The sequence below is a fragment of the Amycolatopsis pittospori genome, assembly GCF_013870525.1.
GTDB lineage: Bacteria > Actinomycetota > Actinomycetes > Mycobacteriales > Pseudonocardiaceae > Amycolatopsis > Amycolatopsis pittospori.
The window spans coordinates 1-57671 of sequence record NZ_JACBXD010000013.1 but is presented as its reverse complement, the minus strand read 5'-3'; the positions used below and the strand labels follow the sequence as shown (position 1 = coordinate 57671).

Annotated in this window: 55 protein-coding genes, 1 tRNA gene and 1 pseudogene; 36 read left to right on the top strand and 21 right to left on the bottom strand. The window is 66.7% G+C overall.

The window, feature by feature from the left end:
* Positions 1 to 253 precede the first annotated feature (253 nt).
* Positions 254 to 1441 (top strand): beta-1,3-glucanase family protein, encoded by a 1188-nt coding sequence (locus H5J31_RS09970; RefSeq protein WP_181772204.1) that lies wholly within the window; start codon positions 254 to 256, stop codon positions 1439 to 1441.
* A gap of 4 nt (positions 1442 to 1445) precedes the next feature.
* Here H5J31_RS09970 and H5J31_RS09965 read toward each other — a convergent pair whose 3' ends face one another.
* From H5J31_RS09965 to H5J31_RS09950, 4 genes are all read right to left on the bottom strand, one after another.
* Positions 1446 to 3671 carry a terpene synthase family protein gene (locus tag H5J31_RS09965; protein WP_181772203.1) on the bottom strand — a complete coding sequence of 742 codons (2226 nt, stop codon included), beginning with the start codon at positions 3669 to 3671 and terminating at the stop codon, positions 1446 to 1448.
* A gap of 114 nt (positions 3672 to 3785) precedes the next feature.
* Positions 3786 to 4556, bottom strand: coding sequence for a DUF3800 domain-containing protein (locus H5J31_RS09960; protein ID WP_181772202.1), 771 nt, complete (start codon positions 4554 to 4556; stop codon positions 3786 to 3788).
* 40 nt (positions 4557 to 4596) lie between these two features.
* A complete protein-coding gene (locus tag H5J31_RS09955) occupies positions 4597 to 5388 on the bottom strand; it encodes an ArsR/SmtB family transcription factor (RefSeq protein WP_181772201.1) in 792 nt (263 codons plus the stop codon).
* A gap of 64 nt (positions 5389 to 5452) precedes the next feature.
* On the bottom strand, positions 5453 to 5992 hold the full coding sequence (locus H5J31_RS09950; protein ID WP_181772200.1) for a helix-turn-helix domain-containing protein: 540 nt from the start codon (positions 5990 to 5992) through the stop codon (positions 5453 to 5455).
* Between the two features lie 54 nt (positions 5993 to 6046).
* On the opposite strand from H5J31_RS09950, the gene H5J31_RS09945 reads away from it, so the two are divergent.
* The gene (locus H5J31_RS09945) at positions 6047 to 7345 is read left to right on the top strand and encodes an erythromycin esterase family protein (RefSeq protein ID WP_181772199.1); all 1299 of its coding nucleotides are present in this window, start codon (positions 6047 to 6049) and stop codon (positions 7343 to 7345) included.
* Between the two features lie 63 nt (positions 7346 to 7408).
* Here the strand turns inward: H5J31_RS09945 and H5J31_RS09940 are convergent, their stop codons facing one another.
* On the bottom strand, positions 7409 to 8260 hold the full coding sequence (locus H5J31_RS09940; RefSeq protein ID WP_181772198.1) for a hypothetical protein: 852 nt from the start codon (positions 8258 to 8260) through the stop codon (positions 7409 to 7411).
* A 98-nt stretch (positions 8261 to 8358) separates the two neighbouring features.
* Between H5J31_RS09940 and H5J31_RS09935 the strand changes: the two genes are divergently transcribed.
* Together H5J31_RS09935 and H5J31_RS09930 are read left to right on the top strand one after the other, a co-directional pair.
* Complete coding sequence (locus tag H5J31_RS09935) at positions 8359 to 9165, top strand: enoyl-CoA hydratase-related protein (RefSeq protein ID WP_328701445.1); 807 nt, start codon at positions 8359 to 8361, stop codon at positions 9163 to 9165.
* Between the two features lie 114 nt (positions 9166 to 9279).
* A complete protein-coding gene (locus H5J31_RS09930) occupies positions 9280 to 9507 on the top strand; it encodes a hypothetical protein (RefSeq protein WP_181772277.1) in 228 nt (75 codons plus the stop codon).
* A 1-nt stretch (position 9508) separates the two neighbouring features.
* Here H5J31_RS09930 and H5J31_RS09925 read toward each other — a convergent pair whose 3' ends face one another.
* Positions 9509 to 9736 carry a hypothetical protein gene (locus tag H5J31_RS09925; protein ID WP_181772197.1) on the bottom strand — a complete coding sequence of 76 codons (228 nt, stop codon included), beginning with the start codon at positions 9734 to 9736 and terminating at the stop codon, positions 9509 to 9511.
* A 737-nt stretch (positions 9737 to 10473) separates the two neighbouring features.
* On the opposite strand from H5J31_RS09925, the gene H5J31_RS09920 reads away from it, so the two are divergent.
* Both H5J31_RS09920 and H5J31_RS09915 read left to right on the top strand, forming a co-directional pair.
* The gene (locus tag H5J31_RS09920; RefSeq protein ID WP_181772196.1) at positions 10474 to 10629 is read left to right on the top strand and encodes a hypothetical protein; all 156 of its coding nucleotides are present in this window, start codon (positions 10474 to 10476) and stop codon (positions 10627 to 10629) included.
* A gap of 1258 nt (positions 10630 to 11887) precedes the next feature.
* A complete protein-coding gene (locus H5J31_RS09915; RefSeq protein WP_181772195.1) occupies positions 11888 to 12226 on the top strand; it encodes a MerR family transcriptional regulator in 339 nt (112 codons plus the stop codon).
* 68 nt (positions 12227 to 12294) lie between these two features.
* Here the strand turns inward: H5J31_RS09915 and H5J31_RS09910 are convergent.
* Together H5J31_RS09910 and H5J31_RS09905 are read right to left on the bottom strand one after the other, a co-directional pair.
* Positions 12295 to 12367 (bottom strand) — tRNA-Thr (locus H5J31_RS09910).
* Between the two features lie 46 nt (positions 12368 to 12413).
* The gene (locus H5J31_RS09905; RefSeq protein ID WP_181772194.1) at positions 12414 to 13985 is read right to left on the bottom strand and encodes an alkaline phosphatase D family protein; all 1572 of its coding nucleotides are present in this window, start codon (positions 13983 to 13985) and stop codon (positions 12414 to 12416) included.
* A 149-nt stretch (positions 13986 to 14134) separates the two neighbouring features.
* Between H5J31_RS09905 and H5J31_RS09900 the strand changes: the two genes are divergently transcribed.
* From H5J31_RS09900 to otsB, 3 genes are all read left to right on the top strand, one after another.
* Entirely contained in the window at positions 14135 to 15700 is a 1566-nt protein-coding gene (locus H5J31_RS09900) for a threonine/serine exporter family protein (RefSeq protein WP_181772193.1), read from the top strand.
* A gap of 94 nt (positions 15701 to 15794) precedes the next feature.
* Positions 15795 to 17249, top strand: coding sequence for an alpha,alpha-trehalose-phosphate synthase (UDP-forming) (locus H5J31_RS09895; RefSeq protein ID WP_328701446.1), 1455 nt, complete (start codon positions 15795 to 15797; stop codon positions 17247 to 17249).
* Between the two features lie 40 nt (positions 17250 to 17289).
* Positions 17290 to 19818: a trehalose-phosphatase gene (gene otsB, locus H5J31_RS09890; protein ID WP_181772192.1), complete on the top strand. Its 2529-nt coding sequence runs from the start codon at positions 17290 to 17292 to the stop codon at positions 19816 to 19818.
* Between the two features lie 131 nt (positions 19819 to 19949).
* Here the strand turns inward: otsB and H5J31_RS09885 are convergent, their stop codons facing one another.
* The 4 genes from H5J31_RS09885 to H5J31_RS09870 form a co-directional block, all read right to left on the bottom strand.
* The gene (locus tag H5J31_RS09885) at positions 19950 to 20222 is read right to left on the bottom strand and encodes a MoaD/ThiS family protein (protein WP_181772191.1); all 273 of its coding nucleotides are present in this window, start codon (positions 20220 to 20222) and stop codon (positions 19950 to 19952) included.
* Entirely contained in the window at positions 20223 to 21275 is a 1053-nt protein-coding gene (locus H5J31_RS09880) for a WD40/YVTN/BNR-like repeat-containing protein (protein ID WP_181772190.1), read from the bottom strand.
* A gap of 157 nt (positions 21276 to 21432) precedes the next feature.
* On the bottom strand, positions 21433 to 22389 hold the full coding sequence (locus H5J31_RS09875) for a glycoside hydrolase family 6 protein (protein WP_181772189.1): 957 nt from the start codon (positions 22387 to 22389) through the stop codon (positions 21433 to 21435).
* Positions 22390 to 22501: 112 nt separating this feature from the next.
* Positions 22502 to 23167 (bottom strand): C39 family peptidase, encoded by a 666-nt coding sequence (locus H5J31_RS09870; protein ID WP_181772188.1) that lies wholly within the window; start codon positions 23165 to 23167, stop codon positions 22502 to 22504.
* 166 nt (positions 23168 to 23333) lie between these two features.
* On the opposite strand from H5J31_RS09870, the gene H5J31_RS09865 reads away from it, so the two are divergent.
* Positions 23334 to 23975, top strand: a complete 642-nt coding sequence (locus H5J31_RS09865) for an RNA polymerase sigma factor (RefSeq protein WP_181772187.1) — start codon at positions 23334 to 23336, stop codon at positions 23973 to 23975.
* A gap of 10 nt (positions 23976 to 23985) precedes the next feature.
* Entirely contained in the window at positions 23986 to 25137 is a 1152-nt protein-coding gene (locus H5J31_RS09860) for a hypothetical protein (RefSeq protein ID WP_328701444.1), read from the top strand.
* Positions 25138 to 25149: 12 nt separating this feature from the next.
* Here H5J31_RS09860 and radA read toward each other — a convergent pair whose 3' ends face one another.
* Together radA and H5J31_RS09850 are read right to left on the bottom strand one after the other, a co-directional pair.
* The gene (radA, locus tag H5J31_RS09855) at positions 25150 to 26508 is read right to left on the bottom strand and encodes a DNA repair protein RadA (protein WP_181772185.1); all 1359 of its coding nucleotides are present in this window, start codon (positions 26506 to 26508) and stop codon (positions 25150 to 25152) included.
* Positions 26509 to 26628: 120 nt separating this feature from the next.
* Positions 26629 to 27387 (bottom strand): copper chaperone PCu(A)C, encoded by a 759-nt coding sequence (locus H5J31_RS09850; protein ID WP_181772184.1) that lies wholly within the window; start codon positions 27385 to 27387, stop codon positions 26629 to 26631.
* A 297-nt stretch (positions 27388 to 27684) separates the two neighbouring features.
* On the opposite strand from H5J31_RS09850, the gene H5J31_RS09845 reads away from it, so the two are divergent.
* From H5J31_RS09845 to H5J31_RS09790, 12 genes are all read left to right on the top strand, one after another.
* Positions 27685 to 28176 carry a CarD family transcriptional regulator gene (locus H5J31_RS09845; RefSeq protein WP_005165253.1) on the top strand — a complete coding sequence of 164 codons (492 nt, stop codon included), beginning with the start codon at positions 27685 to 27687 and terminating at the stop codon, positions 28174 to 28176.
* Between the two features lie 74 nt (positions 28177 to 28250).
* Positions 28251 to 28883, top strand: a complete 633-nt coding sequence (locus H5J31_RS09840; RefSeq protein ID WP_181772183.1) for an IspD/TarI family cytidylyltransferase — start codon at positions 28251 to 28253, stop codon at positions 28881 to 28883.
* On the top strand, positions 28880 to 29350 hold the full coding sequence (gene ispF / locus H5J31_RS09835) for a 2-C-methyl-D-erythritol 2,4-cyclodiphosphate synthase (RefSeq protein ID WP_181772182.1): 471 nt from the start codon (positions 28880 to 28882) through the stop codon (positions 29348 to 29350). Before H5J31_RS09840 ends, ispF begins: the two co-directional genes overlap by 4 nt.
* Before the next feature lie 28 nt (positions 29351 to 29378).
* Entirely contained in the window at positions 29379 to 29774 is a 396-nt protein-coding gene (locus H5J31_RS09830; protein WP_181772181.1) for a PPOX class F420-dependent oxidoreductase, read from the top strand.
* A 14-nt stretch (positions 29775 to 29788) separates the two neighbouring features.
* Positions 29789 to 30184, top strand: a complete 396-nt coding sequence (locus tag H5J31_RS09825) for a PPOX class F420-dependent oxidoreductase (RefSeq protein ID WP_181772180.1) — start codon at positions 29789 to 29791, stop codon at positions 30182 to 30184.
* Between the two features lie 105 nt (positions 30185 to 30289).
* Positions 30290 to 30976, top strand: a complete 687-nt coding sequence (locus tag H5J31_RS09820) for an HAD family hydrolase (RefSeq protein ID WP_181772179.1) — start codon at positions 30290 to 30292, stop codon at positions 30974 to 30976.
* 46 nt (positions 30977 to 31022) lie between these two features.
* A complete protein-coding gene (gene cysS / locus H5J31_RS09815) occupies positions 31023 to 32414 on the top strand; it encodes a cysteine--tRNA ligase (protein ID WP_181772178.1) in 1392 nt (463 codons plus the stop codon).
* 37 nt (positions 32415 to 32451) lie between these two features.
* A complete protein-coding gene (gene rlmB, locus H5J31_RS09810; RefSeq protein WP_181772177.1) occupies positions 32452 to 33408 on the top strand; it encodes a 23S rRNA (guanosine(2251)-2'-O)-methyltransferase RlmB in 957 nt (318 codons plus the stop codon).
* Between the two features lie 90 nt (positions 33409 to 33498).
* A complete protein-coding gene (locus H5J31_RS09805) occupies positions 33499 to 34932 on the top strand; it encodes an MBOAT family O-acyltransferase (RefSeq protein WP_181772176.1) in 1434 nt (477 codons plus the stop codon).
* A 9-nt stretch (positions 34933 to 34941) separates the two neighbouring features.
* The gene (locus H5J31_RS09800; protein WP_181772175.1) at positions 34942 to 35295 is read left to right on the top strand and encodes a hypothetical protein; all 354 of its coding nucleotides are present in this window, start codon (positions 34942 to 34944) and stop codon (positions 35293 to 35295) included.
* Between the two features lie 385 nt (positions 35296 to 35680).
* Positions 35681 to 37282, top strand: coding sequence for a DUF262 domain-containing protein (locus H5J31_RS09795; RefSeq protein WP_181772174.1), 1602 nt, complete (start codon positions 35681 to 35683; stop codon positions 37280 to 37282).
* Positions 37279 to 38517 (top strand): type II toxin-antitoxin system HipA family toxin, encoded by a 1239-nt coding sequence (locus H5J31_RS09790; RefSeq protein WP_181772173.1) that lies wholly within the window; start codon positions 37279 to 37281, stop codon positions 38515 to 38517. Before H5J31_RS09795 ends, H5J31_RS09790 begins: the two co-directional genes overlap by 4 nt.
* A gap of 112 nt (positions 38518 to 38629) precedes the next feature.
* On the opposite strand, the gene H5J31_RS09785 is transcribed toward H5J31_RS09790, so the two are convergent.
* On the bottom strand, positions 38630 to 39322 hold the full coding sequence (locus H5J31_RS09785; protein ID WP_181772172.1) for an alpha/beta fold hydrolase: 693 nt from the start codon (positions 39320 to 39322) through the stop codon (positions 38630 to 38632).
* Between the two features lie 87 nt (positions 39323 to 39409).
* Here H5J31_RS09785 and H5J31_RS09780 point away from each other — a divergent pair, with 87 nt between their 5' ends.
* The 5 genes from H5J31_RS09780 (at position 39410) to H5J31_RS09760 (ending at position 43201) form a co-directional block, all read left to right on the top strand.
* Positions 39410 to 39973 (top strand): TetR/AcrR family transcriptional regulator, encoded by a 564-nt coding sequence (locus H5J31_RS09780; protein ID WP_181772171.1) that lies wholly within the window; start codon positions 39410 to 39412, stop codon positions 39971 to 39973.
* 4 nt (positions 39974 to 39977) lie between these two features.
* Positions 39978 to 40565 carry a transglutaminase-like domain-containing protein gene (locus H5J31_RS09775; protein ID WP_181772170.1) on the top strand — a complete coding sequence of 196 codons (588 nt, stop codon included), beginning with the start codon at positions 39978 to 39980 and terminating at the stop codon, positions 40563 to 40565.
* A gap of 149 nt (positions 40566 to 40714) precedes the next feature.
* Positions 40715 to 41761 carry a hypothetical protein gene (locus H5J31_RS09770; RefSeq protein WP_181772169.1) on the top strand — a complete coding sequence of 349 codons (1047 nt, stop codon included), beginning with the start codon at positions 40715 to 40717 and terminating at the stop codon, positions 41759 to 41761.
* A 42-nt stretch (positions 41762 to 41803) separates the two neighbouring features.
* Positions 41804 to 42442, top strand: a complete 639-nt coding sequence (locus H5J31_RS09765) for a hypothetical protein (protein ID WP_181772168.1) — start codon at positions 41804 to 41806, stop codon at positions 42440 to 42442.
* A 66-nt stretch (positions 42443 to 42508) separates the two neighbouring features.
* On the top strand, positions 42509 to 43201 hold the full coding sequence (locus H5J31_RS09760; protein ID WP_181772167.1) for an HD domain-containing protein: 693 nt from the start codon (positions 42509 to 42511) through the stop codon (positions 43199 to 43201).
* On the opposite strand, the gene H5J31_RS09755 is transcribed toward H5J31_RS09760, so the two are convergent.
* Both H5J31_RS09755 and H5J31_RS09750 read right to left on the bottom strand, forming a co-directional pair.
* Positions 43198 to 43848, bottom strand: coding sequence for a class II aldolase/adducin family protein (locus tag H5J31_RS09755; RefSeq protein WP_181772166.1), 651 nt, complete (start codon positions 43846 to 43848; stop codon positions 43198 to 43200). The genes H5J31_RS09760 and H5J31_RS09755 overlap by 4 nt on opposite strands.
* An 87-nt stretch (positions 43849 to 43935) precedes the next feature.
* Complete coding sequence (locus tag H5J31_RS09750; protein WP_181772165.1) at positions 43936 to 44952, bottom strand: coiled-coil domain-containing protein; 1017 nt, start codon at positions 44950 to 44952, stop codon at positions 43936 to 43938.
* Positions 44953 to 45075: 123 nt separating this feature from the next.
* On the opposite strand from H5J31_RS09750, the gene H5J31_RS09745 reads away from it, so the two are divergent.
* The 4 genes from H5J31_RS09745 to H5J31_RS09730 all read left to right on the top strand — a co-directional run bounded on the left by H5J31_RS09745 (position 45076) and on the right by H5J31_RS09730 (position 50372).
* Positions 45076 to 46305, top strand: a complete 1230-nt coding sequence (locus tag H5J31_RS09745; RefSeq protein ID WP_181772164.1) for a DUF445 domain-containing protein — start codon at positions 45076 to 45078, stop codon at positions 46303 to 46305.
* A gap of 48 nt (positions 46306 to 46353) precedes the next feature.
* Complete coding sequence (locus tag H5J31_RS09740) at positions 46354 to 47580, top strand: DUF445 domain-containing protein (protein WP_328701443.1); 1227 nt, start codon at positions 46354 to 46356, stop codon at positions 47578 to 47580.
* A gap of 48 nt (positions 47581 to 47628) precedes the next feature.
* Entirely contained in the window at positions 47629 to 48852 is a 1224-nt protein-coding gene (locus tag H5J31_RS09735) for a DUF445 domain-containing protein (RefSeq protein ID WP_181772163.1), read from the top strand.
* A gap of 206 nt (positions 48853 to 49058) precedes the next feature.
* Positions 49059 to 50372, top strand: a complete 1314-nt coding sequence (locus H5J31_RS09730) for an alginate O-acetyltransferase AlgX-related protein (protein ID WP_181772162.1) — start codon at positions 49059 to 49061, stop codon at positions 50370 to 50372.
* Here the strand turns inward: H5J31_RS09730 and H5J31_RS09725 are convergent.
* The 3 genes from H5J31_RS09725 to H5J31_RS09715 all read right to left on the bottom strand — a co-directional run bounded on the left by H5J31_RS09725 (position 50369) and on the right by H5J31_RS09715 (position 53194).
* Positions 50369 to 51253 carry a metal ABC transporter permease gene (locus tag H5J31_RS09725; protein ID WP_181772161.1) on the bottom strand — a complete coding sequence of 295 codons (885 nt, stop codon included), beginning with the start codon at positions 51251 to 51253 and terminating at the stop codon, positions 50369 to 50371. The genes H5J31_RS09730 and H5J31_RS09725 overlap by 4 nt on opposite strands.
* A 175-nt stretch (positions 51254 to 51428) precedes the next feature.
* Positions 51429 to 52262, bottom strand: coding sequence for a metal ABC transporter ATP-binding protein (locus H5J31_RS09720; protein ID WP_181772160.1), 834 nt, complete (start codon positions 52260 to 52262; stop codon positions 51429 to 51431).
* A complete protein-coding gene (locus tag H5J31_RS09715) occupies positions 52262 to 53194 on the bottom strand; it encodes a metal ABC transporter solute-binding protein, Zn/Mn family (RefSeq protein WP_181772159.1) in 933 nt (310 codons plus the stop codon). The genes H5J31_RS09720 and H5J31_RS09715 overlap by 1 nt, the downstream gene beginning before the upstream one ends.
* Positions 53195 to 53394: 200 nt before the next feature.
* On the opposite strand from H5J31_RS09715, the gene H5J31_RS09710 reads away from it, so the two are divergent.
* The 4 genes from H5J31_RS09710 to H5J31_RS09695 all read left to right on the top strand — a co-directional run bounded on the left by H5J31_RS09710 (position 53395) and on the right by H5J31_RS09695 (position 57063).
* Positions 53395 to 54495, top strand: coding sequence for a LacI family DNA-binding transcriptional regulator (locus tag H5J31_RS09710; protein ID WP_181772158.1), 1101 nt, complete (start codon positions 53395 to 53397; stop codon positions 54493 to 54495).
* Positions 54496 to 54547: 52 nt separating this feature from the next.
* Positions 54548 to 55039 carry a beta-class carbonic anhydrase gene (locus H5J31_RS09705; RefSeq protein ID WP_181772157.1) on the top strand — a complete coding sequence of 164 codons (492 nt, stop codon included), beginning with the start codon at positions 54548 to 54550 and terminating at the stop codon, positions 55037 to 55039.
* A gap of 97 nt (positions 55040 to 55136) precedes the next feature.
* On the top strand, positions 55137 to 56012 hold the full coding sequence (locus tag H5J31_RS09700) for an A/G-specific adenine glycosylase (RefSeq protein WP_181772156.1): 876 nt from the start codon (positions 55137 to 55139) through the stop codon (positions 56010 to 56012).
* A gap of 88 nt (positions 56013 to 56100) precedes the next feature.
* Positions 56101 to 57063, top strand: coding sequence for a peptidoglycan recognition protein family protein (locus H5J31_RS09695; RefSeq protein WP_181772155.1), 963 nt, complete (start codon positions 56101 to 56103; stop codon positions 57061 to 57063).
* Here the strand turns inward: H5J31_RS09695 and H5J31_RS09690 are convergent.
* Positions 57008 to 57671, bottom strand: a pseudogene (locus H5J31_RS09690) (MFS transporter); the annotation flags it as partial. The gene H5J31_RS09695 and the pseudogene H5J31_RS09690 sit on opposite strands and share 56 nt — an antisense overlap.

The following is a 57671-nucleotide window of genomic DNA, read 5'->3' as shown; positions in this document are numbered from 1 at the left end:
TCCACCAACGGTAGTCGAGGAGCCCGAAAGGCTCAATCGACGAAGGTCTGCGACCGATTGTCCGCCTAGGGGGAAAACCGGACAGATTCCCACCGATGGTCTGGACAAGTTAGTACCCGAGACGTAACTTTCCGTGCCGAGACCCCTCGCCAAGGTCACGACCAGGCCGGGAACGCGCCCCCGGCCGACATCCGCAAGCACCGCCGTGGTGCGCGTTCGCGCCCCGCGGCGGGATCCAGCCGAGGAGTGAGCTGTGCGCATCCCCAAGAAAGTCCGGCGCGTTCTGACCGCGATGGCGGTCGTTCTCCCCCTGGTCACCGGTGTTTCGGCACTTTCGGCACCTGCCGCGGTCGCCGCCGGTCCCGATCCACTGCCGCTGACCGTCACCAACAATTCGAACCGCTCCGACGCGGTCTACCTCTACGTGCTCGGCACGAACCTCAGCACCGGCAAGCTCGGCTACGTCGACGCCGGTGGCGCGTTCACCCCGTGGCCGCCCGGCGCGAACCCGCCGAGTCCCGCGCCGGACGTCGCGATCGGGGGCCCCGGCAACGGAGGCTCGACGACCATCCGAATCCCGCGGATGCTCTCGGGCCGCGTGTATATGTCGTTCGGGCAGAAGATCAAGTTCTTCCTGACGCCGGACGGCCTGGTGCAGCCGGCGCCCTGGGCCGACGGTGATCCGAACCGGGACACCCTGTTCGACTGGAGCGAATTCACCTACGACAACGGCGGCCTGTTCATCAACAGTTCACAGGTCGACATGTTCAGCGTCCCGCACGCCGTCGGGCTGACCAACGGCGCCGGTGAGAACAAGGAGGCCGGACGTCTCAAGGACAACGGCCGCGAGAACATCTTCAACGCCGTCCAAGGGCAGGCCGGCTTCTCGAACCTGGCCTACAACCGGCTGCGGGTCCTCGCCCCGGGCAAGGGCCTCGAAACCGGCAAGTTCAGCGGGAACTACCTCGACGGCTACGTCACCAGGGCCTGGGACGCCTACAAGTCGACGCCGCTGACCGTGGTCCCGTTCGAGGCCGACCCCGGCACCAAGTTCACCGGCAAGACCGGCGACGACAACGTCATGCGGTTCACCAGCACTTCGGGCGCGACGGTGGCGTCGTTCGACAAGCCGTCCACGCGCGACGTCTTCAACTGCGACGGCAAGCTGCAGGCGCCGAACGACCAGACCGTCGGGCCGATCGCGCGGACCCTGTGCGCGGCGCTCCACCGGTCGACCCTCGGCACCCTGCACACGCAGCCGACGTACGACGCCGGCCAGTTCTACAAGGAATCCGTGACCGACCACTACTCGCGGATCGTGCACGAGCAGATGGTCGACGGTAAGGCGTACGGATTCGCCTTCGACGACGTCGGTCACTTCGAGTCGCTGGTGCACGACGGGGACCCGCGCACCGCGCGGATCACCCTGACCGCGTTCTAGAGGTTCACCGCGCCCCGCTCCCGATCCGCCAGGCCGACAGGCCGATCCCGCTCGGTTTGAGCGAGAACGCCGGCGGCTCGGGAGTGCGGGAGCGTGCCAGCTCCTCCGGCATGTAGCGCACACATTTCCGGTGCCATTCCAGGATTCCGGACATCCATTCCTTCAGGTTGTCCGCGTACCGGGTCAGCACCGCGCGGACCTCGTCGTCGAGGCCGAGGTCGTCGCACATCCGCGGCAGGTCCTCGTCCGCGAGCTGTTCGAACTGTTCCATCCGCGCGTTCATCAGGCGGGCGGTGAGATCCCTGGCCTGGAACCGGTCCACGCCCATGAACCGCTCGACGACGTGGACGAGGTTGTGCACCTCGCCCTCGTACTCGATCTCCTTCTGGTACGAGAAGAGGTCGTTGGTGAACGCCGCGTAGTCCTGAGCCGCGGTGTCGAGTTCGTGCAGGACCCGGTTCTGGTAGATCTCCGGCGGCACGACGTCGCCGAGTTCCAGCCGCGCGAGGCTCTTCGTCAGGTCGGAGCCGAACGTCCGCCGCCGCATCTCCACGTAGTCGACCGGGTCCGGGATCCGGTTCTGCGCCTGGTTCGCCACCTCCCAGACCCAGCTCGCGGTCATACTCTCGATCGCCCGCCGGAAATCCGCTCGTGCCGGCGGACTCAACGGTCCCGCGGTGCGCTTCCACAGGTCGACGAGGCCGACCTCCACCGGATTCGTGGGCGGTGGCACCGGTTCGCCGTCGAGCGGCATGAACAGGGAAAGCCGGTCGCTGCAGAGCTTCGCGGCCAACGGGTCCCGCCGCATCCCGAAGATCAGCGGGAAGTAGTCGTCGCCGTAGGTGCCCCACGCGAGCCAGTCCGACGACAGTTTGAGCTGTTCGAGGCCCGAGTCGGCGTGGATCATCGCCGCGCAGTGCGGGAAATCGAAGCCGCGGAAGCGGCGCTCGTCCCAGACCCCGCCCTGCTCGACGCCCGGAATCGAGTCGAACATGCCCATCTCCCGCGCCCAGCCGGGGGCGTACTCCCGGGCGGCGGCGAGGTGCGGGCTCGTGCGGATCGGGTACGGCATGCGGAATTCGGGCAGCGGCAGCCTGCCGACGGGCGCGAACGGCGGGGGTGCCTGCTGCCGGGTCCGCTGGACCAGCCCCAGCCGGTTCGGTGAGAGCCGCAGCGATTCGGTACCGAGTCCCGTCGGCCCGCTGAACGGTCCGTTCGCGCCGGAAACCGTGCCCTCGTTCATGTACCGGCTCGACTTCGCGTGCCATTCGTGGCCGCCGGACTGCCAGTCCTGCAGACCCTTGACGTACAGGCCGATCCCGATCTGTTCGGTCAGCGGGACGTCGTGTTCGGCCAGCAGCGCGGGCACTTCGGTGATCGCGGTGTTCTCGAACTGCTGCAGCCGCGACGTCAGCAGGTCGTTGGTGAGTTCGGCGGCCTCCTGCGTCGAGCAGTCGAGGAACTCCTCGAAGACGAGGACGGCGTTGGAGTTCTCGCCCTCTTCACGCACCTCACGTTGGTAGGAGAAGAGGTCGTTGCGCAGGTGGACGGCGTCGGCGAAGGTGTCGCGCAGGACCTCCATCGGCCTGGTCGACGCGACCTTGTCCGGCACTTCGGCGCCGACGGCGTACTCGATCAGGTTGGCCGACCACGGCGCCCCGCCGACACGACGGCGCATCTGGATGTACTCGATGGGGTTCGCGATCCGGCCGCGGTCGATGTTGTCCAGTTCCCACAGCGATTCGACCATCAGATTGTGCGTACTGGTGACGAATCGCCGTCGCCAGGCCTCCGACATCGACGGAATGGTGCGTTCCCAAAGGTCCTTGAGTCCGGCTTCGGCGGGATTCTCCGGTTCCGGCGGAGTTTCCCCCGGGCCGGTCATGAACAGTTCCAACCGGTCGAGATAGGCCTTGGCGCCGTCGGTATTCCGGGTGTACTTGAATTGCGCGAGGAAATCGTCGTCGAAGAAGAACACCCAGACGTACCAGTCCGTGACCAGATCGAGGGACGGCCCGTCACAGTCCGGATGAGTGTGCGCGCAGAGCAGCGCGTAATCCATCTTCGCCAGCGCCCGCTCGGTCCAGACGACGTCACCGGACGGGGCGGGCGAATCGAGCATGCCCATTTCCCTGGCCCAAGCCATGCTGTGCGCTCGTGCCGCTTCCAAGTGCGGGTTGATCCGCGCCGGATGCGGCACGTAGAACTCGGGCAAGGTGAAAGCCTGCATCTGCGGTTGCCTCCCGGGCGGACGTCGAGTGCGTCTCGCACATTTCCAGCCGATGCCCGCGCCCGGCTACGGCCACCCGAGCGATTCGGCGCACCAAGGAGTGAACCGTTTCCGTCAGCGCCAAAGAGACGCGGAGTCGATATACGGCGCGAGAAGTCCCGTCAATACCGCGTCACCGTTTCCTTTGAGTTCGTCCTCGGCGATCCGCCGGGCGACACCGACCAGGAAATCGGCGACCTGCACCCGCGGATCGGTCCGCGAATCCACGAACTTCACCCCGGCCAGCCCCGGGCTCGACTCGATTTCGGCGAGCCGTTCCCCCTTGAGCGACGGCTGTTCGTCGTGGACGAGGAAGACCGGCTCGCCGTCCTCACTCCAGCGTTCGACGGCGCGGAGGATGGCGGGGACCAGCGGATCGAGCACCTTGGCGTCCCGGAGCCCGGCCACCCGCGCCCGCAGTCCGGGGGTGTCGCCGACCATGGCGAAGAACGACCCGGCCGCGGGGTCCCGCCGGTTCCGGGTCCGCAGCACGTCGTTGAACGCGGCCAGGAGTTCGCCGCTTGGTGGGACGTCACCGCCGAGGAGCGCGCGGAGTTCGTTCTCCAGGAGCAGTTTCTTGTCCACGAGGTACACATGCGCGCACCCCTGGACCGGGCCGCGCGGGCCGAGGAACCATTCGAGGACCCGCCGGTGTTTCGTGCGGAGCAGATGGTTGGCCTTGTACTCGACCGCCGGCGACCGGATCCTGCGGCGCAGTTCGACCAGGCAGTCCCCGGCCTCGCCGGCACTCAGCCGGACCCCCGCGTGCGCGAACACGTCGGTCTGCCCGCCGATCAGCTTCTCGCCCTCGGACCCGGACTCGTCACAGGCGATCTCCAGGGGCACGGTGGCCGATCTTGCCCGATCAGACCGGCGCCGTCGACCATTATGCGGGTTCGGGCAGCGGCTCACCGGTCTCGAGCAGCGTCTTCAGGCTGGACAGGATCGACGGCCAGCCGCCCTTGACCATCTCCAGCGCGGTGCTGCCCTCGTCGAAACCGTCGTGGACCACGGTCAGCTTCACCGTGTCGCCGACGGGCTCGAGGTCGAACGTCACCTTCGACCTCGACTCGGCCTGGAGCTTCGCCGACACGTCGTCGTCGAGCCCCACGGACTTGGCGAACTCCGGGGTGAAGGTGTGCCAGGTGTAGGACAGCCGCCGGTACGGATCGGACTCCAGCACCACCTGCTCGGCGTCCTCCAGCTTCACGCCGAGCTGGTCCCAGGCCATCATCGACCCGGCCTTCCAGTCCGAAGTGAACTCGCAGCCCCAATACCGTTTGGTGAAGACCGGATCGGTCAGCGCCCGCCAGAGCCGCTCCGGCGTCGTCTTGATGTAGCTGGTGTACACGAATTCGTTGCTGCCCATGGGTTCCTGCTCCAATGCCTGCTTCAGGTCGGCGAGCGCGCCGACCCGGCCCTGGTGGTACCGGTCGATCCAGCGCTCGGCGATCGCGTTGATCGGCTCCGCGTTCACGTAGTGCAACTTCTCGCGGCCGCGCCATACCGTGGTCACGAGATTGGCCGCCTCCAGCACGGCCAGATGCTTGCTGACCGACTGCCGCGCCATGTCCAGCCCCGCGCACAACTCGCGCAGGGTCTGCCCGTTGCGGGCGTTCAGGTCGTCGAGCAGCCTGCGGCGGCTGGGGTCGGCCAGCGCCTTGAACACGTCGTCCATGTCGCCTTCCAGATATGCAGCCTTTCAGCTGCCTTTGCAGATTAGGCAGCCGTGCGGCTGCGTGTCAAGCCGGACCGGGGTCGCCCGTCGGAAAGAAGATCGCGCTCATCACGTGCGGCTTCCGCCCCGCCCCCGGTCCGTTCATCGCCCGCGCCTTGAACACCGCGAGCAGATCGTCGACGAACTCCGCGAGCTCCTCCGGCGTGAGCCACAAGGTCCCCTGCCGATAGCCAACCGAGTCGGCGGCGGGATCCGAGCCATCCCGGTCCAGATACGCGGTGAACTCGGAGAGCAGGGCGGCCATCGCGGCGGCGAAACCCCGCCGGTGGTCGTCCAGCGACATCGCCTCGGCGTCGGCGAGGTCGATCCGCGCCTTGTCGGCGCTCAGGCGGTAGTGCCGCTCGACGGCGCCGTGCACGCGCTGCTCGTCGACGATCCGCAGGATCCCCGCCTCGGCCAGCAGTCCGACGTGCCGGTACGCGGACGTTTTGGGAACGTCGGGCATTCGCGCACACAGCTCGGATGTCGTCCGCGTGACGCCGCCGTACATCGCGTTCACGATGCGCAGCCGGACTGGATGCAGGAGAAGGTCGAGAGTGTTCACCCCTCGAACGATTCCATAACTGGTACCGTTCCCAAAACTGGGAACGGAGACCTCATGGCCCGCTTGACCGCCGACGCGGTGATCCCGCTCGGCACCCTCGACCCCGCAGCGCCGCTGGACGACCTCGACTGGCTGGGCAAAGCGATCGGCGACGCGCGCGTGGTCGCGATCGGCGAGAGTTCGCACTACAACCACGAGTTCGTCCAGCTACGCCACCGTGTCCTGCGCTACCTGGTCGAGCGGCAGGGCTTCAAGGCCTTCGCGTTCGAGTCCGGCTTCGCGGAAAGCCGGCTGGTCGGCGATTGGGTCCACGGCGGCGAGCAGGACCTCGGCCACGTCCTCGCGAACGGGATGACCTCTCTGACCGGCCTGTGGACGGAGGTCCGCGACCAGCTGACGTGGCTGCGCGACCACCCGGTCGGCTGTTACGGCATCGACCTCGGCGGCTCGAACATCTCACTGCTGCCGGGCCTGGACGTCGTCCTCGGCTACCTCGCGGCGGCCGACCCGGACTTCGAACCCGATCCGGCCATCCGGACCACGGCGAGCGCTTTCGCCGCCGAGTCCCCTTTTTCGATCCCTGCCGCGATCGGTGAGCACGGAAAGCTCCCCGCCGAGGCCAAGGACGCCCTGACCGCACGGCTCGCCGGACTCGCCACACACTTCTCCGCTCGCCGGCTGGACTACTCGGGCAGGACCGGCGTAGCCGCGTACGAACACGCCTTGCTCACACTGCGGACAGTGATCACCCTCGACGCCGTCGTCCGCGCGATGACCGCCGGCGACATGCGCACGGCACTCGAAGCCCGCGACGCCACCATCGCCGACACCGTCGAACAGATCCTGCGCCATGAGGACCGGATCGTGCTCGGCGCGCACAACGGCCACGTCCAGCGCTGGCGCGGCACCATGCCGGGCGTCCCACCGGCGGCGCCGATGGGCCTGTTCCTCGCCGACCGGTTCGGCGCGGACTATCTCGCCATCGGCACCACGTCGGGTACCGGCGAGATCCTGAGCGAAGGGCCCGACTTCTACGCGGGCAAGTTCTTCAGCGCCCTCGAAGCGCCTCGCCCGGACAGTCTCGACGGCGTACTGGATGCGAGCCATGACGGGCTCTTCGCGACCGACCTACGTTCACTGTCCGAAAGGGACACTGCGACGCTGCGGGCCGTCACCGAGCAACGGATGGGGTCGTTCTACTCCGGCGTGAACGCGCTCGACGCCTTCGACATCCTCGTCCACGTGCCACGGGTCTCCCCGGCCGAACCGGACCTCGACGCACTCGAACACGCACCGGATGAGGCGCGGGAGATGTTCGCGAAGTGGATCGCTTCGCGCGGTAAGGAAAAGTGACTCCGCTTGCGCCGGACGGGGTGGCGATGGTGCCCGCTCCGTCGTCGATCGTTCCGGAGTTCCTCAGGAACCTGGTCGGACTGCGCGAACGGGTTCCTTGGCGTGGGCCGCGTAGTGGGCGGTGACGATCGCGCCCGACATGGCCAGGATCAGGCCCGCGACGGTGAAGGTGATGAAGCCGTCGCGGACCCGGTCGTCCAGGAAGACCAGGCCGATGACCGAGGACAACGCCGTGTTCGTGGTGAACATGATCGCGTTGACCGTCGTCGCGCCGCTCTTCTGCAGTGCCAGGGCGAACGCGACCGCCGCGGCCAGGCCGTTGAGGATCATCGCCCAGACGGCCGGTTCCACCAGGATCGCCCAGCCCGACGACGGAACCTCCAGGGTGCGCGCCGAAACGCCGACCATGCTGAAGCCGACTCCCGTCGCGAAGCCGAGCACCTGCGCGGCCCAGGAGGTGTCGAATCGCCTGAAGTACCAGGCGATCGCCCCCACCACCAGCGCCATCGCGGGCAGGACCCAGCGCCACGCCGTCGGGAGCACCTCGGCCGGACCAGGCTGCGCCGACAGACCCAACAGGACCAGGCCGACCGCCCCGACACCCAGCGCGACCCAGCCCGGCATCGCCAGCCGGGTACCCATGAACGCGGTGATCGCGGCCGTCACCCCGACGCTGAACGCCAGCACCGACTGGACGAGGAACAACGGCAGCCGATGCAACGCGGCCGCCGCGCAGGCGAAGCCGATCAGGTCGACGCCGATGCCCAGGAAGTAGACCCATTGACGCCGCAGGTGCACCAGGTCCAGCGCGCTGCCGCCGTAAGCGCCCGCGCGGCGGACGCCGACCGACTCCAGCACCGAGCCGCTACCCGAGGCCAGCGCCGCCAGCAGGGCGAGGACGTATCCGACGATCACCCCCGCAGTCTGTCAGCCGCGCTCCGGCACTCCGGGCTCACACCCTGGCGGACGACAAAGCAACCGCTTAGTATGCGAGGTGAGCCAAGGAGGCCGACGTGACTCAGTCCGATTTGGACACTGTCCGGTACGCCGTGGACGGCGCCATCGCCACCATCACCTTCGACAAACCCGGGCGCGGCAACGCGATGAACCAGGAGATGCAGGTCCGCTACGGCGCGTTACTGGGCGAGGCCTCCGCCGACCCGCGGGTCCGTGCGGTCGTCGTCACCGGCAGCGGGCGTTCCTTCTGCCCCGGCGCCGATCTGAGCCTCCTGGAAGGCATCTCGACCAGCACCGCGGCCGTCCCGGAACACGAAGGCTTCCGCGACGTACTCGCCGCCGCGTATGCTGACGTTCCCGTCGTCGCGGCGATCAACGGCGGTTGCGCCGGGCTCGGGTTCGTGATCGCCTGCGCCGCCGACATCCGGTTCGCCGCGGCGGGCGCGAAGTTCACCACCGCGTTCGCCCGGCGCGGCCTCATCGCCGAATACGGTGTCGCGAAGCTGCTGCCGGAACTCGTCGGCCGAGGCCGCGCGCTCGACCTTCTGCTGTCCGGCCGGACCTTCACCGCCGAACAGGCCCATGAGTACGGCCTGGTGCAGGAAGTCGTTCCGGCGGAAGAACTCTCACTGCGCACGCACGCGTACGCGGTGGAACTCGCGACCTACAGCGCACCGCGCTCGATGGCGCTGATGAAACGTCAGGTCATACGGGAAGCGGGACTCTCACTGGAGGAGTCCGCACGCGAAGCCACCGCGCTGATGTTCGATTCCTTCTCCCACCCCGAACTCCCCGAAGGCCTGGCCAGCTGGAACGAACGCCGCCCGCCGAATTTCCCGCCATACCAGGGCCATTCGTCGTAACGACGTGGTACGAGCGGAGCAACATCACCATCGGCGATGACAGCGGCGTTTGATCACCTCGGGACAAGGGCATCACGGTCTCGCCGTAGTTCGTTCTGAGCGAGGAGTCGACCGGTGGCGTCGTACAAAGTAAAGCCCTCCAAGCCTTTCGCCGTCTTCGGCGCCTTGGTCGGGGTAGCGATGCTGGTGTTCGTCCTGACCAAGGGAGTCGGCCGCGACAACGGCTTCGTCTGGCTTTGGTCGGCCGTCTGCGTCGGCATCGTGGGGTTCAACCTGTGGGCGGCGTTCAGCAAACGAGGCGGCACCGAGGTCATCGAAACCCGGTCCGGCGAAGAGGCTTGAATCACCGCCCCGGAAGCCGGAGCGCGTGGAAGCCCCGACGCCGCACTCTCCACTTACGACCGTCGACAGACAGTCGCACACCGTCGTTGAAACCCCATAAAAGCAGCCAGAAGAACCCGACGACAGCCACCGCGATCGCTCCGACCAACACCATCGCGGAACCAGCCGTCGGCTCGTCCAGGACGGAAGTCAGGCCGAGGACGAGCACCGGAGCCGACATCATGGCCAACGCGGGGATCCTCCCGGCCCAGCGAAGCCCCAACGTGGCACGAGCACTGTAGATACGCAGGTCGATCGGAAGGCCACACCTGCCGCACGGTAACGATATGTCCGCGTGTCCGGAGGGTGGCCGGCGCACCGGAAGCGGTTGCCGTACGGAGGTCGTCCACATCTGCCGCAGGTCGGCGCCCTCGTCGAGGATATGCGTCAGTTCGACGCTGGGACGATCACGAATCGCCGGCAACGCGCTCCCCTTCCCCTCGACGCCCCTCATCGAGGGGAAGGGAAGGTAGCTCGGCGTGCTCGGGACCGGTCCCGCCGGCCGTTTACCGGAGGCGTCTTCAGCCGGCGGCCTGGACGACGCCATCCGCAAGGAGAGCCGCGCAGCGCCCCAGGGAGATATGACGCCGGCGAGCCATCTCCCTCAGCACTGCGCCCGCCCTCTCGGTGCTCATACCTCGGGCCATCAGGATCTCGATCGCGCGCTCGACGTCGCTGAGGGGCCACGTCGCCCTTCGGTAAATCTGCACTGCGAATCCTCCAGCGGCACATCCGGGGAATTTTTTTCCCACTACCCATCGACGATACTTCTCAATCACGGAATTCAGTTCCCAACCGGAAGTGCGCTGCCACACACTGCCGGTTTCCATGTTTGATCCACCGTCGAGGCGGGCATCAGAAAGCAACGGTCCCCAACGTGGCGGCAGGTTCATTCCAGTCGCGTAAAATTCAAGAAAGAGAGCCACCATGATCGTGCTCGGAGTCATCATTCTCGTGATCGGCCTGATCGTCGGCATTCCCGTGCTGACCACCATCGGCGCCGTCGTCGCCGTCGCGGGTGTCGTTCTCGCGATTCTCGGCGGAACGGGACGCAAGGTCGGCGGCCGCGCCCACTGGTTCTGAGCCCGCGTGGAGCGTGACCACCCGGTACGTCCGTGACCGTCGACGGGCCGGTCGATAGCGCGTCTCCCCACTGTTTTTGAGCGCCTCAGGGTGATCCCGATCCACTGATACCGGATCGGGATCACCCTGAAGTGCTGCCCGCATCGTTACCCGAGACAAAGCGGGTGCATGCCTTTTCTCGAATCGCTTCGGGCCGCACGGTCCCCGATTTCGGAGATTTCTCGTTGTCGATCGTCCGGAAAGAAATCGGAAGATCCCCACAACTCTTCTTTCAGACACCGCAGAGGCCTGGACGCGGAGACGTTCGCGCCGGCCGCCGGTCCATGTCCTCTACGTGGAACCCGAGAAGCTGCGGCGCCACCCGCACGGTCGCCATCGGCGGTGGGCACGTTCAACGTCGCCGGACCCCGGGCGGCTCGTGTCGTCGGAGTACCCCCGATGGTCGCGCACACCGGCCATGCCGAACGGGTTCTGCCGCCCACCCCCGCCCTTTCGAGTGATGGTGTCGACGACGGCCCCGCGCCGACCTGCGGATCCCCGCCCCCTGGCGTTCCCATGGCCGCGGCGGGAAGAAATCTATGCTCGCCGAGGTAGACATTCGACCTCGGGTGTGTGTACTGTTCTGCTCATACCGAGAGAGACAACGTCAAGCAGGCGCGGGAGATGACGGAACTACCCGCGAGGTGAGACAAGGCGGTCACGCAGGACGAGGCCGATCAAGGAACAGGTTTCGGCTGGTGACCGGTGCAGTACCGGGATCGAGAAGTCGAAGACGCGAGTGGCAAGGCCGATCCCGGCGAAGCAATGCAGTCGAAGAACAAGTAGTACGCAGTTGCAAGGTGATCAGTGCAGGACCGGTCAGGTGGCCGGAGCCGATTTCGGACAGGGCTCCGGGCAGTGACCAGCGGCGTGACGCGTGCTGGGACCGATCAGTGAAAGGGTTCCAGTCGGTGACGTTCGCGGAAGTCGCAGTACAGGTAGTACCCGGTAAGAAGGAAACACAGAAGAGAAGGGAAAGGGAACATCATTGGATCGCCCGCCGCGGCTGGGCAGTAGTGCCGCGCGGGTACCGCAGGCCCATCGGATTGGAAGGTGGTTCTCGGTTACGAATCAGCGATCTCCGCATCGTCCGCCTCTCGGACGGACACCGCGGATGCAGGACACCGGCCTCACGGCCGGTCGACAATGGTGAAACCCAACCCCTGGGACCCCGAGTGCCGTACCTGGCACTCGGGGTCCCTTGTGATGTGGAGGTGGAATGATTCCTGACCAACGCGAGACACCCGCTTCGGTTTCGGGCGGGGCCGACAAGTTCGACGACGACCATTACCCCGCTTACACGATGGGCCGGGCCGCGGAAATGCTGGGCGCTACCCAGAACTTCCTGCGCAGCCTCGACGAGGCCGGTCTGATCACGCCGCAGCGTTCGGCGGGCGGGCACCGCCGCTACTCCCGCCATCAGCTGCGCCTAGCCGCACGCGTGCGGGAACTGGTCGACCAGGGCACGGCCGTAGACGCCGCCTGCCGCATCGTCAGCCTCGAAGACCAGCTCCACGAATCCCAGCGCCAGAACGACGAACTCCGCGCCGCCGAGTAACCCGCCGAGCCCGGTGTGCCGCCACGACGACGTCGCGGCATACCCGCTCGGTGTTCGGTTCGATCTTGAGCCGCCAAGGGGGCTCGAACCCCTGACCTTCTGTTTACAAGACAGATGCTCTACCAGCTGAGCTATAGCGGCCTTGCCCGGGGACAGCCCCAAGCGAGCTCAGTATATCGGCGCCCGCTCAGCCCTTCGCAGGGCGCACCCAGGGTTCTCCGGCCACCGTCCGGAAGGCGTGCGCGAACGTCACGGCGGACGCGGGGTCCCGGCGGTCGGCGACGTAGTACCAGTTCATCCGGACGGCGTCCGGGGTCACTTCGACGACGCCGGTGCCGTGCGAGTCGAGTTCCACGAATTTCACGTGCGGGTTCAGCGCGCGGATCGCGGCCTCGACCTTGAGCGACCCGGTTCGCGGCGGGACGCCGAGTTGCTCGTCGATGTTGTCCGAGGTCACCGACGGGCAGACGAATTCGGCGGCGACGCTCGTCCCGTCCCGGGGCACGTCGTTCGCCCACGACGAGTGGACGTCGCCGGTCAGGAACACCGTGTTCCCCCGCCCCTGGGCGGCGATCGTGTCCAGGACCCGGCGGCGGTCGGCGGTGTAGCCGTCCCATTGGTCGGTGTTCACCGCGGTCGGCTGGCCTTCGAGCAGGCCGTCCAGCGCGAACTGTTCACGAGTCGGCAGCGTGGGCACCTTGACCGGCGTGACCATCACGGAGTTCCCGACGACGTTCCACGACGCCGTGCCGCGCGCCAGGCCTTCGAGGAACCATTGCCGTTGCTCGGCGCCGAGGATCGTGCCTTCCGGGTCTTCCGCGGAGCCGGGCTGCCGGGTCCGGTACGTCCGCAGGTCCAGCATGGTCAGATCGGCCAGTTTCCCGAACTTCAGCCGCCGGTACAGCTTGTCGCCGCGATGCCGCACGGGCATCCATTCGAAGTACGCCTGGTGCGCCGCCTTCATCCGGTCGAGCCAGCTGCCCTCGGTCGCCGGATCGTGGGAGGGCGAGCCGCCCGACCAGGCGTTGTCCGCGGCCTCGTGGTCGTCCCAGGTGGCGATCATCGGATGGCGGGCATGAAGACGCCGGAGGTGGTCGTCCGTCTTGTACATCGCGTGGCGCTGCCGGTAATCCGACAGGGTGCGCAGCTCGTTGGGCGGCACCGAAGGCCGAAGATCACCCGCGGGATTCGGATCGCCTTCGTAGAGGTAGTCACCCAGGTGAATGACGGCGTCGAGATCGTCGCGGCCGGCCAGATAGCCGTAGGGGGCGAAATGACCGACAGCCCAGTTCGCGCACGCCACCACCCCGAAGCGCAGCCTCGCGACGTCTTCCTCGTGCGCGGGCGCGGTGCGCGTCCGGCCGGTCTGAGAGACCTTGCCGCCCGACGAGAACCGGAAGTGGTACCCGGTCGACGCGCACAGACCGCCGGCCGTCACCTTCACCGTGTGGTCGCGTTCGGGCCCGGTCCTGGCGTGACCACGAGCGACGACGTCCGTGAACCCGGCGTCGGCGGCCACCTCCCAGGTGACGTCCACCGAGGGCCCTTTGCCGGATCCGGGGAGGGCGTCGGCCGAGGGCGTGACCCGGGTCCAGAGGAGCACCGAATCGGGCATCGGGTCACCCGAAGCGACCCCGTGCGCGAAAAACGGGGCTCCCGCCCCGCTAGATGCGCCCGAAAGGGTGAATGTCGCCGCTGTTCCGGCCGCTGTGACCCCGGCCGCACGAAGGACGGAACGCCTGCTCAAAGAGGACGCCATGGCATGCAGTGTGCCCGAAGTCGACCTCGCCGCGATGATCTTCCTCAGACGTGGTGGACGCCACTTCGGGTTACCTGCAACGGTCGGGGCACCGGCCCCGATGGTCCTCGGGAATGTCCCTCGAACGAGAGTGAGGAGGTGGATCGATCATGAAGATCAACGAGCACACCCAGGGGGCCCAGCGCGGCAGACGCGGTGTCGAGCAGAACCAGGACGAAACACCCGAACGCGGCGAATGGTTACTGGAAGCCCCGCGTCAGCGTGACGGTGAGCGATCGAACCACCAGACTCGCTCTCACCGGCCGAATCTGCTGCGCCGCCGCGCCTGGCAGATCCTCGAAGCCCCGACGGCCGAACAGCCCGCCGTCGACGTCGAAGAGGCGATGGGCCCGAAGCCGCCCGACGACTCGACGGTCAACTTCGTCCTGGATCTCGCCCTGCGCATCGGCGAGGTCCAGATGTCGAGCGGCGCCGGCGCCTCCGACGTCACGGCGACGATCATCGCGCTGACGTCCGCGCTCGGCCTCCCGCACTGCGAGGTCGACGTGATCTTCACGTCGATCACGGTGACCTGCCACCGCGGCACCGACATGGCACCGGTGACGGCGTTGCGCGTGGTCCGTTCCCGCAGCCTCGACTACACGCGGCTCACCCAAACGGAGACTCTGGTCCGCAAGATCGTCCGGGGGAACATCGGCGCCGAGGAGGCGCAGCAGGAACTCCAGCGGATCACCTCCGCGCCGCACCCGTACCCCCGATGGGTGGCGACGGCCGCCTGGGGCGGACTGGCCGCGTTCATCACGTTGATCCTCGGCGGCAGCATCGACGTCGCACTGGTCGCGATGGTGATCAGCGCGGTCATCGACCGGCTCGGCCGCTTCCTCAACCGCTTCGCGCTGCCGTTCTTCTTCCAGCAGGTGATCGGCGGCCTGGTCGCGACCCTCTCGGCGATGGCGATAGTCAGCAGCAACCTGCTGACCACGAACAAACCCACGCTGGTCGTCGCGGCCGCGGTCACCGTGCTGTTGTCGGGGCTTTCCACGGTTTCGGCCGTGCAGGACGCCATCACCGGCTATTACGTCACGGCGGCCGGGCGCACGATGGAGACCGCGCTGATGAGTGCCGGCCTGATCGCCGGCGTGGTGCTCGCCCTCAAGATCGCCTTGCTGCTCGATCTGCCGCTGACACCGCTGCCCGAGGTCGTCTCCTCGACGCCGCAACAACTTCCGATCATCGTCATCGGCAGTATCGGCGCGTCCGCGTGCTTCGCGCTCGCCTCCTATTCGACCCTGCGCGCGATGATCGTGGCGGGGGCGGCGGGGGCGATCGGCGGCGCGGTCTACGGCGCGCTGATGCTGACCGATTTCGAAGGTGTGAGCTCGTCCGCGATGGCCGCCACGCTGGTCGGTTTCTGCGGCGGCGTGCTCGCCAGGCGGCTCAAGGTGACGCCGCTCGTGGTGGCTGTGTCCGGCATCACTCCCCTGCTCCCCGGCCTCTCCACCTATCGTGGTCTATACCAATTGGGCGTCGAACAGGGCGGCAACATCTCCACGCTGATGACCGCGGTCGCGATCGGGCTTGCGCTGGCAGCGGGCGTGGTACTCGGCGAATACCTGGCGCAGCCGGTGCGCACGGGGCTCGGCAGGCTCGAACGCAAGTTCGCCGGGCCGCGGATGGCGGGTCCGATGGAACCCGCCGACCGACGCTTGGAGTGATCGCGCGACGACCGGCCGTCGCGTGAGCGCGCGATAGGGTTCTTCCCTAGGGCAGCGACCCGCGATTTTGAGGGAGCGGCTGGTGGACGAAGGCATTCTTGAATCAGCTCGGGCCGAGACGGGCAGAGAGGCTTCTGCGGATTTCGTCGTGGTGGCGAACCGTCTCCCGGTGGACCTCGAACGGACCGCCGACGGGAGCAGGCGCTGGACGGCGAGCCCCGGCGGGCTGGTGTCGGCGCTCGAGCCGTTCCTGCGGTCCCGCAAGGGCGCCTGGGTCGGCTGGCCGGGCGTGCCCGACGTCGAGGTCGAGGAATTCGACGACGACGGTCTCGTCCTCCACCCGGTCTCCCTGACGTCGAACGACGTCCGCGACTACTACGAAGGCTTCTCCAACGCGACGCTCTGGCCGCTGTACCACGACGTGGTGGCGCGGCCGGTGTTCGACCGGAGCTGGTGGGAGTCCTACGTCCGAGTGAACCGGCGCTTCGCCGAGGCCAGCGCGAAGGTCGCCGCCGACGGCGCGACCGTGTGGATCCAGGACTACCAGTTGCAGCTGGTCCCGGCGATGCTGCGCGAACTGCGCCCGGATCTCCGGATCGGCTTCTTCCTGCACATCCCGTTTCCCCCGGTCGAGTTGTTCATGCAGATGCCGTGGCGGACGGAGATCGTCCGCGGCCTGGTCGGCGCCGACCTCGTCGGTTTCCATCGTCCGGGTGGCGCGCAGAACTTCCTCTGGCTGGCCCGGCAGCTCGCCGGCCTCGAATCCAGCCGCGGCGCGGTCGGCATCCGCACCCGCCCCGGGCTGATGCAGGTCGGCGACCGGACGGTGCGGGTCGGCGCGTTCCCGATCTCGATCGACGCCATCGGCCTCGACAAACTCGCCAAGACCAAGGGCGTCGCCGAACGCGCCGCTCAGCTGCGGCGTGACCTCGGCAACCCGAAGAAGGTGCTGCTCGGCGTCGACAGGCTCGACTACACGAAGGGCATCGACCTGCGCCTGCAGGCGCTGCACGAGTTGCTGCACGAAGGCCGCGTCCGGCCGGAGGACGTCACGTTCGTCCAACTGGCCACGCCGAGCCGCGAGCGCGTCGAGCACTACCAGCGGATGCGCGGCGACATCGAGCAGATGGTCGGCCGGATCAATGGCGAATTCGCCCGCGTGGGTCACCCGGTCGTGCATTATCTGCATCAGTCGGTGAACCGGACGGAACTGGCCGCGTTCTTCTCGGCGGCCGATGTCATGGTGGTCACTCCTCTGCGTGACGGGATGAACCTCGTCTGCAAGGAGTACGTGGCCTGCCGTCACGACCTCGGCGGCTCGCTCGTGCTTTCGGAGTTCGCCGGCGCCGCGGCGGAGCTGACCAGTGCACTCCTGGTCAACCCCCATGACCTGGACGGGGTGAAGAACGCGTTGGAGACTGCCATTACGCTCGACCCCGCAGAGGGACGCCGCCGTATGCGCGCCATGCGTCGGCAGGTCCTCACGCACGATGTCGACCGCTGGGCGCGCTCGTTCCTGCAAGCGCTCGGTGCCGAACCGGCCGACTAGGACTTCCCCCATACCCCGCATAGTTCCCGAGGAGAAATCGTTGACCGCCGAGGCACTGCCCGCCGAGTTGCGGCGCGCGATTGTCCAGGTCGCGCGGACCCCGCGGCTGCTGGTCGCCTGCGACTACGACGGCACGCTGGCCCCGATCACGGCCAACCCGGACGAAGCACGACCGCTGCCCGAATCGGTGGGCGCGCTCAGGTCGCTGGCCGGCCTGCACGAGACGACCACCGCCGTCATCTCCGGCCGCGCGTTGCGCGATCTCGCCACCCTGTCCCGCCTTCCGGCCGAGGTGAACCTGGTCGGCAGCCACGGGTCCGAGTTCGACATCGGCTTCATCCACGCGCTCGACGACAAGGCCCGCGAACTGCACAGACGGCTGGAGTCCGAGCTGGAGAACCTGGTACTCGACGTGCCGGGCGTCTCGCTCGAGGTCAAGCCCGCGAGCATCGCGGTACACGTCCGCCGCGCCGAGCACGAGGCGGGCCGCCGGGTCCTGCGTGACGTCCACAATGGACCTTCGCAGTGGGACGGCGTCTCCACCACCGACGGCAAGGAGGTCGTCGAGCTCGCGGTCGTCCAGACGGACAAGGGCCGCGCACTGGACACCCTGCGTCACCAGGTCGGCGCGACCGCGGCGATCTTCCTCGGCGACGACGTCACCGACGAGAAGGCGTTCGCCCGGATCTCCGGCCCGGACCTCGGCGTGAAGGTCGGCGAAGGCGAAAGCCTTGCGCAGTACCGGGTCCCGGACACCGTCGACGTCGCGCTCGTGCTCGCGTTCCTGCTCGAAGAGCGCCGCAACTGGCTCTACGGCGAGCAGGCGCCGCCGATCGAGCGGCTTTCCATGCTGGCCAACGAACGTTCGGTCGCGCTGGTCACGCCGGACGCCCGGCTGACCTGGCTGTGTCACCCCGGCCCCGACGCGCCCGCGATCTTCGCGGACCTGCTCGGCGGCGCCGGCGCGGGTCACTTCTCGATCAAACCGCACCGCAACGGCCTGCCGCTCGGGCAACGCTACCTGCCGAACACCATGACGGTGGAGACCCGCTGGTCGCGGCTGCTCGTCACCGACTACCTCGAACCGGAGAGCCCCGCTCACCGCACCGACATCGTCCGGGTGATCTCGGGCGAGACCGCGGCGGAGATCGTGTTCGCGCCGCGCCCCGAATTCGGTGGCGTGCCGGTGAAACTGCTCGCCCAGGGCGACGGGATCCTGGTGCAGGGCACGTCGGAACCCTTCGCGCTGCGTTCGCCGGGCGTGGAGTGGGAGATCACCAGCGACGGTATGCACGACACCGCGACAGCGCTGGTCACCCCCACTCCCGAAAAGCCGGTCGTCCTCGAACTCCGTTGCGGCACCACGGATCTCGGCGCGCACGAACTGTCCGAAGTGGAGCGCCGGGCGCGTGCGGGCGACTACTGGAGCACCTGGGCGCAGACGCTCAAGCTGCCCAGCGTGCAGACCGACCTCGTCGGCCGTTCGGCGCTGACGCTGCGCGGGCTGGTCAACACCGACAGCGGTGGCGTGCTCGCGGCGGCGACGTCGTCGCTGCCGGAGGAGATCGGCGGCGTCCGTAACTGGGACTACCGCTACTGCTGGATCCGCGACGCGGCCATGACCGTGCGCGAACTGGTCCACCTCGGCTCGACCGAGGAGGCCGAGGGCTACCTCCGCTGGTTGCACGGCGTGTTGTCCACTTTGGCCGGTCCGGAACGGCTGCACCCGCTGTACACCTTGGCGGGCAGCGTGATCGGCGCCGAAGCGGTCATCGAGTCGCTGCCCGGGTACGCCGGTTCGCGGCCCGTCCGCGTCGGCAACCTGGCGAACCACCAGGTGCAGCTGGACGTCTTCGGCCCGGTCGTCGAACTCGTGCAGACGCTGGCCGAAGCGCGCGGCGAACTGCGCGACGAGGACTGGCAGATGGTGCGCGCGATGGCGGAGGCCGTCACGCGGCGCTGGAACGAGCCGGACCACGGCATCTGGGAAGAGCGGCACGTGCCGCGCCACCGGGTGTACTCGCGGGTGATGTGCTGGGTGACCATCGACAGGGCGATCAAACTCGGCGAGGTCTACGGCCGCGAGGTGCCGGGCGCTTGGCCGTCGCTGCGCGACGAGATCGCCACGGACGTGCTGGAGAAGGGCTGGAACGAAGAGGTCCAGGCCTTCACCACCGCCTACGACGGCACGGATCTCGACGCCGCGTCGCTGTTCGTCGGGCTGACCGGGCTGATCGATCCGGCCGACCCGCGCTTCCAGTCGACGGTGACCGCGATCGAGGCGGAACTGCGCAGTGGGTCCACTGTGTACCGTTACCGCCGCGACGACGGCCTCCCCGGCGGCGAGGGTGGTTTCCACATCTGCGCGGCTTGGCTCATCGAGGCGTACCTGCTCACCGGGCGGCGCACCGAGGCCGAGGAACTGTTCACGCAGATCGTCGACGCCGCGGGCCCGACCGGCCTGCTGCCCGAGCAGTTCGACCCGATCGCGGAGCGCTCGCTGGGCAACCACCCGCAGGCGTACTCGCACATCGGGCTGATCCGCTGCGCGAACCTGCTCTCCCGGTAACGCGCCCACGTTCGAGACGTCGTGAAGGCCTCCTTCCCTAACCTCAAGGTAGGGAAGGAGGCCTTCACGACCTCCGGAGTCAGGCACGCCCGAGCCGAGCGTCGGATCACAGGCGAGGCGCGAAAGCCCCGTCAGCCGCCCGCGACGGACGGGATGATCTGGACTTCCTTCGCATCGGCGAGTGACGTCTTGGCGCCGTCGAGGCGACGGCATTCCTCACCGTCCACATAGAAGTTCACGTAGCGCCGCAGCGCACCGGTCTCGTCGCGCAGACGGCGTTCCAGCGCGGGGAATTCCGCGCCGAGCGAGTCCAGGACGACGTCGAGCGTCGGCGCGTCGACGTCGAACGTCCCGGCACCACCCGCCAGTTGCCGCAGCATCGCGGGCAGCACGACCCGGACCATCTACACCACCTGGGCCCGCACGCACAGCACGTCCGGCAGATGCGCGGCCACCTGATGCCAGGTGTCGCCCTCGTCGGGGCTCGCCCACACCTCGCCGGACCGGGTGCCGAAGTAGATCCCGGCCTCCTGGTCGACGCACATCCCGTCGCGCAGCACACCCGCGTAGAAACCCTTGTCCGGTAAGCCGTTCCCGAGTCCGGTCCAGGTCTCGCCGGCGTCCTCGCTGCGGTAGACGCGGCAGCGTCCTTCAGGTGGGAAGCGGAGGACGTCCGCCACCAACGGGAAGTTGTAGACGGTGTCCGGTTTGGACGGATGGACGACCATGGCGAACCCGAAGTCGTTCGGCAGCCCGTCCGCGATCGACAGCCACGTCTTCGCGTCGTCGTCACTGCGATATACGCCGCCGTGGTTCTGCAGGAAGAACCGGTTGGGCCGCGAAGGATGCATGGCGACCTTGTGCACGCACTGGCCGTACTCGGGCTCCTCGTCCGGCAGGAAACCCGCGCTGATCCCGCGGTTCGAGGCCGTCCAGCTCTTGCCGCCGTCCTCGGTGCGGTAGACGCCGCCGGTCGACATGGCGACGGTGATCCGCCGCGGATCGGCGGGATGCGGCAGGATCGTGTGGATCATCTGCCCACCGCCACCGGGAGTCCAGTGTGGACGGTGCTCGTGGTCCCACAGGCCGCGTACGAGCTCGAAAGTCTCGCCGCCGTCTTCGGATCGGAACAGCGCCGACGGTTCGGCACCGGCGTAGATGACGTCTCCGGAGAGCACGATCTGCCAGATGCCTTCGAGCGCGGTCTCCGCGTCCTCGGGAAAGGCGACCGGCGCGTGATCCGGTTCGGACCAGGTCTCGCCGAAGTCGTCGGACGTCGCGATCGTCGGGCCGAAATGCTCGTTGACCGCCGCCGCGTAGATCCGGGCCGGGCTCAGCGCCACCGCCCGCACGGCCTCCATCGGGAACTTCGGCGTGGAGAGTTCCCAGTTCTCCCTGTCCTCACTGCGTGCGAGGAACAAGCCCTTCCTGGTGCCGATCCCCAGCTGGAACTCCACGACGCCGTCCTCCTCGGTCCGGTGATGTGACTCAGATCACCGTACTACCGAACTGGAGGCGTCGCGCCGGCTGCTGTCCAAGGGGTCGTGGCCTTCGCCTTCTCGGGAGAACGAAAGACACAGACGAGCAGCCGGCGCGACGGGTTCGGGGGGAGGGTCAGGTCCCGCTGATCAGGCGCAGGGCCAGGTCGGAGCTGAACTGTCCGGCTTCGACGTTCGGCGCGATCCCGCATTTGCCGTCGGAGTCACCGGGCACCTTGACCCACAGCAGCATTTCGGCGCCGCCACCGGTCTGGGAGGGTGTCCCGAGCTTGCGCCCGGCCGGGTTGCACCACTCGGAACCCTTGGGGCCGTTGCCGTTGCGGCTGGTGTCGATCACGAACGGCTTGGTGTAGCCGTACTTGCTCGACAGCGCCGCGCTGACCGCCTTGCCGTAGTTGGCCGAGTCGGTGGTGGTCTTGTAGTTCGACACGTTGATCGCGAGACCGCGGATCGACTTCACGCCGACGGCGTTGAGCCGGTCGGCCATCGTCGCGGCGGGGATCCAGGTCGAGTTGCCGCCGTCCATGTACGCCCAGGTGTTCGGGGCCTTGGCGGCGAACTGCTCGGCCGCGTACTTGAGGAGGTCGAGCCGGGTCTGCCGCTCACCGGTGGGCAGGCAGTCGACCTGCGCGAGCGCGTCCGGCTCGATGATGACGACCGCGGGCTTGCCGCCGATGCCGTCGGCGAAGTTCGAGATCCAGGTCCGGTAGGCCTCCGGGCTGCCCGCGCCGCCACCGGAGTGACCGCCGCAGTCGCGGCCGGGGATGTTGTAGGCGACCAGGATCGGCAGCTTGTCCACGACGTCGGCGGCGTAGGTGTAGCCGTCGACGGCGCTCTTGACGTCGCCGCTCCAGTTGCCGAACCAGCGCGCGCCCGCCTTGGTCGAGATGGCGGCCTTGATCTTGTCGGCGGTGCTCCCCGGGTGATCCTTCACCCAGACCGCGGGGTTGGAGTTCGGGTCGACGTAGAAGCCGTTGGTCTTCTCAAGGGGGTTGCCGTCGGCGGCCTGGGCCGGCGCGGCGATGAGGGCCAGCAACGAGGCGGCCAGCAGACCGAGCGTCTTGATGCGCATCTCTCGATCTTCGAGCCCTTCCGTACAAGATTCGTACAACCCGCGATTCGTCCTCTGAATGCGATGGTTCGACGTCGAATCACCGCATTCAGAGGACTGAACGCGAGAAGGGTCAGGCCGCGTAGCCCTTCGGCGGGATCAGGGTGGCGAGCTGGTTGAAGGTGAGCCAGTAGATCTGGTTGCCGCCGAAGTTGGCCGGGTCGGCGATCTTGACCGTCATGTCGGAGCTGTCGTAGCCGATGACGGTGAAGTAGTGGTAGATCGTGTAGTTCGGGTAGCCCGGCGGGTGGTTGTTGGCCGGGGCGACGATGTTCGCGACGATCGCGTAGCCGCTGTTGATGTCGAGGGTGATGTCGCGCCAGAGGAGGTCGCGCTGCGCCTGGGTCGGCGGGTCGTTCGGCATCTCCTTGGTCTCGTACCAGCCGCCCGCGACGTGCCCGTTGAGGACGCGGGTGACCTGGCCGATCCAGTCGGTGCCGTTGGTGGTGGTCGGCAGCTCGTTCGCGAGCTGCTGCTGGCTCGGCGGGTTGCCGTTCTTGGCCGAGATCGCGATCCGGGTGGCGGCCGGACCGCACCAGTAGCCGGTCTGCTGGATCTGGTACTGGATGTTGAGCACCGCCGACGCCTTGACGCCCTCGACCTTGGCGGGAGCGGGCATCGACTTCACGAAGTCGGGAGCGGGTACGACGTACTTGTCCTGAGCGACGGCGATGGCCGGCGCGATGATCAATGCGGATACCGCGAGCGCTGCCACGAGAGCAGTCCTGAGTCTGCGCATGGTAATCCTTCCCCAGTTTTGGCATTCGTTCGTGAATACCGAACTGGGTAGATCGTGACCTTTCGGACGGCTTTTGTCTTGAGCCTGACCTGGGCAAGCCCCGATCGGCGCACGACGAAAGTAGGATCGGCGTGAACGCTCGAGGGGGCATCGGGCAAGAGCGATCGTGCAGGTGATGAAAAAAGATCACGGGCAAGCCGGCCCGCAGGGGCTCGACCGGCCGGATCTGGGTGTTCCCGACCCGGCGCCGGTCTTCGGCATGCTCTTCGACGCCCACGCGGCACCGCTGCAGCGCTACCTCGCGCGCCGCGTCGGCACCGAGACGGCCCACGACCTCGTCGCCGAGACGTTCCTCGTCGCACTTCGGCGGCGGGAGACCTACCGCCCGGAGGCCGGGACGGCGCGCGCGTGGCTCTACGGCATCGCTACGAACCTGCTGCGCCACCACGTCCGCACCGAGACCCGCGCGCTCAACGCGACCGCCCGGCTCGCGGCCGCGAACGAGGGGATCTCGGCCGGGCACGACGGCCGCGTCGCCGAACGGGTCGACGCGCAGCAACGGGCGGCCCAGCTGGCGGGCGCGCTGGCCGAACTGAGCGCGGCCGATCGCGACACCCTGTTGCTGGTCTCCTGGGCCGGACTCGACCCGGCGGAGGTCGCCGAAGCGCTCGGCATCCCCGCCGGAACGGTCAGATCCCGGCTGCACCGGATCCGAAGATGGTTGCGCGCCAACGCACCGGAGAACACATCAGAGTCCACAAAGGATCGATCAAGCGGCGAAGAGGCAGGCGAAAGTGCACGGCGGTAGCATCAGGAAGGTGTGGTCCGACGCCGAACTCGACGAGGCGCTCGCGGACCTGCACTCCGAGCCCGAAGTCCGGCAGGACGAACTGGCCCGCGCCAAGGCGTCTCTCCTGCGCGCCGCCGGCGAGGTCGACGACGAACTCCTCCCCTTCACGGCGCCCCCGGTAAAAAAACGCGCGGGCTCGTGGCGATGGATCGCGGCAGCGGCCGCCGCGGCGCTGGTGCCCGGCGGGGTCATCGTGGCGACGAACGTCTTCGTCGACAACGACGGCCAGGACACCGCGGCCCACGCGACCGCCGTCCCGGGCGATGACGCGCTGAATCAGCTCCGCGGCGACAGCTTCCCACTCCTCGACGGCCAGTACCGGCTCGTCACGGAGTCCACCTGGAAGACGCATACGAGCCCCAACGGCCTCATCTACCAGGCGCGTGAGGTGCTCGAAAGGTGGCGGACGCCGAACACCTGGGTCGCCTCCAGGACGCGGTTCACCAGGACCGGGGAGATCCGCTGGATCAAGGGTGACTACCTGACGGCACAGCGGCTGGGAGAGGTGCTGCCGAGCGCGATGACCCAGCTCGGCTGGGAGGGCGTCCCTTCACCCCCGACAGCGGCGGGGCCACCCACCACCACCACCTCGGCACCGTCGTCGCCCCGGTGGGGCTCGACCACGACCGCGGTGGGACCGCCGGTCTCCACCCATCAGCCTTTGCCCGAGGACAGCGGTTGGACGAATCCCTCGGTGGAATTCCTCGCGGATCTGCCCACCGACCCGACGAAGCTGGGCGAGCGGCTCCGTCACGACGGCATCTGGCCGGGCAGCCGCCCGCCGGGCTCGGAGAACTCGCCACCCGAGATGTTCGAGATGGCCTACAACGTCATGCGGTCGGCTCAGGGTTTCGGCGACCTCCGGGTGGCCCTGTGCAAGGTGCTCGCGAAGCTGCCCGGCATCACCATGAACACGGGTGACGCCACTCCCGACGGGCGGCCGGCGATCTCCTTCACCATCGTGCTGCCGGACCGGACCCGGACGTTCGTCGTGGACCGCGGGAACGCGGCCGTCGTCCGGAACCTGGCCGCCTGGTCAGCGAACAACAAGGAATGGTCGGGGCTGAGCCAGTTCGACACGACGATCACGGTGCAGGTCACCGACCGGGACGGTCCCTAGTGTCGCGTGCCCCTAACGGGCATGTTTGGCGGCGTTGAGCGCGCTCCCGACGTCGGCCACCTCCAGCACTCGGATACCCGGCGGGATCTTGCCGGCGTCCGGCGGCACCAGCGCGTAGGTGAAGCCGAGCCGGGCGGCCTCCGCGAGCCGCCGCCCGACGCTCGGCACCCGCCGGACCTCGCCCGAAAGCCCGACCTCGCCCATCGCGACGAGTTTGGGTGAGAGCGCGGTGTCCGTCGCCGACGAGATCAGCGCCAGCACCACCGCCAGGTCGATGCCGGGCTCGGTGATCTTCATGCCGCCGACCGTCGCCACATAGACGTCCTTGTCGGCGACCTTGATCCGCGCCCGCTTCTCGACCACGGCCAGCACCATCGCCACCCGCGCCGAATCAAGACCGCTCACCGCTCGACGGGGCTGCGGCGCCTGTGTCGCGGAAACGAGCGCCTGGACCTCGCCCAGCATCGGCCGCTTGCCCTCCATGGTCACCGTGACCGCGGTGCCCTCGACCGGCTCGGCGGTGTGACTCAGGAACAGTCCCGACGGATCCGGGACCCCGACGATGCCCTCCTCGACCAGCTCGAAGCAGCCGATCTCGTCGGCGGCGCCGAAGCGGTTCTTGATCCCGCGCAGCATCCGCAACGTCGAATGCTTGTCGCCCTCGAACTGCAGGACGACGTCGACCAGGTGCTCCAGCACCCGCGGCCCGGCGACCGAGCCGTCCTTCGTCACGTGGCCGACCAGCACGATCGGCAGCCCGCGCTCCTTGGCCAGCGCGACCAGCCCGGAGGTGACCGCGCGGACCTGCGTGACCCCACCCGGCGAGCCCTCCACCTGAGGTGAGGCCATGGTCTGGATCGAGTCGACGATCAGCACCCCGGGTTTGACGGCGTCGACGTGGCCGAGGATCGCGGCCAGATCGCTTTCGGCCGCGAGGTACATCTCGTCGTGGACGTTCCCGGTGCGCTCGGCGCGCAGCCGCACCTGCCCCGCGGACTCCTCACCGGTGACGTACAGCGCTCGCCCGGCGGTGGCGGCCCATTGATAGGCGACCTCCAGCAGGAGCGTCGACTTGCCGACGCCCGGCTCGCCCGCGAGCAGGATGACCGCGCCCGGCACGAAACCGCCGCCGAGCACCCTGTCCAGTTCCGAGACCCCGGTGGGCTTGGCGCGCGCCGTCTCGACGTCGACCTCGCCGATCGGACGGGCCGGCGCGCTGGGCGCCCCGGCGGCGACCCTGGCTATCGCGGGACGGGCGTCGCCGCGCTCTTCGAGCGTTCCCCAGGCTTGGCATTCCGGGCAGCGCCCGACCCACTTCGGCGCCTCGTACCCGCATTCACCGCAGCGGTAGGTGCTGCCTTTCTTGACCACTCCGCGAGGCTAGCGGCCGCCACCGACAATCCCTCGCAGCGACGGACCCCGGCGAGTACAGGAAGGCCCCCTTCCTCGCGCCTGACGCGAGGAAGGGGGCCTTCCTGTACTTCTGGAGACTTAGTGGCCGCCGGCCTTGGCTTCCTTCTCCGGCGCGGGCGCCCGGCTACCCGGGTGCGACGGCGCCGCGACCGGGAGGTCCAGGGTGACCGAACCGGAGTTCTTGAAGACGAAGGTGACCTTGATCGTCTGACCCGGCCACAGCGGCTGCTTCAGCCCCTGCAGCACGATCGTGGCCTTGCCCACCTGTTCCGGCGCGTTGGACGGCTCCGGGCCGACGGACGGCGTGACCGTCCCGGCGACGCTCGACGACGGGGCACCGGACTCGGCACTCGACGACGGCGCACCCGAAGACGACGGGGCACCCGAGGAAGACGGGGCACCCGAAGACGACGGGGCACCCGACGACGACGCGGCGGGGGCACTCGTCGGAGCGACCTCCTTGGTCGACTCGACGGCGTCGGAGGGGCCGATCACGAGCGCGTGGCTCGAGACGATGACCTTGGCGCCGGAGATCTGGGCGGCACCGTTGGCGGCGTCGGACGACACCGAGACGAGCTCGTCGTCCTGCTTGCCCTGGTTCACGATCGTCAGCGTCAGCGGCACGGCGGAACCGGCGGCGTACGCCTGGCCCTCGGCCGGGAACTGGAGCGCGGCGTTCCGCAGCACCAGGTCCTTCGCCTGCGCGTACGTCCCGTTGACCGCGGGCTGCTGCGAGTCGGTCTGGGTGATCTGACCAGCACCGCAGCCGGCGAGCACGAGTGCGGCGCCGAGCGCCAGCACACCTGCGCCGAACACGCGACGATTCTGCAGCCTCACGTCGGAGTCCTTCCATCTCACGGCCTCTTCACCGCGAAGACTAGCCGGGCGACTTCGGAGCCGGAGAACCCGGTGCGTGTTGACACGCCACCAATGCGGTGACCTACCCAAGATCAACCGTCCACAAAGGATTTCCAAACCGTTCGCTTCTCACCTGCATGAGCATGGGCGAATTGGATTTGTCAACCCCCGGGCGGAGCACCATCAGGCCGCTGACCTGCGACGACGATCGCGGGCCGCTAGGTGGGCCTCGTCGGCACGTGCTAAGATGAATTCAGCGAAAGGGGCAGAGGACACATGGTTTTCAAGGTCGGAGAGACCGTCGTCTACCCGCACCACGGTGCCGCACTCATCGAAGCCATCGAGACCCGCGTGATCAAGGGCGAGGAGAAGAAGTACCTCGTCCTCAAAGTCGCGCAAGGGGATCTTACGGTTCGCGTGCCCGCTGACAACGCCGAGATCGTCGGTGTTCGTGATGTCGTCGGGCAAGAAGGACTGGACAAGGTTTTCGACGTTCTGCGTGCTCCGCACACCGAAGAGCCCACTAACTGGTCTCGTCGGTACAAGGCCAACCTCGAGAAGCTCGCCTCCGGCGATGTGAACAAGGTGGCCGAAGTGGTGCGCGACCTCTGGCGGCGAGAGAAGGACCGCGGACTTTCAGCCGGTGAGAAGCGCATGCTGGCGAAGGCGCGGCAAATTCTGGTCAGCGAGCTCGCGCTCGCGGAGGGCACCGACGAGGACAAGGCTGAAGTCCTCCTCGACGAAGTTCTGGAAACCGCGGCAGTCTGAACCGGCGGGTGTCCCACGCCAGGTGAGGCTGCGAGGGATACCTCTACGATCGCGCACATATGAGCACAAACCATATGAGCACAATCGTGTTCGTCACTGCCGTTCATCACCATGCCTCCGACGCGGAGCTCGCTCTCGCGCCGGTCAATGGTGAAGCTCTACTCACGCACACCGTGCGGGGGCTGCTCGACATGCCGGATCTCGATCTGGTGGTCGTCGCGGCCCCCGAGCGGTGTGCTCAGTTGTTTTCGGCCGCTTTGCTCGGCTTCGAAGAGCGTTGCCGGATAGTACCCGGCCCGTCGCTCGGACATGTTTTCGACACCGTCGAAAATGAGATCTCCGGGAATCCCGTTTTCCTCGTGCACGACGCTTTGCGCGCATTCACTCCGGCGGACACCGTCCGTACCGTCGCGGACGCAGTCCGTGCGGGATCACCTTTCGTGGTCCCGGTATTACCGATGGCCGACACCGTGAAGGTCACCAACGCGGCGAAAGTGATCACCGGCACCGAAGATCGCTCGTATCTGCGTACGGCGCAGACCCCGCTCGGCTTCACTCGTGAGACCTTTCTCTCTTATGTCGACAAACCGTCCTTCGAGGGCGCGCACACCGTCGCCGGACATCCGGACGCGATGCGCGTCACGAACTCGTTCGAACTGAAACTGGCCGAAGCGATCGCGGTGGCCGGGAAAGAGGAAACCCTGTGAGGATCGGGAACGGTGTCGACGTCCACCCCATCGAAGCCGGCCGCGAATGCTGGATCGCCGGTCTTCTCTGGCCCGGTGTCGACGGTTGCGCGGGGCATTCCGACGGCGACGTCGCGGCGCACGCGCTCTGCGACGCGCTGCTGTCCGCGGCCGGGCTCGGTGACCTCGGGGCTGTGTTCGGCACCGGGGACCCGCGCTGGGCGGGCAAGCACGGCGTCGAGTTCCTCGCCGAAGCTCGGCGCCTGGTCGAAGCGGGCGGCTGGACCGTCGGGAACGCGACCGTCCAGATCGTCGGCAACGCGCCCCGGGTCGGGAAGCGCCGCGAAGAGGCACAGAAGGTGCTGAGCAAGGCTGTCGGCGGACCGGTCAGCGTCTCCGGGACGACCACCGACGGGCTCGGCCTGACCGGCCGCGGCGAAGGTATCGCGGCGTTCGCGACCGCGCTTCTCCTGCCGTCGCAGGAATAGGGCGCGCCGGGGGCCGGTTCGGCCTGTCATGGCAGTCACACTTCCCGAACCGGTCCGCGAACTGGTGGACGGCAAGAACTTCGCGACCGTGGCCACGCTGGACGCCGACGGCGGCCCGCAGACCTCGGTCGTCTGGGTGGGCCTCGACGACGGCGATCTGGTCTTCAGCGCCACCGAAGACCGGTTGAAGGTCCGGAACCTCCGCCGCGATCCCCGGGCGAGCGTGTCGATCACCGACGCGGAGAACCCGTACCGGCACACGCAACTGCGCGGCACGGTGACGATCACCCCGGATCCCGAAAAGGCGTTGCCGAAGGAGCTCAGCCACAAGTACCTCGGCAAGGACGCGCCGGCCGAGGGGCCTGAGGTCGAGCGGGTGATCGTCCGCCTGCGGGTCGAACGGATCGCCGGGAACGTCCGGTGATTAGGCTCTCGGACATGGGTGTGACCTTCAACGAAGAGACCAAGAAACTCCTCGACGGGAACAACTTCCCCGTCCTCGCCACCATCAACGCCGACGGCTCCGCGCAGACGTCCGTGCTGTGGGCGAAGCGGGACGGCGACACGGTGATCTTCGCGACCGTCCGCGGCCGTCTCAAGGAACGGAACATGGCCAGGGAGCCGCGGGTGTCCGTGTCGGTCTTCGACCAGGAGAACCCGTACAACTACGTCGAGATCCGCGGGACCGTGGAGATGACCGACGAGGGCGGGCGCGAGCTGATCAACGAGCTCTCGCACAAGTACCTCGGCAAGGACTACCCGGACGAGCCCGCGGACGTCATCCGCGTGCTGGTCCGGATCACGCCCACCAAGATCACCGGCAACGCGGCCTGACGTGTTATGAACGGACCGTTCATAACAGAATCCGTTATGAACGGTCCGTTCATGTCACACGCGGGGAGAGGCGAAACCCCCACGATCGTGGCTAATGTGGGGTTCGTGACCTATCGCGCTGTGTTGTTCGACTTCTCCGGCACGGTCTTCCGGCTCGAGCAGGACGAGACCTGGCTCGCCGACCTCACCGACCACGAGGGCGAAAGCCTCGACATCGAAGCCCAGACCGAACTGATGCGCCGGATGACGGCGCCGGTCGGCCAGGTCGTCGACCTCGACGACGAACACCTCCACGCCTGGCACAACCGCGACCGCGACCCGGTACTGCACCGCAAGGTGTACCTGGAGGTCCTCAAGCAGTCCGGCGTCCCGCACGCGGACCAGGCCGTCGCGCTCTACGACCGGCTGATCGATCCCAGCCAGTGGACGCCGTACCCGGACACCGAGGCCGTTCTCAAGGGCGTCGCCGGCAAGGGCGTCAAGATCGGCGTGCTGAGCAACATCGCCTTCGACATCCGGCCCGCCTTCAGCCGTCGCGGCTGGGACGCCTTCGTCGACGAGTTCATCCTCTCCTTCGAGGTCGGAGCGGTGAAACCGGAGCCGGAGATCTTCCGTAACGCCGTCGAGCGGCTCGGCGTCGACCCGGCCGAGACCCTGATGGTCGGCGACAGCGAAGAGGCCGACGGCGCCGCACGGGAGATCGGCTGCGCGTTCGCGCTGGTAGAGCCCCTGCCGACGACGGAGCGGCCGACCGCCCTACTCGACGTCATAAGGGCACATAACGTGCTGTAATACGGTCACTGCGACGTCGCTCACGCGCACCCCGTACCCTTTTAGGGTGGCACTACACCTCTATGACACCGCGACCCGGAGCGTGCGGGAATTCCATCCCGCCCGTAGCGGAACGGCGTCCATGTACGTGTGTGGTGCCACCGTGCAGGGCATCCCCCATATCGGCCACATCCGCGGCGCGCTGAACTACGACGTCCTGCGTCGCTGGCTCGTCCACAGTGGACTCGACGTGCTGATGGTCCGCAACGTCACCGACATCGACGACAAGATCCTCACCAAGGCCGCCGAAGCGGATCGGCCCTGGTGGGAGTGGGCGGCCACGCACGAGCGCGCCTTCGAGTCGGCGTACGAGTCGCTGGGCTGCCTGCCGCCTTCGATCGCCCCCCGGGCGACGGGGCACGTCACGCAGATGATCGAACTGATGCGGCGGCTGATCGACGGCGGGCACGCGTACGCCTCGGGCGGCGACGTGTACTTCTCGGTCAAGGCGTTCGACGGCTACGGCGATCTGTCCGGCCAGAAGCTCGACGAGGTCCAGCAGGGCGAGAGCCTCGGCGAGGGCAAGCGCGACGCACGCGACTTCACGCTGTGGAAGAGCGCGAAGCCGGGCGAGCCGTCGTGGCCGACGCCCTGGGGCGACGGCCGGCCGGGCTGGCACCTCGAATGCTCGGCGATGGCGACGACCTACCTCGGCAGCGAGTTCGACATCCACGGCGGCGGCATCGACCTGGTGTTCCCGCACCACGAGAACGAGCGCGCCCAGTCCAACGCGGCGGGTGACGGCTTCGCGCGGTATTGGCTGCACAACGCGTGGGTGACCATGTCCGGCGAGAAGATGTCGAAGTCGCTGGGCAACACCGTCTCGATCCCGGAGATGCTGAAGAACTACCGGGCGCCCGAACTGCGGTACTACCTGGTCCAGCCGCACTACCGGTCGACGATCGAGTACTCCGACGGGGCGCTCACCGAAGCCGCTCAGGGCTACCGGAGGATCGAGCAGTTCCTGCGGCGTACCGCCGGCATCGTCGGCTCCGTGCACCTCGGCGACGTCCCGAAGGACTTCGCCGCCGCGCTCGACGACGACCTGGCCACCCCGCAGGCATTCGCAGTGCTGCACAACACGGTCCGCGATGGTAACGCCGCCCTCGACGAGGCCGACAATTCCAAGGCACTCGAACTCGCCGCCTCCGTGCGCGCGATGACCGACGTGCTCGGCCTCGACCCGCTCTCCGCGCGCTGGTCCGAGGCGGGCGGCACTGAGACGCCCACCCGGCAGGCGCTGTCCGATCTCGTGGAAGGGCTGCTCACCGAACGGCAGCAGGCCCGCGCCGAGAAGGACTTCGCCCGTGCGGACGCCGCGCGTGACCGCCTCCAGCAGGCGGGCATCGTGGTGGAGGACACCCCGAACGGTCCACAGTGGACCGTCAAGGACGTCTGACACTTACTCGTCTTTTCTAGCTCAAGGATTCTCACTGATGGCAGGCAACTCCCGGCGCCAGGGCGCTATTCGCAAGCCCGGCACGAAGAAGGGTCAGGTCGTCGGTTCCGGCGGCCAGCGCCGGAAGGGCCTCGAAGGCAAGGGCCCGACCCCCAAGGCCGAGGACCGGCCAGGGCACAAGGCGTACCGCATGTCGAACGCCCGTGACCGCAAGGAACAGGCGCGCCAGAAGAAGGCCGACAAGCCGGAACTGATCGCCGGGCGCAACCCGGTGGTCGAGGCGCTGCGCGCCGACGTGCCCGCCACCGCGCTGTACGTCGCGATCAACATCGAGATCGACGACCGCGTCAACGAGGCCGTCCGGCTCGCCGGCGACAAGGGCATCTCGATCCTGGAGATCCCGCGCGAGGAGCTCGACCGCAAGACCAACCGGGCCATGCACCAGGGCCTCGGCCTGCAGGTCCCGCCGTTCGAGTACGCGCACCCCGGCGACCTGATGGCCGCGGCGAAGGACTCGGGCAACACACCGCTGTTCGTCGCGCTCGACGGTGTCACCGACCCGCGCAACCTCGGCGCGGTGATCCGCTCGGCCGCCGCGTTCGGCGCGCACGGCGTCCTCCTGCCGGAGCGGCGCAGCGCGGGCATGACCGCGGTCGCGTGGCGGACCTCCGCCGGCACCGCCGCCAAGCTGCCGATCGCCGTCGCGACCAACCTGACCCGTCAGCTGAAGGCGTGGAAGGACGACGGCCTGATGGTCGTCGGCCTCGACGCGGACGGCTCGGTGGACATCGACGAGCTCGACCTCGCGGCCGACCCGCTGGTCATCGTGCTCGGCTCGGAGGGCCGCGGGCTCTCCCGGCTCGTGCGCGAGACCTGCGACGCGACCGTGTCGATCCCGATGGCGGCCGGTGTCGAGTCGCTCAACGCCTCCGTCGCGGCCGGCGTGCTGCTGGCCGAGGTGGCCCGCCGCCGCCGCATCGCGGGACGTGTCTGACCCCGCACTCGGTTCGTCGACACCGGGCGGGGCCCGCAGGCTAAGGTCACCAGCGGATAACGCGTAACCGCCCTGGGGGACCCCGCACCGATGTCGTTCATTTCGCCACTGTTCCTGTGGTACTTCATGCCGGCGGTACTGATCGCCGTCCTGGTGTGCCCGCGCAGCTGGCGGAACGGCATCGTCGCGGTCGGCAGCCTGATCTTCTACGCCACCGGCGCCGGGCCGTACACGCTGGTGCTGATCGGCTGCATGGTGGTCAACTTCCTGGCCGGGCCCGCGCTGGAGCCGAACGCGTGGGACATGCAGAACACGCGGCGCAAGCGGATCCTGCTCGGCGTCATCGGCCTCAACGTCGGCATGCTGCTGATCTGGAAGTACGCGGGCTTCGCGACGCAGCAGATCGCGGCCGTGACGCACTGGTTCGGCGGCGGCTTCCCGGTGGCCGACCTGGTCATCCCGATCGGCATCTCGTTCTACACGTTCCACCACATCTCGTACGTGGTGGACATCTACCGCGGTGAACGCCGCGCCCTGCGCAACCCGGTGTCGTTCGCCGCGTACATCGCGATGTTCCCGCAGCTGGTGGCCGGTCCGATCGTGCGGTACCGGGAGATCGCCGACCAGCTGCCGCAGAAGCGGTCGCACCGGCTCGACGACATCGCCGCCGGCTTCCCCCGGTTCGCGCTCGGGCTGTGCAAGAAGACGATCATCGCGGATTCGCTCAGCCCGATGGTGGACGCCTGCTTCAACACCCCATCGGATCAAATGACCTTCGCGATCGCCTGGCTCGGCGCGATCGGATACACCCTTCAGCTGTTCTTCGACTTCTCCGGGTACTCCGACATGGCGATCGGTCTCGGTCGCATGCTCGGCTTCCGGCTCCCGGAGAACTTCGCGCGGCCGTACTCGTCGGTGACCATCACCGAGTTCTGGCGGCGCTGGCACATGTCGCTGTCACGCTGGTTCCGCGACTACGTCTACATCCCGCTGGGCGGCAACCGCACCGGCGCCGGGCATACGTACCGGAACCTGTGCATCGTGTTCGTGCTGACCGGGTTCTGGCACGGCGCGCAGTGGACGTTCCTGATCTGGGGCATCTACCACGGCGCACTGCTGATCGTGGAACGCGCATTCGGCTACGACGTCACCCCGAAGACGCGGGCCGCCCGGATCGGCCGCCGCGCGCTGACCCTCGTACTCGTGGTGTTCGGCTGGGTGTTCTTCCGCGCCAAGGATCTGCCGCACGCGCTCGGCATGATCGGGCATATGGTGCTGCCGGACTTCACCGGCCTCACCGACGTCGTCGAGGGTGCGGTGACCAACCAGCGCCTCATCATCCTGCTGTGCGCGCTGGCGATCGTGTTCCTGCCCGCGCATCCGGTGACCGGGCCACTGCTGGAGTCTTCGCGGAGCCGCCCGGCCAACGCACTGAGGATCGGCGTGATGACCGTCGGCCTGATCTACGCGGCCATCCTGATCGCGACCGGGACCTTCAGCCCGTTCCTCTACTACCAATTCTAAAGAGGCAGGATGACCAACCCGATCGATCTGGGCAAACAGCCGGGCGTGATCCCGTACGTCGACAACCACGACGGCCCGCGCCGGCTGCTCACCATCGACATCACCGTCCCTCTCCGCGCGGAGGTCTTCGTGCCCATCGCGAGCATCGACGGGAGGCAATACGTGGTCTCGTGGGGCTCCGTCGCGTTCGAGATCCCGGCCGACCGGAACGTGCACGTCAGCGTGCATCTGCAGACCAACTACGCGGGTGGTGCGGCGGTGGCGACCCCGTTCGCCTCGATCGTCTTGGGCGCGTACCCGGCGCCGGTGCGGCTGGCGACCCAGTTCACGAACTCCGAAGGCTCGCTCCTTCCGGTCGGCTAAACCAACGTTCTCCAACTTATAGAATCGACAGAAGACAGGAGCGGGCCTCGACTTTGTCACACAGCGGCCATCCTCATCGCGACCAGCCGTGGGCGGCTCTCCGCCTCGGCCTCAGTCCCTCCGTTCTTACCTTGCTTCGTCCTCCCGCCCAGTACCGGGCCTCCCGTGCTCCTTGATGCAGGTGTCTGTGCGTTCGACAACACGAAGTCACGGCGAAAATGCCGAATGCCTTGCGCTAGGTCGACCAGGAACTTCCGGCCGATGCATATGCCACAGCGCACCTAGACTTGACCCACCAGCTACGTAGACTACGGCGAGTAAGATGGCCACATCGCGAGGCTACTCAGCGAAGCCTCGCCAATCGCTGACCGACAAAGGAGATGCTGTGGCAACCGGAACCCCCCTGAAGCAAGGGTCCACAAGCTTCAGCATTCCTGAGCTAGTCGACCTGACACGGCGTGGCGTCATTCGAATCCCAAACTTTCAGAGGTCCTTCGTTTGGGACTCAAATGACGTTCGCAAATTGTTTGACAGCTTGTACCGCGGATTTCCTCTTGGAACAGTCCTGTTTTGGCAACATGAAGCCCCAGCTGGAATCGAACGATTTGGCCCAATAGAAATACAAGTTCCCCTCGAAGAAAACGCCCTGTGGGTTGTGGATGGTCAACAGCGTATCACCTCATTCTTCGCCAGCTTGACTGATCAATATCGACGACACGACGAGCGCTTCGACATATACTTTGATTTATCGACACAAAAGTTCGTCAATAGCAAACGCGGAGTTCCTCCAAAGCGGGCGATACCGGTAAACGAGGCGCTTGAAACGCGCTCGCTTCTCAACTGGCTCCGACAGCATGCAGAAGAACTCGAGTCAGAAGATTTCGATCGAGCAGATCAGCTTGGCGGCGCCCTACGCGATTACAAAGTTCCCGCCTATGTGGTAACCAGCGACGATCAGAATCTCCTGCGCGAAATCTTTGACCGGGTCAATTCCGCCGGTAAACCGATCTCTCGCGCACAAGTATTCCACGCACTGTTTGCCAAAGATGGCACGCCAGGAAACCCGAGGAGCGTAGTCAAAGAACTAGAAAAACTCGGATTCGGCCAGATTCCCGAGAATCGAATCGTTCAAAGCCTGCAGGCCATTCGCGGTGGAAATATAGGGCGAGATATCCGGGAAGAATTTGGCCCGAACGAAGATGCATCCGACTGGTTTGATCTGACAGAGCGGGCGCTTGTGCGATCAGTGGAGTTCCTAAAACGGGAAGGCGTACCACACACACTCTTAATGCCAAATGCTTTTCCAATACCAGTCCTCGCAGCTTTCTTTCACCTACATCCAGAACCTACAAATTGGACACTCATACTCTTGTCCCGCTGGCTTTGGCGTGGATGGGTCCACGGCTTTGGCGAAGAAGCAGGACAAACACCGACGCTTAGACGTGCAGTCTATTCAGTAAATCCGGCAAAGGCGAACCCGCAGAAGGCGCCGTCAGAGTATGACGCCATTAAGGCGCTACTCAGCCGAGTCGTAGATCGAGCTCCAGGATCAGTGCCGGTGACAAAGTTTAGGACAAACGAGCGAGGAAGTCGCCTGCTCCTGCTTGCCCTATACTCGCTGGGACCACTAGGAAGTGACGGAAGCCCGCTTAACGTCGGAAGCCTACTTGACTCCTATGGCGTTAATGCCATAGCTCAATTAGTTAACTCGAGTGCTTCCGAAGCTGGCTCTCGCGGTTTCTGGTCGCCGGACGATAAACCAATATCAGCCATCCAAGACCCCAAAATACTGACAAGTCACCTAATCGACAACAAAGCTTCACATCTTTTGCATTCTGCACAGAAAGAAGAATTTGTTGAACATCGAAACAAGGAACTTGCAATTCTTGCCGAAAGGTTCCTTACCGCAAGAGTGGATACTGGCGCAGTGACACGCCCGCCTCTTCGTGACTTAATTGTCCAAGGCGAGACCGAGGAACTTTCATGAGAACCGACTCCGTGTCGCGAGTGCAAATACAATCCATCAACACTCAATGGGTCGATGTAGGACAACTATACAATGTAGGAAACAGGAACTGGTTTGAATTTACCGATCAATATTGGGAGAGTTTTCCCAGGCCAATACTTGGTCAGATATTTGAGGAGAACGGTCGCCACTGGAAACCTAGTGCCCGAGTATCACTGCCTCGCTGGTTTGGCCATCTACTTCCAGAAGGTCGACTACGCGCGGCTGTCGCTGATGCAGCAGAAACGAACCTCAAAAATGAGTATGACCTGCTAGTAAGACTAGGCCCCAATGACCTTCCTGGCGCGATTCGCGTATTTCATGAAGGCATCCCTAATAGCGTGCAAACTCCCCACACGGAAGACGCAGACGATGGTCCATATAATTCTAACCCGATCCTGAAATTTAGCCTGGCCGGAGCACAACTCAAGTTTTCCGTCTATGGAGACGAAAAAGGCATTACTGTACCCACCAAAGGTAGCGCTGGAAACCTGATTGTGAAATTTCCTGACGAACGCCCTGGGTTCGACGGTGTCCCAGAAGCCGAACTCGGGTCACTGGTCCTGGCTGGGCGATCCGGTATCGAAACCCCACATTCATTTCTTGTAGACCCGCTTGAAATTGAAGGCCTCAAGGAATGGGCCAAACTGTCGGGCGGCAGAAAGGCGCTAGCGGTCACGAGGTTCGACCGCGCAGGCAAAAATCAGCGTATCCACATGGAAGAGCTAGCTCAGATTCTGGATATTCCGACAGCGAATTCTGACGCGAAATACCGAGGCGCGAAGAGTGACACAGTCGCAACCGTTATCGCCGGCCTGACAGACATCTCCACCACGGCCGCAGTTATCGATCGCATTGTCCTAAATATAATTATCGGCAACGGTGACGCCCATTTGAAGAATTGGGCGATACTATACAAAGATGGAAAAACTCCAACACTTAGTCCCGCTTATGATATAGTTCCAACTTTTCTCTATATAAAAAATGACAACCTTGGCTTAAAATTGCATAACACTAGAAGCTTTTACGAAGTGTCCCCCGAAACCTTTGAAAGCATAGGCCGTCGCACAGGGTACGGTGTGACAGCCGCCAAGAAACGCGCCCGTGAGACGACCGAGCGAATTTTAGGGGAAATTCGTATAATGTCGGAATATTTGACAAAAGAGAACTATGATAGATTGAAGGTGCACGTTTCAGATTTGAAGCTTCAGCGATAAGATTCCACAAAGAACCGTAAGTAGTTCGATGCGGTCAGTAACTCGTAGCATCAATCAGTGAATACCAAGGCGCAGAGAGTCAGCTGAACAAATTATGCACACTTTTCAGCAACTATCGACGTCTGCAAATTGATCGGGCCGCGTCGAGCACCAGCCGAGAGAACTCCTTGCCACGCACCATCGGCAGGTAGTGTCCGGCCTTCGGGACGTGGATCAGCCTGCCGTCGGCGCAGGCGTCGAGGAACCGGCGCTCGTGACGGCGGAAGTGGTCGTGTGAGCCGTTGATGAGCCACGTCGGCCCCGGGTAGGTGCCGAGTTCCGTGAGCACGTCGAAGTCCGCGAAGGCCTCGGCGACGTCCGGGATCACCTCGGTCGCGATACCACCGTCGATCACCGCTTTGGCCGACTTCGGCGGCAGCACACTCTCGAACTGCCGGCGGCTGAGCCGGTCGCCTCGATCCGGTAAGCGCATGAGCAGGCGGTGAGCGACGCGGAACGGCGTCTCCAGCGTCCGTCCGGGCAGGTAGGTCGAACCCGCGACGACCAGACCGGCGACCCGGTCCGGATGCCGCGCGGCCGCCGCGATGGCGACGTAACCGCCGAGCGAATGCCCGACGACCAAGGCGGGCTCCTCGATGCCTTCTACGACGGCGTCCACCGCACCGGCCAGGGTGAACCGTTCGCCGCGGCGCGTGCCGTGTCCGGGCAGGTCGACCGCTCTCGCGGAAGGACCCGCGTATTCGAGTTGCTCGGCCCACGCCGCACCGCTGAGCCGGATGCCGTGGACGAAGACGACGGGGATCATGAGCTACCTCCAGAATGCAACGCACCGTTGCGTTGCAACGTACGCCTGCTCGAAGCGCAACGCAACGGTGCGTTGTATTGTCGGGCGGTGAGCACGCAGAACGGTCCCCGCAAGGCCGAGGCGATCTTCGCCGCCACCCTCGGACTTCTCGCCGAACACGGATACGAGAAGCTCGCCATCGAGGCCGTCGCCGCCCGATCCGGCGTCAACAAGACGACCCTGTACCGCTGGTGGCCGTCGAAGGACGCGCTCCTGGCCGCGGCACTGCGCGATTCGGACCTGTTCACCCTCGACGTCCCGGACACCGGCAGCCTGCGCGGCGACCTTCTCGCCGTGGCGACACATATCTTCCGGCTGCTGACCTCCGAACACACCGCGCCGGTCGTCACGGCGACGCTGACCGCGGGCCCTCGCCGCCCGGAACTCGGCGACGTGTCACGAAGCTTCTTCGCCGACCGCATGGCGCGCGAAGAGCCGATCTTCGAACGCGCCGTCGCCAGGGGCGAACTGCGGGCCGGCGCCGATCCGGTCGTCGTGATGGATCTGCTCGCCGGGGCGATCTGGTTCCGGCTGTTGCTGCGCGGCGGTGAAGCCGATCCGAAATTCCTCGAAAAAGCAGTGGACACCGTCCTGAACGGCGCCGGAGCATAAGCGCATGGGAATCGCGTTGAAGATCGAATCCGAGCGATTCGAGGACTATCTCGTCGCCGACACGGTCGTCGATCACGATCATCCGCTGATCCGCGAAACGGCTGACAGACTGTCACCACGCGGCGGCACCGAAGTCGACGTGATTCGTTCGATGTTTCACTTCGTGCGCGACGACATCGCCCATACGGTGGATGCCGCCGATCCCAGGGTCACCCTGTTGGCCTCCGAGGTTCTGCGGGAACGGGTCGGCCTCTGCTATGCGAAGTCGCACTTGCTGGCCGCTTTGCTTCGCGGCCAAGGCATCCCGACAGGCTTCTGCTATCAGCGGATCGGCGTGCTTCACGGGCTCAACGCCGTCTACCTCGCTGGTCTGGACCGGTGGATCCGACTGGACCCCAGAGGCAACAGAAATGGTGCGGACGCGCAATTTTCCCTGGAGGATGAGCGACTCGCGTGGTCTCTGGACCCCTCCCGGGGCGAGATCGACTTACCGACGGTGTACACCGCACCGTCATCCGCCGTCGTGGAAACACTGTCGTCGGCGAAGCCCGGTCCCGCGTGGTACGAAGGAATCCTGCCGCACGCTCCGTGAGCGGTTTTTTCGTAATCCGGCGAAACTCCGGGCACGAAAGCGGCATTGCCGAGCGTCACGTAAGTTGTTGGTACCTTTCCCCCGAATTTCTTATTTCGACATTGTCACGAGGCGCGTAGAGTAACTCCCCGCACTCGAACAGATACGCAATGCGTTCGTCCGTTCGGGTGTCGATCGAGGAGGTGACCCCCGTGCCCGCGGAAGCCGACCGGCTCCGCCGTGCCCCACTGCAAGAGATCTTCTGGACCAGGACAAGTCTTCTGCTCACCGTACTGGTCGTCGTCGCGGGCCTCAGCCTGTGGATCTCCAGCATGATGGATCCCGGCGCCGGCAAAACGCTGCTCACTTCCCTGGGCACCGGAACCCTGATATCCGCGGTGGTCGGCTTCGGCCAGACCCTGATCACCGCCACCGCGTCACAACGCGCGATGGTGACCCCGGTGATCGAGGAAAGCCGCAAGGCGCTGGAAGCGCTGAGCGCCGAATACCGTTCGCTCAACAAGGAATTCTTCCCCACCCACGTCTTCGAGGCGACCAGCGATCCGGATCCGAAGTTCAACCGGATCATGACCGAAGACCTCGACGTGACCCGGCACTACTTCTTCCGCGGGTTCTCCGGCAGGCACGCCGCGGCCCGGTTGCTGTTGTCCCGCACCGAAAGGGAGCTTCGCGTGGTCATCGCCGACCCGCGCGACGCGGGCGCCATCAGCGGCCGGGCACGTTATCTCCTGCGCAGCGAAGAAGCGAGCATGGATTACGAGACGATCCAGGCGCGGCTCCACGAGGAGATCAGCATCGGCCTGGTCGGGCTGTTCCTGGCCCGCAGCCGGTGCTCACTGGTGGACATCACCGTCGTCGCCGACCCGCCACTGGACCGGCTCGAAGTGTTCGACGAGAGCGTCTGGGTGACCTTGTACAGCGACATCCGCGGAGCGACCACGCTGTATCCGCGAACCCTGCGGTTCAGCGAAGGTTCCTTCCTGTACAACAAGGAACGCTCCGAGTTCCTGCGTGTGTCCCAATCCCGTTCCGGACGACACTTCCGCATCTCCACCACGACGACCAGGGCGGATTTCCTCGCCCTGTACGAAAAAATCACAGGCTCCCCCCTGTCCGAAGAGAACTTCCTTGAGCTGGAAGGGAAATTCCACTCCTTCCGGAAGGAGTTCACCACACTCGCCGAGTTGAACCCCTGACTTCTCGGCGTACGCAGAGTACTAGAAATTGAGGAGCTGAAGTTGCTCACTCGCTTGTCCCCTCTCACCCAGCTGTCCGCGTTGCTCCGGACGACGGACCTGCCGCTGGCGCAGCATTGGCAAATCGTCGACGAGATCTTCCGCGACTGGACGTCGAGACCAGGCCTGCGAACGGACCTTCGGCGGCATCTCGATTCATTGAGCCCGGACGAGGCGAGCGCGGTACTCGAACGATCCCGGGAGACCACCACCCATTTCGCCTGGTGCCTGCTCGACTCCCCGACGGACCCCTTTTCGATCTGGCTCCACGAGTACAAGGCCCCCGAGGACTGGCGTGAGGGCTACGCCGATTCCGTGCACAATCACAGGTATCACTTCTGCACCACGCTCCTCCGTGGCAACTACGTCCACGAGCGTTACTCGACCCTGCGCGACCAGGTTTCCGGATTGATCACATCGGTTCGGTTACGACGTAGCGCTCTGTGTCAGGCGGGATCAGTAGGCGTCATGTACGCGGACGAGTTCCATCGGATTCCTGAAGCCACCGAAGGGACTATGACGTTTTTGGTGAAATCACGCCCGGTAAGCGAGTACAGCCTTTCCTATGACCCGAAGACAGGAATAGGGCATCGTCACGTTCCGGTAGAGGTCCGATTGGGGGACTTGGCGCAGCGCATCTAACTACACACCGACGTCGAAGACGCATACCATTACTCCTCCCGTCCGTAAGCGGGATCGGAGAGGTGTATGCGCGCGCGAAAGAACACAATTCCTTCTCAGACCATCGACGCCGTCGAGCATCGCGTCCGGCAACTGTGCTGGCGCTATGCGGACAAACTGCAGTTCCATGGCTGGCATCACGTGAGTTTCGTCCGGGCCAAGGCCGCGGGTTTCGCCGAGCACAACGGCGCGGATCGCGCCGTCGTCGAGGTGGCGGCACTGGTGCACGACGTCAACTACATCGTGCACCGGAACTCCCCCGCGGCCGCCGGACGGGACCTCAGAATGGAGATCCTGCGCGAATGTGGTGTCGACGACGCCGTGGCCCGCTGGATCGACGAGCTCATCGACGAGGCCGAGATGGCCACCCGCGGCCGGCACATCTCGCTGGAGGCTCAGGCCTTGAGCGACGCCGACACGCTGTTCAAGGCGCTGCCGGTGACGCCGGTCGTGCTCGCCCACCGCTATCTACGGGAAAACGGGCTGAGCCTTCGCGAGCTCGCGCACAAGATCGTCGGCGAGCAGCGCGATGTCCACGACAGCGGCTACTACTTCTACAACCCGAAGGCGGCCGCGACGTACTCGCGATGGGCGCTGGCGAACCTCCAGCTGTGGCAATGCATCAAGGAAGCAGTCGACGACCCCAACGTCGTCGAACTCCTCGACGCCGTCCACGCCGTGGACGACATGGACTTCGAAGCGGAGCCCGCTGCCTCCTAGCGCTGCCCGTAGCCGCGGAGTTTCTCCACGACGTGCTCGATCTCGGCGGGCGGGAGCAGGTTCGGTGTTCCCGCCGCCCGCGCCGTCAGCCAGACCTGGCAGACCCACTCGAGCTGCTGTGCCCGGCTGTACGCCGCACCGAGTCCCTCGCCGAAGGTGATCGTGCCGTGGTTGGCCAGCAGGCAGCCTCGGCGACCCTCCAGGGCCTTGAGCATGGCCTTGGCGAGCTCTTCCGTGCCGTACGTCGCGTAGGACGCGACGCGGGCCGTCGGGCCGATTGCGGCGAGCATGTAGTGGATCGGCGGGACCTCGGCGACGAGTGTGGAGACGGCCGTGGCGTGCACGGAATGCGTGTGCACGACGGCGGAGACCGCCTTGCCGTCCGGATCCGCGGCGTCCCGGTACACGGTGAGATGCATCGGGAGTTCGCTGGTCGGTTTGAGCGAGCCTTCGACGATCTCGCCGTCGAGCCCCACCACCGGCACGTCCTCCGGCCGGAGCCCGGCGTAGTCGACTCCGGTCGGAGTGACCGCCACGAGGTCGCCCAGCCGCGCCGAGACGTTGCCGGAAGTCCCGACCACCAAGCCGTCGGAGGTCATCCTCCGGGCGTATTCGCAGACCGCCGCACGTTCTTCGGCGAGAATCATCGGCGCGAGTGAGGCGTCGGTACAGCTGGTCGTGAGTGGCGATTCGGGTTAGAACCCGAATCGCCACTCACGACCAGGGTGACCCACCTACGGCGTCGCGCGATCAGGGCGAGGGCCGTTCGTCTTGGCGGGAGTCGGTTTCGGCGCCGCTTGTTGGGAAGCTTCGGTCTTGGGGGCTTCGGCTTTGGGAGATTCGGCTTTGGGAGATTCGGCGGCGGCTTCCGGGGCGGGGGCCAGCAGCTTGATGGCCTCTTGGACGGCGACGTCCGTGGCGGAAAGTCGTTCGGCGACCTTCGAGCGGAGCTCCAGCGCGAGCTTCCGGGCCTGCTGAGCCTCGGCCTGCTGGGTCTTCGCGACGGTAAGGGCCTCCGCGACCTGCTCCTGCTTCGCGGCGATCTCCTCCGCCGAAGACTTCTCCGACTTCGCGATCTTCTCCGCCGAAATCCGCTCGGCTTCGGATCGCTTGTCGGCCGACACGCGGTCGGCTTCCGCGATCTTGTCCGCGGACGCCTTCTCCGCCTCGGCGCGACGGGCCGCCGAAGCCTCTTCGGCCTTCTTGTCGGCGGCCGCACGGGTCCGGACACTCTCCATGTCCAGTTCCTTGCGCTTCTGCGCCGCTTCGGAGTTCAGCCGCTCGATCTCGGCCTTGGCGTCCGCGAGCAGTTTCTCCCGCTCGCCCTGCGCGTCCTTGGCCGCCTTGTCACTCGCGCGCTGGGTCTCGTGGGCGTATTTGTCGGCTTCGGCACGAGTCGACTTGGCGTCGGCTTCCGCGGCGGCCTTGAGGTCGGCGATCTCCTCCTCGGCGAGCTGCATCATCATGCGGACGCGCTCGGCCATCGCGCCGGCACCGGACGGACTCGAACTCATCCGCACGAGCGCGGCCTTGGTCTCGTCCAATTCCTTCTGGGCATGGCCGAGCGCCTTGGTGAGTTCACCGGCGGTCGCCACGGCCTCGTCGCGGTTGCGCGAGGTCTTCTTGAGTTCGGTCGACAGTTCGGCGAGCCGCTCGTCGACCTGACGCTTGTCGTAGCCGCGGACGGCGCCCGCGAACTGGGACGATTTCGCTGAGGGCGCCTGAGGCGCCGCCTTCTCAGGAGCGACCATGGCGGACACCTTAATGAGCGAGGGCCCGTCAGGTAGTACCGCCAAACGGCTGCACTCGGTCCGCGACGGGCCGATCACATGGCATCCTCCATTGTTGACAGGTCGTAAGCAGGGGAGGCCCGGTTGGACGTCTCGGCGATCCTCGACGACATCGGAGAGCACTGGCACGTCTACGCCACGATGCCCTTCATCGCGGCACTCATCGGTTACATCACCAAACGCGTCGCCATCGAAATGATGTTCCGGCCGCTGGAGTTCGTCGGCATCAAACCGTTCCTCGGCTGGCAAGGGGTCATCCCGGCCAACGCGCGCCGGATGTCGACCACCGCCGTCGACCTGCTGACCAAGAACCTCGTCGACCCGCAGGAGATCTTCTCCCGGCTCGATCCCGAGGAGGTGGTCAAGGAGCTGGAAGAGCCGCTCCTCAAGGCCGTCGAGGACGTCACCCGCGAGGTGATGGAGCAGTACCAGCCCAGACTGTGGGAACTGCTGCCGACACGGGCGCAGCGGATGCTGGTCGACCAGGTGCGGGCGCAGGCGCCGAAGGTCGTCGCGCGGCTGATGCGCGAGGTGTCGACGAACATCGACGAGGTCCTCGACGTCAACGAGATGCTGATCAACGCGATGGTCCGGGACAAATCGCTGACCTGCCGCCTGATCAAGGAGGTCGCGACCCCGGAACTCCGCTTCATCGCCCGGTCCGGGATCTACTTCGGCTTCGTCATCGGTCTGGTCCAGTTCGTCGCTTGGGCACTGACGAAGCAGCCGCTGATCATGCCGATCTTCGGTTTCGTCACGGGGTTCGTCACGGACTGGCTCGCCCTGAAGATGATCTTCTACCCGCGTGAGCCGCGACGGTTCCTGTTCTTCAGCTGGCAGGGCATGTTCCAGAAGCGCCGCCAGGCGGTCGCCCGTGACTACGGCGCGCTGATCGCGGACGAGGTCCTCACCGTGCGGAACGTGATGGAGGCCGTGCTCACCGGGCCGAAGTCGGACAAGCTGTTCGCGATGATCACCCGCGAGGTGCAGCGGACCATCGACTCGCAGGCGAGTATCGCGAAGCCGTTGGTGGCGCTGACCGTCGGCGGCAAGCAGTACCAGGAGATGAAGAAGGCCGCGGCGGAGAAGGCGATCGCGTATCTCCCCGAAACGGTGAAACACGTGGAGAGTTACGCCACTGACGCGCTCGACGTCCGCAACACGATCGTCGCGAAGATGCAGCAGCTGACCCCGCTCGAGTTCGAAGGGATCCTGCGACCCGCCTTCCAGCAGGACGAATGGAAGCTGATCGCGGTCGGCGCGGTGATCGGCGGGCTCGTGGGTGAACTTCAGGTCCTGCTACTCCTCCATTGAGGACAGGCGGCTAGGTTCCCCTCAAGCGAGACGCGGGAGGGGCTTCGAGTGGACGCCGTCATCGCCGATCTCGGCGAGCACTGGCCGGTGTACGTCACCATGCCGTTCATCGCGGCGCTGATCGGTTACGTCACCAAACGCGTCGCCATCGAGATGATGTTCAAACCGGTGGAATTCGTCGGCGTCAAGCCGTTCCTCGGCTGGCAGGGCGTGCTGCCGGCGAACGCCGAACGGATGGCGGCCACCGCCACCGAGATGCTGACGAACAACCTCGTCGACCCGAAGGAGATCTTCGCCCGGCTCGATCCGGCGCAGGTGGCGAAGGAGATCGAGCAGCCGCTGCTGCGGGTCGTCGAGGACGTCACCCGCGAGGTGATGGAGCAGTACCAGCCCAGACTGTGGGAGATCCTGCCGAACACCGCCCAGCAGATGCTGCTCAAACGGGTGCAGACCGAGGCACCGCGCGCGATCACGAAGATCATGGGCGAGATCGCGGAGAACATCGAGGACGTCCTCGACCTCAAGCACATGGTCGTGACGAACCTGGTGCGTGACAAGGCCTTGCTGAACCGGCTGATCCGCGACATCTCGCGCCCCGAGATGCGGTTCATCGCGCGCTCGGGGATCGTGTTCGGCTTCTCCCTCGGCTGCGTGCAGTTGCTCGTCTGGGCGCTGACGAAGTCGCCGATCGTGCTGCCGCTGTTCGGTATCGGCATCGGCTGGTTCACCGACTGGATCGCCCTGAAGATGATCTTCCTGCCGCGTGAGCCGAAGCGGTTCTTCGGTTTCTACACCTGGCAAGGCGTCTTCCAGAAGCGGAAGGACCAGGTCGCCGCCGACTACGGCGACATGATCGCGCGCGAGATCATCACCATCCCGAACCTGCTCGAAGCCGTGTTGAGCGGGCCGAAGTCGGACAAACTGTTCACGATGATCACCCGCGAGGTGCAGCGGACCATCGACGCGCAGGCCAGCGTCGTGAAACCGTTCGTCGCGATGGCCGTCGGGAGCAGGAAGTTCCAGGAGATGAAGCAGACCGCGGCGGCGAAGGCGGCCGCGCGGATCCCGGAGACGATCCGGCACGCCGAGGGCTACGCGATCAACGCACTCGACGTCCGGAACACCATTGTGGACAGAATGCGCCGGCTCAACCCGCTCGAATTCGAGCAGTTGCTGCGGCCGGCGTTCCGGCAGGACGAGTGGAAGCTGATCGCGGTCGGTGCCGTCATCGGCGGCCTTGTCGGTGAACTTCAGGTGCTTCTGCTGCTTCACTGACAGCCAGCCGATACCGTTTCCCACCTTCAGAGCGAGCGAGGAGGTCCCATGGACGCCGTCCTGGACGACCTCGCCCGGCACTGGTGGCTCTACGCCGCGATCCCGTTCATCGCCGCGCTGATCGGTTACGTCACCAAACGCGTCGCCATCGAGATGATGTTCAAACCGCTGGAGTTCGTCGGCATCAAGCCGTTCCTCGGCTGGCAGGGCGTGGTGCCCAAACACGGCGGACGGATGGCCGCCGTCGCGACCGAATTGCTGACGTCGAACCTGCTGGACGTCAAAGAGGTCTTCCGGCGGATCGACCCGGCGATCATCACGCGTGAAATCGAGCAGCCGCTGCTACGCGCCGTGGACGAGGTCGCGCGCGAAGTGCTGGAACAGCACCATCCCAGGCTCTGGGAGGTCATGCCGACGATGGCGCAGGAACTGCTGATCAAGCAGGTCCAGGCGTCGACGCCGCGGCTCGTGCGCGAGTTCATGGAAGAGATGACCGAGAACCTCGACGAGGTGCTCGACTTCCAGCATATGACCGTGCAGCGGCTGACCAGGGACAAGAAGTTGCTGGTCCGGCTCATCCGGGAGACGTCGCGACCGGAGATGGCGTTCATCGCGCGCACGGGTATCTACTTCGGCTTCGGGCTCGGTGTCGTGCAGGCGTTCGTGTGGGCGCTGACGAAGGAGCCGTGGGTGCTGCCGATCTTCGGTGGCTGCATCGGGCTGTTCACCGACTGGCTGGCGATCAAGCTGATCTTCGTGCCGCGCGAGCCGGTGCGTGTCGGGCGGGTGATCCTGCAGGGCAAATTCCAGCGGCGGCGGGCCGAGGTCGCCCGCCAGTACGGCGAGATGATCGCGAACGAGATCCTCACCGTGCCGAACCTGCTCGACGCCGTCCTGCGCGGGCCGCGGTCGGACAGGCTGTACGCGCTGGTCGAACGGCTGGTGGCGCAGGCCGTCGACGAGCAGGCGAGCGTCGCGAAACCGATGGTCGCGATGGCCGTCGGCGGAGCGCGGCTGCGGGAGATCAAGCAGGCGGCCGCGCGGAAGGCGCTGGAGCACCTGCCGCCGACGATCCGCTACGCCGAGGGTTACCTGACCGAGGCGATGGACGTCGCGAAGATCGTCGAGCGGCGGATGCTGGGGCTGACGCCGCTGGAGTTCGAGGGCCTGCTGCGGCCGGCGTTCCGGCAGGACGAGTGGAAGCTCATCGCGGTCGGCGGAGCCATCGGCTTCCTGGTCGGCGAGCTCCAGGTCCTGCTCATGCTCCACTGACGCGCACCTGCGTTTAGCCCCCTAATCGCTATGTGCGCGCGGGTGTTGCTGGGTCCGTGAAGGCCTCCTTGAGGGACCCAGGGTCCCTCAAGGAGGCCTTCACGGACAGGACTCACGACAGACCGGACCGGCCGGACCGAGCGCTCGCAACGCGCTTTGGGGGCGGTTCTCACCTGCGGGAGACACGGGGTGATTACGGTGGTGGGGTGGCGTCCGAACCCCAGCAACTGCCAGCCGTTCACGAGGCGTGGCTTCCGCGTGAGCACGCGCTGCACCGTCCTCGCCATGGCGGCAGGCAGCTGACGGCGCTGATCAGCGCGCTCCTGTTCTTCACCACCCCGGCCCTGCTGTGGGTGTTCGGTGTGCGGCCGGGCGAGATCGAGAACCACAAGCTCGCGGGGTTCCCGGGGATGGACCGGGGCTGGGGCTTCTTCACCGACATGCCGACCTGGGCCATCGACCAGCTGTCGTTCCGGCCGGGCGCGATCGCCGCCGCCGACGCGATCAGCCGTGGTCTCTTCGGCGAGGACGCGCCGCTCGACCAGGCGCCGCCGCAACAGCAGGCGGGCCCGATCCCGGCTCCTCCCGCTCCCACGCCGCCCAAGACGGCGCCCACCCAGGGGCCGACGCCGAACGCCGCGTCCGGCTATCGCCGCGTCGTCCAGGGTCGTGACGGCTGGCTGTACTACGGCTACGACGCCGACGCGAAATGCGATCCGTCGCGGCCGCTTCCCGAGACCATTTCCAAGATCAACGAGCTGCGGCGCGCGGTCGAGGCATCCGGCAGGCGGTTCGAACTCGTCGTCGCGCCGGACAAGTCGACGATGGTCCCGCAGTTCCTGCCCGACACCTACCCCGGCAAGGACTGCTCGCGCTCGGCCGAGACGAGTACCTGGCACCGGATGGTCAAAGACGCCCGCGCGATCGACCTGCGGCCCGAACTGCGCGCGTCCGAGGGCCGGGTGCAGCGGCCGATCTACCCGCCGAACGACACCCACTGGGCCGACGAGGGCGCGCTGGTGATGACGCGCGCCATCGCGAACGCGATCAAACCGGGTGTCACGCAGAGCTGGGTGAGCGTGCCCATGGGCCAGTACGACGCGGTCGCCGACCTGCCGCCGCTGATCAACAAGCAGGGCACGAAGACGAACACGCTCTACAGCCTCCGCCCGGACGGCCTGGTCGAGCGCGCGGGTGAGACCAACGGCGACATCGACCGGCCGGTGTACCGCACGGCGAGTCCGCTGATCGGGACCGTCGACGAGAAGGTCCTGATCTACGGCGACTCGTTCACGAAGGCGTCTTCGCGCTACCTCTCGGGCGCGTTCACGAACCTCACGATGCTCGCTCACTTCACCCAGAAGACGTCCCAGGCCGAAGCCGTCGACGCCTTCGTGAACGCGAACATCGTGGTTCTCGAAGCCGTCGAGCGGAGTGTGGCCGGCGGTCAGCTCGCCTTCATCGACGAAGGCTTCCTCGCCGCGGTGAAGAAGGCGCTCGCCGAGCACCCGATCCGCTAGCGCAGCGCGGGCGCCGCCTGCGGTGCCGTCGGGTCGACGCGGACACGCGAGTTGCGCCCGCGCAGCCAGGCGATGAGACGGCACACCAGGTAGATGACGAACGAGATCGTCGTGACGAACGCGCTCACCGGCTTCCCCGGGGCGAGGGAAAGGATGATCCCGCCGAGCGCGGCGATCTCCGCGAAGACGATCGAAAGCACCGTCGCCTTCCACGGGCTCGCCGTCACGCGCGCGGCCGCCGCGGCCGGGGTCACCATCAGCGAGACCACCAGCAGCGCGCCGACGATCTGGACGCCCAGCGCGCTCGAAATCCCGACCAGGACCGCGAAAATGAGCGAAAGCAGCCGGACCGGGACGCCGCGCGCCGTCGCGACCGCGGGGTCGACAGTGGCGAAGAGCAGCGGCCGGTAGATCACCGCGAGCACCACCAGGACGACCACCGAGGCGCCGACGAGCAGGTTCAGGTTGGTCGAGTCGATGGTGATGATCTGCCCGACCAGGATGCCGAACTTGTTGGCGCTACGGCCTTCGTAGAACGACAGCAGCAGCACGCCCATGCCGAGCCCGAAGGCGAGGATCACGCCGATCACCGAGTCGCGTTCGGACTCGCGGCCGCCGAGGATCCCGATCAGCAGGGCGGCGATGACCGCGCCCGCGAGTCCGCCGAGTTCGACGCCGACACCGAGCAGCAGCGCGCCCGCCGCGCCGGTGAAGGCCAGTTCGGCGGTGCCGTGCACGGCGAACGACATCCGCCGCATCACCACCAGCGGGCCGAGTACTCCGGCCACCAGGCCGAGGACGGCGGCCGCGAGCAGCGCCGTCTGCACGAAGTCGAGACCGAGAAGTTCGCCGGTGAGGGCGAAATCGAACATCTTGTCCACAGTGTTTATCCGAGAACCCGCGACCGCGATCGCGTCGCCAGGGCGCGAGTTCGCGCCATCCGTCGTGCTGGAACTTCAAGGCGCCCCGCCGCCCCGATCGCGAGGCCTTCGGCCGGGGCGGGTTCCGCGTATGGTCCGGACCGCACGAATGACCTCACTTCGTCTACCACTTCCGCTACGAAGCCTGTTCGTCGATGTGGTGGGGTTCGTCCTCGCACAGCGCGCTCTGTGCCCCGGCGACGTGGATCTGACCGCCGACCTTGAGCACCTCGATCCGCGTGCCGTACAGCTCGGACAACGTCTCCGAGTTCATCACCTCATCCGGCTTACCGACCCGGAACTGGCCGTTCACCAGGTACAGCACCCTATCCACATAGGACAGGATGGGGTTGATCTCGTGGGTGACGAACAGGACGGCGGTATTCGCCGAACGCCGCCGCTCGTCGATCAGCTCGGACACGGCGCGCTGATGCGCGAGGTCGAGGGAGAGCAGCGGCTCGTCGCACAGCAGGACCTCGGGGTCGCCGACCAGCGACTGGGCGACCCGCAGCCGTTGCTGCTCTCCACCGGAAAGCCTGCCGACAGGCTGCTTCGCGTACGCCTGGGCGCCGACGGACTCGATGGCCCGCGACACCAGCTGACGTCGTTTCGAGATCCCGAAGAGCCCGGTCCCCCACCGGTGCCCGTCCAGGCCGAGGCCGACCAGGTCCACCCCGCGCATCGTCAGGCCCTCGTCGAGGGCGCGCTGCTGCGGGATGTAGCCGATCCGCCGGTTTTGCCCGCCGGGGCGCCGCCCCGCGATCTCGACCGTGCCCTCGGGCAGGCCCTGCTGGCCGAGCAGCACCTTGAGCAGGCTGCTCTTCCCGGAGCCGTTGGGCCCGAGGATCGCCAGGAACTCGCCGGGCTCGACGTCGAGGTCGAGCCCGGACCACAGGGTTCGGTTGCCGAACGCGAGGCTCGCCCCGCGGACACGGACCGCGGGACGCGCCTCGGCAGGTACGGAGGTCACTACTTCAGTGCTCCCGCCAGCGCGTCCACCGACTTCGTCATCCATGCAATGTAGTCGGTCACACCCTGGGGAAGTGTTTCGGTGACGTCGACGACCGCGATCCCGGCGCCCTTGGCGTCGCCGACGACCTGCTGGGTGACCGGGGTGGTGGTCTGCGCGTTGTTGATCAGCGCCTTGACCTGCTTGCCGGAGATCAGCTGCTTGACCTCGTTGAGCGCGGCGGCGGGCACGTCCTGCTCCGCTTCCACGGCCTCGGCGAACGCGGGCGGCGTCGCGTCGGTGACCTTCGCGCTGTCGAGCAGGTAGTGCGCGACGGGCTCGGTCGCGACGACCTTGCCGCCCGAGGCACCCAGTCCGGTGACCTTCTTCAGCAGTTCCTGGGTCTTGCCCTTGAACGCCGTCGCGTTCGCGGTGAAGGCGTCCTTCGACGCGGGCTGGATCTCGCCGAGCTTCGCGGCGACCTGGTCGGCGATCTTCTCGACGCCGGGCAGGCTGTACCAGACGTGCTCGTTCTCGTTGCCCGTCGCGGCGATGTCGACGGCGACCAGCTTCTGCGCGCCGGTGGCCTGGTCGGCGAGCTTCGAGAAGAAGTCGTCGTAGCCGCCGCCGTTGGACAGCGTCAGCTTCGCGTTCTTCGCGGCGATGGCGTCGCTCGCGGTGGTCTCGTAGGAGTGCGGGTCGGCCGAGGGGTCGTGGATGATCGAGGTGACCTCGACCTTGTCGCCGCCGACGGCGGTCACGACGCTGCCCCAGACGTCGGTCGAAGCGACGACCTTGATCTTCTCGCCGCCCGCGGGGTTCGCGGCGGCCGCGTTCTGCGAGCCGGAGCCCGTCGACGCCTTGTCGCTGGACGCGCAGGCCGTCGCGCCGAGGGCGAGTACGGCCAAGGCCGAAACGGCCGCGAAAACACTCTTAGTACGGCGGGAATTCATTTACTGCACTCCTGCGGATGCCCAGGCCAGGTGTCCCAGATGCCGGGTAATGGAAACCGTTGTCAGATTCAACTGTACCCCATACGGCTGATGGCACCCCATCGATGAGTCCCGGCTGTACCCAGGGTCACTCTGAATCGAGACCTGCCACACGCCGGGTGATGCTTCTGCAAAACGTTCTGAACCGTTACGGTTTGCGGATGGGCCGTCCTATCCGCACCAGGAGGCAGGCGACACTGGCGTCGTTGGCCGCAGAGCTCGGTGTGTCGAGGACCACCGTCTCGAACGCCTACAACCGACCCGACCAGCTGTCGCCGGAGTTGCGCCGACGCGTCCTCGAGACCGCGCGCCGCCTCGGCTACCCGGGCCCGGACCCGGTCGCCCGATCACTGCGGACCCGCAAGGCGGGCGCTGTCGGTCTTTTACTCACCGAGAACCTCTCCTACGCCTTCCGTGACCCCGCCGCCATCGGCGTACTCGAAGGGCTCGCGCTGGCCTGCGAAGACGCGGGCGTCGGCCTGCACCTGGTCCCGGCGAGCCCGGGCCGGGAGGACGTCGCGGCCGTGCATCGTGCCGGCGTCGACGGCTTCGTCGTCTACTCGGTGCCCGACGACGACCCGCACCTGGGCGCCGTGCTGGAGCGCCCGGTGCCGACGGTGATCGTCGACCAGCCGCGCGTGGACGGCGTCGACCGGGTCGGCCCGGACGACGCGGCCGCGGTCACCGCCATGGCCGAGCACCTCATCTCACTCGGCCACCGGCAGATCGGCGTGCTGTGCATGCGGCTGGCCCGCGAGCGCAACGACGACTTCGTCTCCATCCAGCGGCAGAGCGCGGCGCATTTCCACGTGCAGCGGATCCGGCTGGAGGCGCTGGCCGCCGCGTTCTCCGCGGCCGGGGTCGACTGGGCGACCGTGCCGGTGGTCGAGCGCTTCGACCACACCGTGGACGACGGCGCGTCCGCCGCGCGACAGCTGCTCGACGCGTATCCGCAGGTCACCGCCGTGATCTGCACTTCGGACATCCTCGCGCTCGGCGCGCTGGCCGAAGCCGAACGCCGGGGCCTGCGAGTGCCGCAGGATCTGACGGTCACCGGCTTCGACGGCATCACCGAGGCCGAACGCTCCGGACTCACCACGGTCCACCAGCCGGTGCTGGAAAAGGGCAAGGCGGCGGGAAAACTCCTGCTCAGCGCGGGGGACCGGGTCGGGCCGAAGGTGATCACCCTGCAGACCGAACTGCGGGTCGGCCGCACGTCGGCACCGCCACGAACAGCCGAAGAACGCTGGTTCGGGCCGTGATGTAGCCCGTAAAGCGTTGCTCTCACCGAGCGTGTCCGTTCAAAATGGACAAGTGACCTCCATAGACGTTCTTCTCAAGCGAAACCAGGAGCTGGGCGACGTCACTCCTGGTGACCGCTCGTCCCCGAGGCCATCACTTCAGGTGGCGGTTCTGACCTGCATGGACGCCCGGATCCGGGTGTTCGAGATCTTCGGTCTGCTCCAGGGCGAGTCCCATGTCCTCCGCAACGCCGGCGGTGTCGTCACCGACGACATGATCCGGTCGCTCGCGCTGAGCCAGCGGAAGCTGGGCACGCGCGAGGTGCTGATCGTCCAGCACACCGAATGTGGCCTCTCCATGGTCACCGAAGACGACTTCAAGGACGAGCTCGAAGAGGCCAGCGGCCTCCGCCCGACCTGGGCCGTCGAGGCGTTCCGCGAGGTAGAGGACAGCGTGCGCCGGTCGGTGCAGCGGGTGCGGCGCAGCGACTTCCTACCGCATACCGACAACGTGCGCGGCTTCGTCTACGACGTGAAGACCGGACGCCTCTCCGAGGTCGCGTAGACCCTGTTCGGAAGTACATGAAGGCCCCCTTCCTCGCGCTAGACGCGAGGAAGGGGGCCTTCATGTACTTGGGGCGCACGCCTCTTAAGCTGCCAGGGTGGGCGTCGACGCGGATGTGCTGATCGAGTGGTTCGGCGAAGTGGGGCGCGACCTGCCCTGGCGTGAGCCGGAGTGCACCGCCTGGGGCGTGCTGGTCAGCGAGATCATGTTGCAGCAGACGCCGGTCGCGCGCGTCCAGCCGATCTGGCTCGAATGGATGGCGCGCTGGCCGGTGCCGTCGGCGCTGGCGGCGTCTTCGCAGGGCGAGGTCGTACGCGCCTGGGGCAAACTCGGTTACCCGCGCCGCGCGTTGCGGCTGCACGCCGCCGCGGCCGTCATCGCAGCCGAACACGGCGACGTCGTACCGTCCGATGTGGACACTCTGCTCGCCTTGCCGGGTATCGGCGCGTACACCGCCCGCGCGGTCGCGGCCTTCGCCTACGGCAAACGGGCACCGGTGGTGGACACGAACGTCCGGCGCGTGGTGGCCAGGGCGGTGCACGGCGCGGGTGACGCCGGGCCGCCGTCGAACACCCGCGACATGGCCGACGTCGAGGCGCTGCTTCCGCTCGAAGACGCGCCGGCCGCCCGGCTTTCGGCGGCGCTGATGGAACTCGGCGCGCTCGTCTGCACGGCCCGGTCGCCGCGCTGCGCGGACTGCCCGATCTACGACGACTGTGCCTGGCAGCACGCGGGGAAACCGGCCTACGCCGGGCCCGCGAAGCAGGTGCAGAAGTTCGCCGGGACCGACCGTCAGGTGCGCGGATTGCTGCTCGACGTCCTGCGCGGAACCGAGGGCCCGGTCGAAAAGGCACGGCTCGATCTGGTGTGGCACGAATCCGGGCAGCGCGACCGCTGCCTCGACTCCCTGCTGGTCGACGGCCTGCTCGAACAGACCGGGGACGGCCTGTTCGCACTCCCTGGCGAACACTAACGCATTACGACAAAAGTTGGTCAATGGTTGTCTTCGGCGCGATGGCGGGTTAGCTTTCCGGCCAAAGCGCATGATGGGAGCTACGCTCGTGGCCGACTTCGACCGACGTACCGCGCTCAAGGGCGGCCTGACGGTAAGCGCCGTCGGGCTACTGGGGACATATACGGTTTCCGCCGCGTCTGCGGCGCCTGGGGCAGCAGAACCGACAATCCATGACACGGCCGCGTGGGGTGCGCGGCCACCGAACGGCTCGATCGTGGTGGAGAACCACAAGCCGACGTACATCGTCGTCCACCACACGGTCGAACCGGGCAACGTCACCGACTACACGCTCGAACACGCCTTCTGGGCGTCCAGGTCCATCCAGAACTTCCACATGGACACCCGGGGCTGGGTGGACACCGGCCAGCAGTTCACGAACAGCCGCGGCGGGCACATCACCGAAGGACGCCACCGCAGCCTGGAGATCCTGCGCGGCGGCACACAGCACGTGCAGGGCGCGAACGTGGGCAACAACAACAGCACCTGCATCGGGATCGAGAACGAAGGGCTCTACAGCACCGAGGACGTCACCCAAGCGCTGTGGGACTCGCTGGTGAAGCTGGTCGCGTACATCGCGTCGCAGTACGGGATCGCACCCGAATTCATCAAGGGACACCGGGACTTCAACTCGACCGAATGCCCGGGAACCGTGCTGTACAACAGGCTTCCGGAACTACGCACCGCGGTCGGGAAGCTGCTCGGCACGGCGTCACCCAAGGTGGACCTGCCCGAATGGCCGCTGCTCAAGCCCGGCGACGCCGGGCCGCGGGTGCGGACGGCGCAGGAACTCCTGCGGGCACGCGGTTTCGCGGTCCAGCCCGACGGCGTGTTCGGTCAGTCCACAAAGGACGCCGTGGCCGCGCTCGCGGCACGGAACGGACTGGTGCGCGACACCTGCGGCGCGACCGCGGCGACCGACGAGACCGGCTTCCTCGGCTCCGACGTCTGGCCGCTCATCGCGGGACCCGGCTCGGATCTGCGGGCACTGAAGGCACGACTCGCCGGCTGACCAGCAGCGGCAGACCGATCACGATGGCGGCGCACCACGGGAGCCAGAAGGTCCCCAACGGCAGCACCAAACCGCCGATGAGCGCGCCCCCGGCGACGGCGCCGTTCCAGGCCGCGATGGTGAGCGACTGGGCGGCGTCGGCCGTGGGGCCCGCGAGCAGCGCGGTGACGGCCTGGAACGCGGTGGGAGCGCCGCCGAAGGCCAGACCCCACAGTCCGGCTGCGGCCAGGATCAGGCCGGGGACGCCGTCGCTGACGCCGACCAGGACGATGGCGGAGGCTGTCAGGCCACCGCAAAGCGCCAGCACGGTGCGCGGATGGCTGTCGAGCGCGGACCCGACCGCCGTCAGGCCGCCGACCGTGGCGCAGCCGAACACCAGCAGCGCCGTGCCCAGCATCCGCGCCGAATCCAGGCCGGCCAGGATCGGGCCGATGTAGGTGTAGGCGATGTTGTGCCCCAGCGAGAACAGCGCGACCGTCGCGAGCAGGGTGCGCATCCCAGGCAGTCGTGACGCGGCCAGCGGCCGGGTGGGGCCCGCCGGGTCCGCGGGTACGGCGGGCACCGCGACCTGTTTCGACAGCGGCCGGGTGGTCGGCGCGCACCACCAT

Bases quoted from the DNA above. Each gene is read 5' to 3' on its own strand.
- H5J31_RS09965 (WP_181772203.1), bottom strand. From the start codon at position 3,671: ATGCAGGCTTTCACCTTGCCCGAGTTCTACGTGCCGCATCCGGCGCGG.
- H5J31_RS09955 (WP_181772201.1), bottom strand. From the start codon at position 5,388: ATGGACGACGTGTTCAAGGCGCTGGCCGACCCCAGCCGCCGCAGGCTG.
- H5J31_RS09945 (WP_181772199.1), top strand. From the start codon at position 6,047: ATGGCCCGCTTGACCGCCGACGCGGTGATCCCGCTCGGCACCCTCGAC.
- H5J31_RS09920 (WP_181772196.1), top strand. From the start codon at position 10,474: ATGATCGTGCTCGGAGTCATCATTCTCGTGATCGGCCTGATCGTCGGC.
- H5J31_RS09915 (WP_181772195.1), top strand. From the start codon at position 11,888: ATGATTCCTGACCAACGCGAGACACCCGCTTCGGTTTCGGGCGGGGCC.
- H5J31_RS09905 (WP_181772194.1), bottom strand. From the start codon at position 13,985: ATGGCGTCCTCTTTGAGCAGGCGTTCCGTCCTTCGTGCGGCCGGGGTC.
- H5J31_RS09900 (WP_181772193.1), top strand. From the start codon at position 14,135: ATGAAGATCAACGAGCACACCCAGGGGGCCCAGCGCGGCAGACGCGGT.
- H5J31_RS09885 (WP_181772191.1), bottom strand. From the start codon at position 20,222: ATGGTCCGGGTCGTGCTGCCCGCGATGCTGCGGCAACTGGCGGGTGGT.
- H5J31_RS09875 (WP_181772189.1), bottom strand. From the start codon at position 22,389: ATGCGCATCAAGACGCTCGGTCTGCTGGCCGCCTCGTTGCTGGCCCTC.
- H5J31_RS09870 (WP_181772188.1), bottom strand. From the start codon at position 23,167: ATGCGCAGACTCAGGACTGCTCTCGTGGCAGCGCTCGCGGTATCCGCA.
- H5J31_RS09845 (WP_005165253.1), top strand. From the start codon at position 27,685: ATGGTTTTCAAGGTCGGAGAGACCGTCGTCTACCCGCACCACGGTGCC.
- H5J31_RS09840 (WP_181772183.1), top strand. From the start codon at position 28,251: ATGAGCACAATCGTGTTCGTCACTGCCGTTCATCACCATGCCTCCGAC.
- H5J31_RS09830 (WP_181772181.1), top strand. From the start codon at position 29,379: ATGGCAGTCACACTTCCCGAACCGGTCCGCGAACTGGTGGACGGCAAG.
- H5J31_RS09825 (WP_181772180.1), top strand. From the start codon at position 29,789: ATGGGTGTGACCTTCAACGAAGAGACCAAGAAACTCCTCGACGGGAAC.
- rlmB (WP_181772177.1), top strand. From the start codon at position 32,452: ATGGCAGGCAACTCCCGGCGCCAGGGCGCTATTCGCAAGCCCGGCACG.
- H5J31_RS09805 (WP_181772176.1), top strand. From the start codon at position 33,499: ATGTCGTTCATTTCGCCACTGTTCCTGTGGTACTTCATGCCGGCGGTA.
- H5J31_RS09800 (WP_181772175.1), top strand. From the start codon at position 34,942: ATGACCAACCCGATCGATCTGGGCAAACAGCCGGGCGTGATCCCGTAC.
- H5J31_RS09790 (WP_181772173.1), top strand. From the start codon at position 37,279: ATGAGAACCGACTCCGTGTCGCGAGTGCAAATACAATCCATCAACACT.
- H5J31_RS09785 (WP_181772172.1), bottom strand. From the start codon at position 39,322: ATGATCCCCGTCGTCTTCGTCCACGGCATCCGGCTCAGCGGTGCGGCG.
- H5J31_RS09775 (WP_181772170.1), top strand. From the start codon at position 39,978: ATGGGAATCGCGTTGAAGATCGAATCCGAGCGATTCGAGGACTATCTC.
- H5J31_RS09770 (WP_181772169.1), top strand. From the start codon at position 40,715: ATGCGTTCGTCCGTTCGGGTGTCGATCGAGGAGGTGACCCCCGTGCCC.
- H5J31_RS09760 (WP_181772167.1), top strand. From the start codon at position 42,509: ATGCGCGCGCGAAAGAACACAATTCCTTCTCAGACCATCGACGCCGTC.
- H5J31_RS09755 (WP_181772166.1), bottom strand. From the start codon at position 43,848: ATGATTCTCGCCGAAGAACGTGCGGCGGTCTGCGAATACGCCCGGAGG.
- H5J31_RS09750 (WP_181772165.1), bottom strand. From the start codon at position 44,952: ATGGTCGCTCCTGAGAAGGCGGCGCCTCAGGCGCCCTCAGCGAAATCG.
- H5J31_RS09735 (WP_181772163.1), top strand. From the start codon at position 47,629: ATGGACGCCGTCCTGGACGACCTCGCCCGGCACTGGTGGCTCTACGCC.
- H5J31_RS09715 (WP_181772159.1), bottom strand. From the start codon at position 53,194: ATGAATTCCCGCCGTACTAAGAGTGTTTTCGCGGCCGTTTCGGCCTTG.
- H5J31_RS09710 (WP_181772158.1), top strand. From the start codon at position 53,395: ATGGGCCGTCCTATCCGCACCAGGAGGCAGGCGACACTGGCGTCGTTG.